Below are 56262 nucleotides of genomic sequence, written 5' to 3'. Positions count from 1 at the left end.
AGCTCGGCGGGGCTCTTGGCCTTGAGTTCGGACAGGTTGAGGCGTTCTTCGGTCATGGTGTCACCGCGAATCCCGCACGGGCTGGCCGCGCGGCTGGATGGGATAGGAATCGGGAATCCCCGTGCCGGACGGCCGGGCTTGCTGCCGACATAAGCGGCGGCGCGTGCCGAGTCAACGTTCGCCCGTCAGAACTTGACGATCACCGACAGCACGATGCCCGCCATCAGCAGCGTCGGCACCTCGTTCATCATGCGATAGCGCCGCCCGGGATGGCCCCCGCCGGCCAGCAGGACGCGCCGCTGGCCCGCGCACCACATGTGGAACCAGGTCATGCCCAGCACGCAGATGGCCTTGGTCCAGGGCCAGGTCATCGACCAGTCCACGATGCCGGGCGTCAGCACCAGGGTCAGCCCGCTGATCCAGGTCGCGATCATGGCCGGGTTCATGATCAGGCGCAGCAGTTTTTCCTCCATCATGGCGAAGCTGCCCGAGGGCTCGGGCGTCCCCCCGCGTTCGGCGTGATAGACGAACAGCCGGGGCAGATAGAACAGCCCCGCCATCCAGGAAATCACCGCCATGACGTGGAACGCCTTGGCATAAGGATAGATCAGGGCAAGCCAGTCCGTCATCGGCATCCTTCTTAAATAAAAAGAGAAGAATAAAGAATGATGTTGATGTAGGGCCTGTGGACAAAAGGATAAAGAAGAAATCCCCGGACCTGTCCACGAACAAAGCCCTTGTGGATAAGATCGGGATTAAGGGCCTGAATAGACATAAAATGCATTGAAATCAAATGACTGTCATGTGGATAGATTTGGGGATTGTCAGCCTGCTGGTGACTTCTCCACAGATCTGCCGTTTGCAGCCTTCGGGTTATCCACGTGTGGGCCGAACGTCCGCGTCCGGGGGAAGTTCCGGGCGGTTTTCCAAGCCGCCTTGCGGCACCCCCTGCTGCCCCCATGATTCGACCCGATTCCCCCCGGATCTTGTCCACAGGCCTGCGGAACCCGCTTAATTGTCGCAAAAGACTGCTTTTTTCCGCCGCCTTGCCGTCCTAGTCTGCGGATCAAAGCCAAGGACGCGACGATGACCGACGACCAGCCAAGCCGCCCTGCCCATGTTCCGCTTGCCGGGGTCATCGGGATGCCGATCGCGCATTCCCGATCCCCGCGCCTGCACGGCCACTGGCTGCAGCGCTGTGGCATCGCTGGGCATTACATCCCCATGCCCGTCATGCCCGAACACCTGACCGAGGCGCTGCGCGCCCTGCCCCGCCTGGGCTTCGTGGGCGTCAACGTCACCATCCCGCATAAAGAGGCCGTGCTGACGCTGGCCGATTCCGTGACCGACCGCGCGGCGCTGATCGGGGCGGCGAACACGCTGATTTTCCGCCCCGACGGCAAGATCCATGCCGACAACACCGACGGCTATGGCTTCATCGCCAACCTGCGCCAGAACGCTCCCGACTGGCAGACCGATGCCGGTCCGGCCGCCGTGATCGGCGCGGGGGGCGCGGCGCGCGCGGTGGTCGCCTCGCTTCTGGACAGCGGGGTCAAGGAAGTGCGCATCACAAACCGAACCCGCATCCGTTCCGAACAGATCAAGGCCGAATTCGGTGCCCGGCTGGTCGTCTATGACTGGGCGCAGGCGGGCAACATGCTGGACGGCGCGGCGACCGTGGTCAACGCGACCTCCTTGGGGATGGAGGGCAAGCAGCCCCTGCGCTTGCCCTTGGACGCGCTGTCGCCCGATGCGCTTGTCACCGACCTTGTCTATACGCCGCTGATGACGCCCTTCCTGGCTGACGCGCAGGCACGCGGCTGCCGTGTCGTCGATGGCCTGGGGATGCTGCTGCACCAGGCCGCACCCGGGTTCGAGCGCTGGTTCGGCCGCCGCCCCGAGGTGGACGACGACCTGCGCCGGGCCGTGCTGGAATGACCTTCCGCCTGGGCCTGACCGGCAGCATCGGCATGGGCAAGTCCACCACCGCCCAGATGTTCCGCGACAGGGGCCACCCGGTCTGGGACGCCGACCAGGCGGTCCATCGCCTTTACGCCCCCGGGGGCGCGGCGGTCGGGCCGGTGGCGGCGGCCTTCCCTGCGGCACTGTGGGACGGCGGCATCGACCGCGCCGCGCTGAAGGCCGCGATTGCAGGCGACCCCGCCGCGCTGGACCGCCTGTCGGCCATCGTGCATCCCATCGTCGCCGCCGACCGGGAAGCCTTCGTGGCCCGCCATGCCGATGCGCCGCTGGTCGTTCTGGATATTCCGCTGCTTTACGAAAACGGCTATCAGGGGCAGATGGACGGTGTGGCGGTTGTCTCGGCCGATGCGGACACGCAGCGGCGCCGGGTTCTGGCGCGGCCGGGCATGACGGAAGACCTGCTGGCCTTGATCCTGTCGCGGCAGATGCCGGATGCGGAAAAGCGGGCGCGGGCCGACTGGATCATCCCCACCGACAGCCTGGACGCCGCCCGCCAGGCCGTGGACCGGATCGTGAAGGAGATTGGCACCCGTGCGTGAAATCGTGATGGATACCGAGACCACCGGCTTCGATGCGGACAAGGACGACCGCATCGTGGAAATCGGCGGGATCGAGCTTGTGAACCACCTGCCCACCGGCCGGACCTTTCACGTCTATATCAACCCCGAACGCTCCATGCCCAAGGAGGCCTTCGAGGTGCATGGCCTGGGCGACGACTTCCTGCGCGACAAGCCGAAATTCGCGGACGTGGCCCAGGGCTTCATCGACTTCATCGGCGAGGATGCCCGGCTGGTGATCCACAATGCCAGTTTCGACATGAAGTTCCTGAACGCCGAACTGCGCCGTCTGGGCCGTCCCCTCCTGCCTTGGTCGCGCGCCCTGGATACCCTGGCCCTTGCGCGCGAAAAGTTTCCCGGCTCTCCGGCCACGCTGGACGCGCTCTGCCGCCGCTTCGGGGTGGACAACTCGAACCGGCAGCGGCACGGCGCGCTTCTGGACAGCGAGCTGCTGGCCGAGGTTTATCTGGAACTGATCGGCGGCCGCCAGCCGGACCTGGTGCTGGACCAGCCCGGACGCGGCGCCAATGCCGGCCCGCAAGGCGGGGGCAGCGGCCCCCGCGCCGCGCGCCCCGCCCCTCTGGCCCCGCGCCTGACCCCGGCCGAGGCCGAGGCCCATGCCGAATTCGTGGCACGCTTAGGCGAAACGGCGGTCTGGGCGCGCTATACAGGTTGACAGTTCCGCCCGCCGGTGACGCCATAAGGCCAGTCCGGCCACAAGGGCGAATGTGCGATGCTGACCCTCCTGCGCGAGATCTGGGCCTTTGTGGCGGCGGTTCTGGAACGCATGGACAAGATTCACATGGGCCTGATCGCGGCAGGCGTGGCCTTCTACGCCATGTTCGCGGTCTTTCCGGCCCTGGCCGCCATTGTCGCGCTGTGGAGCCTGTGGTTCGACCCCACTGTCATCAATACCTATCTGGACGTGGCGCATGAATTCCTGCCCGAGGGGGCGGCGGACCTGATCGACGCGCAGGTGCTGTCGCTGACCTCGGCGGGGCGGACCTCGGTCGGCTGGACCTCTTTCGTGTCCTTCATGGTGGCGACCATCGCCGCCCGCGCGGGGGTCGAGGCGGTGGTGGGGGGCCTGAACGCCGCCTATGGCGTGCGGTCCCATTCGACGGTCTTCAGCTTCGTGCTGGCCTATGCGCTGACGCTGGCCATCGTGGGCATCTCGCTGGCGGGGCTGGCGACCATCGTCCTTGTGCCGATCCTGCTGAATTTCCAGGTCTTCGAACAGGTGCGCGGCTGGCTGGTCGCGGGGCTGCCCTGGGGGGCGATGTTCCTGATCGTGATCCTGGGGATCGGCATCCTGTACCGTTATGGCCCCAACGTGAAGACGCCGCGCACGCCGGTCTTTACCTGGGGTGCCTTTTTCGCCGCCGTGCTGTGGGCCGTGGCCTCGGTCGCCTTTTCCGCCTATCTCAGCAGCTTCAACAGCTACAACCGGATCTACGGGTCCATCGGCACGGTGGTGGCGCTGCTGATGTGGTTCTACCTGGCGGGCTTTTCGGTCTTGCTGGGCGCGCTGATCAATGTCGAGATCGCCCGCCGCCGCCGCGTCCGCGCCGCGCGCGAGGCCCGCGCATCGCTGGTCGAAGGCATCAGAAAGGCGGCGGAATGACCCGCCGCCCTGTCCTGTCGCGCGGGCGCGGGCCTTACGCCGCGTCCAGCCCCTCGGTCGAGGAAAAGAACATCGCCTGGCTGACGGCCGAGCGCACCTGTTCCTCGTTGTAGGGTTTCGAGATCAGGAAGGCCGGCTCCGGCCGCTCGCCGGTCAGCAGGCGTTCGGGGAAGGCGGTGATGAAGATCACCGGGATGTCGCCCAGGTCGCGCAGAAGCTCGTTCACCGCGTCGATGCCCGAGGATCCGTCGGCCAGCTGGATGTCGGCCAGGATCAGGTCGGGGCGGCTTTGCGCGGCCAGTTCGATGGCGGCGGAATGGGTGCGGGCCACGCCCGTGACCTCGTGGCCCATGGCCTGGACGATGCCTTTCAGGTCCATGGCGATGATCATCTCGTCCTCGATCACCATGACCTTGCCGCGCATGGACGCGCTCATCTCGGCCAGGGCGATGCCCACCAGTTCCTCGGCCTCGGCGGCGTCGATCTGCATCACGCGGCCGATCTGGTCGAAGCGCAGCTCCTCGATGGTGCGCAGCAGCAGGGCTTCGCGGGAATTGGCGGTCAGGCCGCGCAGGTGGTCCTGGGCGCGCATCTCTCGGGCGGTGCGGTCGGTTTCATCGACCGGCTGGCCGGAACTTTGCCAGATCGCGTGGAAGGTGCGGAACAGCCCGATCCGGGTGTCGTCCTCCCCTTGCAGGATCGAGCGGTCCGACAGGATGGCTTCCAGGGTAGCGGCGGCATAATTGTCACCGGCGCGCTGGCTGCCGGTCAGCGCGCGCGCATAGCGCCGCAGATAGGGCAGCTCGCGCCCGATGGATTGGGCCAGATCGGCTGACGACATATCTCTCATCCTTCGCATTTCGCATATTGCGCGGAACCTATCCCAACCCCTACAGGTTGGTGGACGTGCGCACAAGATTTCCGGGACTAACAAAGTAATGACATCGAAGCGAGATGATCGTCGCAAGGCGGCAGTCGAGAAGCAGATAGACGAGAATCTGCGCCGCGTCTACGAACAGGACGTGACCGAGCAGATCCCCGACCGTTTCCTGGCGCTTCTCGAACAACTGCGCGAGCAGAAGTGACTTCCTTGCAAACGCGACGACGCGACGGTGGACGGTGAGACTATGAAGAAATCCGCGACGACGGATCCGCGCGACCAGCTGGTGGACCATCTGCCGGCCCTGCGCGCCTTTGCCTTGTCGCTGACGCGCGAAGGGGCGGCCGCCGACGACCTGGTGCAGGACACCATCGTCAAGGCCTGGACCAACATGGACAAGTTCCAGGCGGGCACCAACCTGCGCGCCTGGCTGTTCACGATCCTGCGCAACACCTTCTATTCGGCCCGCCGCAAGACCAAGCGCGAGGTCAGCGACAGCGACGGCATCCACGCCGCCCGCCAGGCGACGCGCCCCGAACATGACGGGCGCCTGGCGATGAAGGATTTCCGCGTGGCCTTCGCCCAGCTTCCCGACGAACAGCGCGAGGCGCTGATCCTGGTGGGCGCATCGGGCTTTTCCTACGAGGAAGCGGCCGACATGACGGGCGTGGCCATCGGCACCGTCAAGTCGCGGGCCAATCGCGGGCGCCGCAAGCTGGCCGAGTTGCTGCATCTGGAAAGCGGTGAGGAACTGGACATGACCGATCAGGCGACCCTGGCCGTGATGGCGTCCAGCCACACCATCGCCCGCTAGGGACCGCCGGTGTTCCGGCGGATCAGCGACCGTCTGGATTTTTCCCGCAAGCTGGGCTTCCGGCTGGGCGCCTTGCTGTCCGTGGCCATCCTGCCCCTGGGCCTGATCTCGCTGATCCAGAACTTCAACCTGGTGGCCGAGGCCGAGCGCGGGGTGGAAATCGCGCTTCTGGGCCGCACCGCCTCGACCGCGGCGGGGGAACGGGCGCTGTTGCAAAGCGCGCTCGGATCGGCGGACGCCCTGGGCCCCGCCGTGCTGGAGGCCCTGGAGCGCCCCGAGGTCTGTTCGGACCTGATGCGCAACTTCATCGAACGCAGCGCCACCTATGTCTTCGCGGGCTTCGTGCCCCTGGACGGGATCAGCACCTGCAATTCGGCAAGCGGGGGCGGCCTCCTGGATCTGAGCCGGTCCGAGGGTTACCGGACCTTCATGTCCCAGCCGGGCATCCGCATCACCGCCATCGACCGGGGCACGGTCAGCCGCCGCCCGGTGGTGCTGGTGATGCAGCCCTTGTATCGCGACAGCCAGCTGCTGGGATATATCGGCTTGTCGCTGACCAACGAATTGCTGCGGTCCACCCACAACATCAGCTTCGGCGGCGACGGCGCGCGGATCGTGACCTTCAACCAGCAGGGCGAGATCCTGACCTCGGACACCGACGCCCAGACCAGCGTCGCGGACATCCTGCCCCAGAACGTCGAGCTGGTCAGCCTGCTGTCGCGGAGCGAGACGACCTTCCGCGCCCGCGCCGGCAACGGCCAGATGCGCATGTTCACCGTCGTGCCCGCCATCCCGGGGCTAGTTTACGCGCTTGGCAGTTGGTCGCCCAAGACGGCGGGCGTCGGGCTGTTCCAGTTGTCGCGCTTTGGCGCGGTGACGATCCCCATGGCCCTGTGGCTGGTATCGCTGGCGGTGGCCTATTTCGCGGTGTTCCGCATGGTGTTGCGCCACATCACCGTGCTGCGCGGCCAGATGCGCCGCTTCGCCATCGGCAACCGCAGCGAACCGCCCCCGGTCCTGACCGACGCGCCGACCGAGATCTGCGATGTCAGCCAGACTTTCCACAACATGGCCCGCATCCTGATCCGCGACGAGGAAGCGATGGAGGAAGCCGTCGCCGAAAAGACCGTCCTGCTGAAAGAGGTCCATCACCGGGTCAAGAACAACCTGCAATTGATCGCGTCCATCATCAACATGCAAAGCCGGGTGATCGACGACCCCGACGCCAAGCGCGTGCTGCGGTCCGTCCAGGACCGGGTGGCGGCGCTGGCGACGATCTATCGCAACCTCTACCAGGCCGAACACCTGGACGCGGTCGAGGCCGGGCGGCTGATCTGCGACATCATCAACCAGATGGTCAGCGCCTCGGTCGAGCCGGGCAGCCCCCTGCGGATCGAGAAGAACATCGAGACCCTGATCCTGCTGCCCGACCAGGCGGTGCCCTTGTCGCTTCTGGCGACCGAGGCCTTTACCAATGCGCTGAAATACGCGGGCACCGCGCCGGGCGAGGATGCGCCATGGGTCAGGGTGGACCTGGCGACCGTCGCGCCCGGCCGGGGCCTTCTGGAGGTCGCCAATTCCATCGGCAAGGACTCTCCCCAGTCCGAGGGGACGGGCCTTGGCAGCCAGTTGATCGAGGCCTTCACCACCCAGCTGGAGGGAGAGGCCACGGCAGGGGTGGAAGGCAACAGCTTCGTCTTGCGCCTGCATTTCGCCATCGACGAATCCCGCACCCTGGCCGAGGCGCGCAATGTCGTGCTGACCTCGGCGGCGCGTCCCGGGGCGCGGCATTGAATGACCGCATCGGCCACGATGCCGCTTGCGCGGGCGGGCGCGGTCCTTATCTTGCAAGCCATGGATGCGCAGGGCAGCTTTGATCTGACGACTGGCCGGGGGCTGATGGCCTGCCCGCGCTGCGACGCCCTGCATGTCGAGGAGGAGCTGGAACCCGGCGAAACCGCGCGCTGCATCCGCTGCGGGGGCGTCTTGGCCAAGCCCCGGGGCGGGGCCTTTGGCCAGCTGATCGCGCTGGCCTTCACGTCGATGGTGCTGATGATGGGGGCGGTGTTCTTTCCGTTCCTGGAAATCTCTCGTATGGGCTTTGGCAACGCGACATCGCTGTTCGGCGTGGCCATGGCCTTTGCCGACGGGGTGCTGCTGCCGCTGGTGCTGGCGGTGATGGCGATGATCGTGGGCCTGCCGGTGCTGCGGTCCTTCCTTCTGGTCTATACGCTGGCCCCCCTGGCCCAGGGCCGCGCCCCCTATCGCCACGCAGCAATGGCCTTCCGCTGGTCCGAGGAACTGCGCCCCTGGTCCATGGCCGAGATTTTCGTGATCGGCACCGCGGTCGCCCTGGTCAAGGTGGCGGGGCTTGCCACGGTCCATCTGGGGCCCGCCTTCTGGGCCTTTTGCGCGCTGATCCTGGTCAACCTCGCCTCGCGCGGGTTCATGTGCCAGACGACCATCTGGGACGCCATCGAGGATGCGGGCCTGCCCACCGACGGGCGCGAAACCGCGCGGGGCCCTGCGCGATGACGCCTGACCAGCCCGTCCTGACCGCGCATCGCGCAGGCCTGGTCGGCTGCCGATCCTGCGGCCGCGTCTGGCCCGTGGACCGGGAAACCTGCGACCGCTGCGGCGCGGATCTGGTGCCCCCCGACCGGCGGGGCCTGCAAAAGGTCTGGGCCTGGTGGCTGGCGGGCCTGATCATGTATGTCCCCGCCAACCTGTTCCCGATGATGCGCACCCAGACCTTCGCCGGGCTGCAAGGCAGCACCGAGGCCACCATCCTGGAAGGCGTGGTCGAGCTGATCCATTACGGCAACTACGACATCGCCATCATTGTCTTTGTCGCGTCCGTGATCGTGCCGATCGCCAAGTTCCTGTCGATCGCCTGGCTGGCGCGGGTCGCGGGCAAGCCCGCCACGGTCGATCAGGCCCAAACGCGGCTGAAGATCTATGAGGTGGTGGAATTCATCGGCCGCTGGTCGATGATCGACGTGTTCGTGGTGGCGATCCTGTCGGCGCTGGTGCAACTGGGCTTTGTGGCATCCATCCATCCGGGGCCTGCCGCCGTGTCCTTCGCGCTGTCTGTTGCCTTCACCATGCTTTCCGCGCAAAGCTTTGATCCAAGACTGATCTGGCGCGGGTTGCCGCTGCGCAGCCGGACGGACGACACGGGGCAGGACTAAGCAGACCATGACCGATCAGCCGCCGCCGCCGAGACCGGCAAGTCCCGCGCGAAAGACCGCCGTGCGCGCGGCCCAGGCCGGGATCAACATCATCTGGCTGGTGCCGATCATCGCCCTGGTGGTGACGCTGGGCATCGCCTGGAACGCCTATGCGGGCCGGGGCGAGGTGATCGAGGTTGAATTCACGGATGCCACCGGCGTCACCCCGGGCGAAACCGCCCTGCGCTTCCGCGAGATCACCGTGGGCCAGGTCGAGGGGGTCAGCTTCACCGCCGATCTGTCCCGCGTCGTGGTCAGGATCCGCGTGGACAAGGACGTGGCCCCCTATATCGACAGCGACGCGGCCTTCTGGATCGTCCGCCCCCAGGTCACGGCCCAGGGGGTGACGCGGCTGGACACCGTGCTGACCGGATCCTTCATCGAGGGCTATTGGGACGCCACGGTATCCGCGCCGCAGGACCGCTTCGTGGGCCAGGAACGCCCGCCCCTGGTGCGCAGCGACACGCCCGGCACCTGGGTCACCCTGGCGATGGAGAATGCCGACGGCATCGGCGAAGGCGCGCCGGTGCTGTATCGCGGCGTGCAGGTGGGCCGCATGGAAAACCTGCGCCTGGCCGACACCGAGGACCAGGTCATCGCCGACGCCTTCATCGAGGCGCCCCATGACAAGCGGCTGACCACGGCCACGGTCTTCTGGGACACCTCGGGCTTTTCGCTGTCGCTGGGCGCCTCGGGCGTGTCGCTGAACGTGAACTCGCTGTCATCCGTGCTGCAAGGGGGCGTGGCCTTCGACACGCTGGTCAGCGGCGGCCAGCCGGTCGAGCCGGGCCATGTCTTTGCCCTGCAACCCGACGAGGACACGGCCCGCAACGACATCCTGGCCAGCGACAATGCCGAGCCCTTGCGCATCGCCATGCTGATCGACGATTCCCTGCGCGGGCTGGAAAAGGGCGCCGACGTGCAGTTCCAGGGCCTGCGCGTGGGCCAGGTCACGGACCTGGCGGTCACGGCCGATCAGGAAACGGACAAGATCCGCCAGGTCGTGACCATGGCGATCTCTCCCTTCCGGCTGGGGCTGCCTGCCGAGGCCACGCCCGAGGACGCCCTGGCCTTCCTGCAAGAGGCCGTGGCCGACGGCCTGCGCGCGCGCGTGGCCAGCGCAGGCTTCCTGGGCACCTCGCTGATGGTCGAGCTGGTCGATATCCCCGACGCCGCGCCCGCCCTGATCGACACCGGCGCCCAGCCGAACCCGATCATCCCCTCGGTCCCCGGCGATCTGGAGGATTTCACGGCCAGCGCCCAGGGCTTCCTGTCGCGCATCGGCAACCTGCCGCTGGAGGAGGTGCTGCGGTCGGCCACCGACATGATGAACAGCGTCACCGCCATTGCCAGTTCCGAGGATACGCGCGCCATCCCCGAAAGCCTGCGCCAGACGCTGGACCAGGCCCGGGGGGCCGCCACCGACATCGGCGGCATGGCGCGCGAGTTGCGCGAGGCCGACACCGCCGCCAACCTCGCCCGCCTGGTCGACGAGGCCGCCGCCGCCGCCGAGGCGGTCAAGCTGGCCGCCGCCGACGCCCCCGAGATGGTGGACAGCATCGACGCCGCCGCCGCCGCGGTCGAGGAGTTCAACTTCTCGGAAATCAGCGCCCAGGCCGAAGGCATCCTGGCCGACCTGCGCGCCATGCTGGGCAGCGAGGATGCCGAACAGCTGCCCCGCAACCTGTCCGACACGCTGGAGGCCGCATCGGGCCTGCTGAACGACCTGCGCGACGGCGGCGCGGTAGGCAGCCTGAACGACGCCCTGGACAGCGCCAGCACCGCCGCCGACCAGGTGGCCGCCTCTGTCCAGCGCCTGCCGCAGCTGATCGGGCGGCTGGAAGCCACCGCCGCGCGGGCCGATTCGGTCCTGGCCTCCTATGGCGACCGTTCGGCCTTCAACACCGAGGCCGTCAACATGCTGCGCGAACTGCGCCGCGCGACCGAGGCCTTCGGGTCGCTGGCCCGGCTGATCGAACGCAACCCCCGCGCCTTCATTCTGGGACGATGACATGACCCTGCCCCGCCACCTGCCCCTTGCCCTTGCCTGCCTTGGCCTTCTGGGACTGTCCGCCTGTTCCAGCCCGGAAAAGACCGCGCGCTACCTGATCGACCCGCCTGCGGGCGAACAGGTGCCCAACCGCCTGGGCAGCGCGGAACTGAAGGACGTGTCCCTGCCCGAATACGCATCGGGACAAGAGGTCGCCTTCCAGACGGAAGACGGCGCGGTGCGGTCCAGCCCGAAGAACCTGTGGGCCGACAGCCCGCAGCGCGCCTTTACCCTGGCCCTGGCACGCGCGATATCCGACGCATCCGGTGCCACCGTGATCGGCGAACCCTGGCCCTTGGCCGAGCCGCCGCAGCGCCGGCTTGAGGTGCGGGTGGAAAAGGCCCTGGCCCAGTCGAACGGCACCTATCGCCTGTCGGGCCGCTATTTCGTGTCGGACGAGGGCAGCGGCGGCGCGAACCACGCCCGCAGCTTCGACATCGCCGTGCCGATGGGGGGGACGGGGCCCGGGGCATCGGCCGCGGCGGCGTCCCAGGCCATCGCCATCCTGGCGCGCCAGATCGCCACGCTGTCGGGACCGGGCCGCACCATCGCCACCACCGCGCCCGCCGATCCCTTTGCGCTGGATCCGTTGTTCTGAACGGATTTGGCGGATGGCCTGAAGACCATCCGCCAAACACCCGCAGGCAGAAGCAGCACTGGTTACGCCTGGGAACCCGGCGGGTCGTCCCGGCCCCGGTAATCGCCGGGGCGGGACACGGGATCGTCGCAGAGGCCGGGGCGTCCCATCACGCGGACGATGACCGGCAGGACATAATGGTCGAAACAGCGGCGATCGGGGGCGAAGGCACCGGGACGCCCGATGCCTCCGCAGTCTTCGCAATCCTCGATGTTGCCCCAGCAATTGGGGCAGGCACCCAGGGCGCAGGCCAGCATCTCGACATGGTCGGTCAGAAGCTGGTTTTCCTGCTCGAGCCGGCGGAACGCGGCCCAGTTTGGGCGGTCGGGATCAGCGGGAGGAGCGCCGCCCCCTGACCGCCCGCTTGTTGCCGTCCCTGGATCCTGGTGCATGTCGTGGACCGGTACATTCTGCACACCCCCCGGTCCACCGCCCAGAAGCTGAAGCGCGGCAAGCACGTTGTTGAAATTCGGAATTGTGTCACCCGGCATGTCCGTCTTCCCCTTTGCTGCCTTGTAAGCCGTCATCCCGTGCGACCGATGATCGCTTGCAATGGAATCACCATGGACCCGGGCCGTGAAACGGGCGTGAATCCGGGCGTGCCGCTTTCGTGAAAAAGGCGGGCGGGCGCTAGAATTCCGGGAAGGGCGCGGCCAGCGGCAGGACCGGCGGCTGGTCCTGCGGTCCCGCCCCCTGCGGGGCCTGGTCGCGGATCGCCTGCCGCCCGTCCAGGACCGCCCCGCCCGACAGCCGCCCGGCCAGCCAGCGCGTCAGCTGCGGCGCCGCAAGCGAGGTGCCCGCCGCCCGCGCAAAGCTGCCGCTGTTGCGCCCGCAGACGATCATCGCACCGTTGTTGGCGCTGAGATCCACCGGCGCCAGGCAGTCGCCCGGCTGCCCGTCGTCCAGCAGCGCCCCATAGGCCGCCGTGTGTTCGGTGCGCCGATAGACCGCCCCCGCCCGCAGCGTCCGCGTGCCGGTCGCATAGCTGTTGACCGTGCCCCTGCGGATCACCAGGGGATCGCCGCCGTTCTGTTCGTCCGTCAGGATCGGAAAGCCCGACGCATCATGGCTGCGATAGGCGGGATCGTGGAACCAGCTTTGCCGGGCGCCCCGGCGAAAGCCGCGGATCACCTCGTCGCGCTGCGCCGTCACGTCGCAAGGGGCGTTCCCGTCGCCCGCGATCCCGACCCGCCATTCGCCGGGGGGCGCGAAGGGCTCGCCCAGGCGTTCGGGGCAAGTGGGGGTGGCGATCACCGCGATGCCGTCGCGCCAGCGCCCGTCGGGCAGCAGATGCGGCGTGTAATAGGCGCGCGCCAGGGGCATTCCCTGACCGTCGGACAGGACCGAGAACTGCCAGGGCCGCGTAAAGGCGGTGGTCGCGGGCGGCTGGCCCGGCGGCGTCAGGGTCACCTGCAGCTCGCCCCGGGGGGGATGGTCGTGGGGCGGGCCCCAGATTTCGATGGCGTTGATGGTGGTGTCGTCGGGGGGCAGGCGCCAGCCGATGGACTGGCCCGGCCGCAGCCTGGCGCGCAGCCGGCCCTGGCGGTGATTGCCCATGGGCAGCACGAAGTGAACCGGCCCCAGATCCGCCTCCTCCATGGCCGAGACCGCATCCATGAAGCGTTCCAGAAGCGTCGATCCGTCGCGCGGCCCCGCCGTCAGCCCCAGGCTGAGGTTGATGACCACCGGCAGGCGGACCCTGCCGCGCGGCAGGCCGCGCCGTGCCTCGATGAAGCGGCACAAGCGCCGGGCGCGGTGGATGATGAACAGCATCCCCGCCAGGATCGGCACCGGGGCCAAGACACCCATGGAATCGGCGATGATCCGGGGCGGCAGGCAGACGGCGATCACCGGATGGTTGCGGGCCTGCGGATCGGCGGGATCGAAGCCCGCGGCCAGCGGGGCCACCGCCGCGCCGTGCCCCGCCTCGAACGCGCCCGAGGGCGGGCCGGGGCGCGTCAGGTCCACGGCGCCTGTCAGGCGATAGATCGCATCCTCGCCTCCGGGCCCCGCCCCGGCCAGCAGCGCCGACAGTTCCGCCCCGCGCCATTCCGCGCCCGATGGCAGATCGGCGCCCATTCCCGGCCGGAACCGCGCATCCTGCATCCAGACCGAGGCCATGCGGCTGACGGGGCCCGCCAGGGTGAACCGCCGGTGGACAAAGGGCACCGCGTCGTCGATGACCCCGATGATGCAGCCCTGGCCCGGATCGGGCAGGGCGCTGTCGGACAGATAAGCCAGCGCCGGATCGGTCAGGTCGTTCTCGCCCGCCATGCTGCGGCGGCCGGGGGGGTTGATCGCGTCGTCCGACAGCACGCCTGCCGGATCCTCCACGAAATCCTCGAAGGCGGTGACGATCCTGTTGGCCAGCGCCATCATCGGAAGCTCTGCTCGATCAGGTCGCGCAGCGCCTGTTCAAGCTGCCAGGGCAGCTCGGCGCCCGCGTCGGGGCCATGGTCCGGAGGCGCGGGAACCTGGTTCCGGCTGACGCGCAGGTCGTGGATATAGTGCAGATAGGGCGACAATCCCGGGCGGAACTGCGCATAGGCCGCCTTGGGGGCGGACCAGCCGGAACGCGGCTTGTCGGCGTCGGGCTTTTCGGGATCGGATGTCAGCTCCATCGTGTCTGCCATTCCTGGGCCGCGCGCCCGACCAGCGACTGCCACAAGGGCGCCGGACGCACCGCCGCCGCGTCACCGGGAAACGCGGTCGAGGGATCCGCGCCCCGCGCCATCTGGTCCAGGACGCCATGGTGAAAGTCGCGCGGCTGGTTCGCGCTGCCGAAGGCCGTGCCGTCGAAGCTGGCCGAGCCGACCGTGCCGCCCTGCCCCCGCGCCATCAGATAGCGCCCCAGCTGGATGCCCAGCACCGCGCCCGCCGCGCTGTCGGCGGGGAAATGCACGCCCGCCACCGTCCGGTTGATCGCGATGCGGCAGGCCAGGCGGTAAAGCTGGCTGTCGCTGACCAGGGGATCGCCCGCCCCCGTCAGCTGCGACAGCATGGCCGCCATCGTGAACATCTGCGTGGCATGGCCGCTGGGCAGGGTGGGATGCCCCGGTTCGGGGATCATCGGCTGGATCAGCGGGCTGAACTGCGAGGGCCGGGGGCAGCCAAGCGCGATCTTGACCCGCATCACCACCGGCGTGACAAGGTCCAGCCCGGTTTCCAGCATCTCGATCACGGCGGGGGCGCGGGCCGGGGTGATCGGCAGGATGCTGGCGAAAAACGGGATCAGGTCTTCGCGCTGGGCCAGGATCTCGGCCAGGCGGTCGGCGCGCAGTTCGGCATAGGCCATGACCAGGGGCGCGGCACCGCCCAGATCCGCGGCCTCGGGGCGGGTGATCCGGGCCAGGGGCGCGTGGTCCGCCGCGCCCTCGCCCGCCTTGCGCCGCAGCACCGTGACCGCGCGTGCGGTGGCGCGCTTTTGGGGATAATCCTCGACCTGGAAGGCGATGTCCTCCAGCAGTTCGGACAGCAGGACGGCGCGGCGGAACGCAGGCTCCATCCGCCGCAGCCGCTCGGCCGCGTCCAGCGTGGCGTCCTGTCCCGCCTGGGGGGCGATGGTTTCGGTGCCGACAATGGCGTCGCGGGTCCGCATCAGGGCGGCAGCCATCAGGTCGGACGCCCCCGCCCCGCCAGATGCCTGGGCGTTCTGGGCATTCTGGGCATTTTGCGCATTCTGGGCGTTCAGCAGGGACATTGCTCAACCTCATGAACCAACATGAATCGAAAACCCTGTATCTTTGCCGTAAGGTAAAGCGTAACAACGACCTTGGATTTCTCCTACGCTTTTCTTCGATGCAGCCGCTGACGCTTCGCCTTATGGGGCCGGTCGAACTGATCGGGCCGGGAAACCTCCGGCTGACGCCGCGCGGGATGCGGGCGCGTGGGGCCTTGGCGGTGATGGGCAGCGCCGTGGCCATGCGGGTGCTGCGCGCGCGGTTGCAGGATCTGCTGTTCAGCACGCGCGAACCCGACCACGCCAATGCCAGCCTGCGCCAGGTCTTGCGCGAAATCCGCATCGGCCTGGGGGATGCCCGCGACGCCCTGGTCAGCGGGCCGGGATGGGTGGGCCTGGACGGCACGATGGTGCGGCTGGACATGACCGCGCGGCCCGGCCCGGACGGGCAGATGCCCGAATTCGCCGCCGACCTGGACATTCCCGACCCCGAGTTCGAGGATTGGCTGCGCGACGCCCGGATGCACGCCGAACAGACGGTCGCCCCGTCCGCGCCCGAGGCGTCGCCGCTGCCGGTCCTGCTGACGGCCGAGCCGGTGGCGGGCGACAGCGAAACCGCCGTGATCGCGGCCATGATCCTGGGCGAGGCCGCAGGGCGGGCCTGCGATCTGGTTCCCCTGGTCGCCATGCCGGACAGGGCCGATCCGGGGCAATCGGCGATCGTCCTGTCCGCGGTGGCCACCCGCATGGGCAAGGGCTTCCATCTGCTGGTCAAGCTGAGCCACCGGCCCAGCAGCCGGTTGTTCTGGTCGCACAGGTTCGTTCTGGACGCAGACGACCTGGCCGCCTCGATGAACGACTGCACCGCCCGGATCTGCGTGGGTGTCATGCGCGTGCTGGACGCGGTGCGCACGATCGACGCGGCGCTTGGCGTGTCCCTTGCCGATGTGTTCAGCTACAACGACGCGCGGTTGCACCGGGCCGAACAAGCGTTGAAGACCATGGACGACCGCGTCAGTCCGTCCCTGACCATGGCATTGCGGGCCTGGGTGCTGACAACACAGGTCTTCGAACGGCTGGTGCCCGATCCGCAAGGCTGCATCCAGGAAGCCCGGGAACTTGCCACAAGGGCGCGCGAGGCCGATCCCTGCAGCGCGACCGCCCTGGCGGTGGGATCGGTGGTCGAAGGCTATCTGGACCATGCCCAGGTCAGCTTCTGGCTGGCGCAACAGGCGGTCAGGATAGACCCGCGCAACTTCGTGGCGCGGAGCGCCTATTCCCAAGCCCTGACCGATCTGGGCCGCCACAATGAAGCGCATCGCGAAGCCCAGGCCGGCTTGGCCGAGGCGCTGTCGGTCCTGAACCCCGTTCCCTTGCAGATGCGCATGGGCATCGCCCTGATCCGCCTGGGCCGCTTCGACGAGGCCGAGCAGCGGTTCGACGCCGTCCAGCAGTTCGCCCCGGAAAACCGCCCCTCGCTGCGGTTCCTGGCAGCCCTGCGATACCAGCGCCACGACGAAGCCGGCGCCCTGGCCGCCCTGCAGGCGCTGAAGAAGGTCGAGCCGGGCTTTTCGCTCGATCTGATGCGCAGCGACGGCTATCCCGTGGCGACCCTGCGCCAGGGGGGGCTGCTGGGGATCACCCGGTCGGGGCTGATCTAGGGGCTGGACCTTCGGCGAGGATCTTCTCCATGAACCTGTGCCGGCGCATCACCGGATTGGCATCGTCGCGCAGCGCGGTCGGGAAAAGCGGCGGGTCGTGACGCTGACCTTTTCCCCGGCATCGCGCAGCGCTGTATTCCTCATCGGTCCAGCCTTCGTTGTCGTGGATCGGCTGGCCCGGCAGAAGGAATGTCCCGACCATACCCTGAACTGCCGTAGGGTGCGTGCTTGCACGCACCGTGACGCGTCACACCATCCCGGCCAGCATTTCCCCATGCAGCCTTGGCCCGGCGACGATCATCCCGTCCACCATCGCGCGCGGGCTGTTGAAGCGCATGGGCTGGCCGCGCCGGGTGGTGGCCCGCGCGCCCGCCCGTTCCGCGATCAGGCTGCCCGCGGCGATGTCCCATTCCCACACGCTGCGCACCGACAGCGTGGCGTCGAACCGCCCCTCGGCCACCAGGCACAGCCGCCAGGCCAGCGAAGGGCGGAATTCGCGCCGGAAGGGGGGCGTCCGGCCGTTCTTCCAATGCTCGGGCTCGGTCGCGGACTTGTAGGTCAGCACGCGCGCGCCCTGGATACCCGCGTCGCTGGGGCGGATGGGCTGGCCGTTGAGCCACGCCGGGCCGTCCGCATGGGCGGTGAAGGTCAGGTCCATCGCGGGCAGATGCACAACGGCGGCGATGATCCGGTCCCCTTCGGCAATCGCCAGGGAATGGGCAAAGCCCTGCTGGCCCGCGATAAAGGCGCGGGTGCCGTCGATGGGGTCGATGATGAAGCACCGCTGGGCGTCCAGGCGGGATGCGTCGGCCTCGCTTTCCTCGGACAGCCAGCCGTATTCGGGGCGCGCGCCCCGCAGCATGTCCTGCAGCGCGTCGTTGACGGCCAGGTCCGCCTCGGTCACGGGGCCCGCGTCGCCGGGCTTGTCCCAGGCCTTGGGCTGCGCGCGCCAGAAGGACAGCGCGATGGGTCCGGCGGTCTGCGCCGCGCGGACCAGCAGCGCCAGATCCTCGTCAGGCCCCGGCAACGGTCATCCCCCCGACCAGAAGGCTGGGCACTTCAAGGCTGCGCCAGGGCAGGGCGTCGTTCGCGGCCACCAGCGTCATCAGCATGTCGCGCAGGTTGCCCGCGATGGTGCATTCGTTGACCGGATAGGCGATCTTGCCGCCCTCTACCCAGAACCCCGCCGCGCCGCGCGAATAATCCCCCGTCGTCCCGTTGATCGAGGCCCCCAGCATGGACGTGACCACCAGCCCCGTTCCCATCCGCGCGATCAGATCGTCGGGGCTGGCGGACCCCGGCGTCAGCATCACGTTGCTGTTCGTGGGCGAGGGCGCGGACGACATGCCCCGCGCGGCGGATGCGGTGCTGTCCATCCCCAGCTTGCGCGCGGTCGCCAGATCCAGCGTCCATCCCTGCAAGACGCCGTTTTCGACGATCTTGCGGGACCGCGTGGGCAGCCCCTCGGCATCGAAGGGACGGCTTGAAGGATAGCGCGGGCGTAGCGGATCCTCGATCAGGTCGAAGCCTTCGGGCAGCACCGGCTGGCCCAGATCCTTGCGCAGCCAGCTTGCGCCGCGCGCCACCGCCGCACCGTTCACCGCCGACAGCAGGTGCCCGATCAGCGAGGATGCGACGCGCCGGTCATACAGGATCGGAAAGGCCCCGGTCGGCGGCTTGCGCGATCCGGCGCGCGCCAGGGTGCGTTCGGCGGCAAGCCGGCCGATCTCCTCGGGCGCGGGCAGATCCTCGGACCAGACCCGCGATTCCCCGGCATAGTCGCGTTCCATCCCCAGGCCTTCGCCCGTGATGGCGACAGTGGATATCGCATGCGTCGTGCGCCCATAGCCCCCCGAAAACCCGTTCGAGGCCGCCAGCCAAAGATACCGGCGGCTGAAGGCGGCGTTCGCCGATTCCACCTGCGAAATGCCCGGCACGTCGCGCGCCGCAGCCTCGGCCCGCAGCGCCAGATCCTGCAGGTGATCGGGCGAGGGGTCGGGGCGGTCATCCGCGATCTGCAAGCCGTCCCCGTCGCGCTGGCGGGCCAGCTGGCCGGGATCGGCCAGGCCCAGCATGTCGTCCACCGGCGCCTCGCGCGCCATGGCCACGGCGCGTTCGGCCATCTCGATGATCGTGGCGGGGCTGTGGTCGGAGGCCGAGACGCTGGCCTGCCGCCCGCCGATCAGCACGCGCAGCCCGATCTCGACCCCTTCGGCACGGTCGGCATGTTCCAGGACGCCGCCGCGCATGTCGATGCTGGTGGACTGGCCGCTCATCGCCAGGGCGTCGGCCTGGTCGGCCCCTGCGCGCCGCGCCGCGTCGACCAGCGATTCGGCCAATGGTTGCAAATCCACGGGTGCCATCGCGTCTCCTTCAACTCGTCCGTCTGTTGTGCGGCGCATCACGGCGGGCCGCAAACGAAAAAGGCCGGGACATGCGCCCCGGCCCAAGCCCGCGACCCGGGCCGTTACTTGACCTGCTGGCCGTTGGCGAAGACCTGTCCGCCCTCGCGGAACTCGATCTCCGAGGTCAGCCGGTCGGGATTGGCTTCATCCGGCTTGGCGAACATCGCCAGCATCATGCGCATCCCCATCATCTGATCCTCGGGGACCAGGCCCATGGCGACCAGCTTGTCCATCAGCCCGTTCACGCCCTGGAAGGTGCCGTTCAGCTTGCCCACGGGTTCGTTCGGGGTGTCGCCGAAGTCCAGCGCGCCGGTGATGTCGGCCTTGGCGCCCACCGCGTCCAGCGCGACCTTGTTGACGGTCAGCGTGCGGGGGGTGAAGGGCGCGTCAGGCGCGGTCGGGCCATCGGGCTGCGCCAAGCCTGGGTCGAACAGATCCTGCGCCACCACCGCGTCGCCCGACAGATCCACGGTCAGGCTGGCCGGGTCGCGCGGCAACTGCTTTTCGGGGTCGAACAGGTTCCAGATGCCGTCGGCGAAGGTCAGCCCTTCCAGCGCATAGGCGAACTTGAAGGGCTGCGCCGCCTCCGCCTTGCTGACCGGGACCAGCAGGTCGAAGCTGGTGCGCTCGGTCGCATAGCTGAGGGGGAAGGGCAGGCTGCTGACCGTCATCTCGACCCGGGTATCGGCGACCTCGCCCTTGTAGCCAAGGCCCTGCCCCGACATCCGCAGCGCGGCATTGCCTGCCCCCAGGCTGGCCTTGCCCTGGCCGGTCTGGTCCTGGCCTTCCTCATCCTTGCCCGCGAAGTCGAAATCGGCATCGAGCGTCTCGAAGGCGAAATCGCCCTGGAAATCCAGCCCCGCCGCCAGGGCCGCGGCCATCTGCGTGCCCAGGTCAAAGCGTTCCGCAGGCGTCCTGGCCGTGCCGGTGCTGGACAGGCCCGTCAGCCTGGCCTGCACATTGACCTTGCCGCCCGTGCCATCCGCATCCGCCGGGGCGTCGGCGGCGATCCGCATGGTCGCCTCGGATGCCTTGATGTCGAAGCTGGTCTCGGCCCCGTTGGCCCCGGCATGGCGCTGCGTGCCGGTGACATCGGCCAGCGTGCCGGTCACGGGCACCGTCGCGCCGGTTTCCAGGTCGGCGGGCACCGTCATGTCGAAGGCCACCGAGGGATAGCTGAATTCATACAGCATGTCCTCGGGCGTGCCGGATACGACCGTCTCGTTCCCGGGAACCTTGATGGTGCCGGTGGTGGTCATCTCGACCGTCTCGGGCTCGGTGGGGGGCGTCTCGGTTCCGTCGGCGGCGGCATCGTCCCGGGGCACGGGCACGGCGACGGTGCTGTCCAGCGCCATGTCCCCCTCGATCACCATGCGGACGCGGGCGTCGCCGGTTTCGCGGAAGGTCAGCTGCGGAATGGTGAAGGTGGTGGCGCCCCCTTCGTTCTTCATCGAGAAGACCGCGTCGCGCACGCTCAACGTGCCGCCCGCATCCTCGACCTGGCCGGTCACCTGGTAGCCATAGCCGGCATAGTTGTCCTGCAGGTTTTCCCAAACCTGGGCGGGGGTGACATCGGCCAAGGCCGGCGCGGCGATGCCAAGCGCCAGGACCGAGGTTGCAGCGAAGCGGAACATGCCAGAGACCTTTCGGAAAACACCGTTGCTTGCGGGATTTGTGGCACAGCGGCCCGCGAAGGCCAAGGCAGCAATCGCGTGATCGGCCCTGTCCGCGCGCGGAACATTATTCCGCCCTGGCCGTTTTCCCGCACCTGCCATCCCGGATCGGGAAGATTGGCCGCAAGCGCGTCCTTTTTCACCAGCGGGCGCTTGCGCATCCCGCAAGCCCGGCGCATCTGAAGGCCATGAAGATGAAGGAGTTTTTCGTCATGCGCAGTTCCATCCTGTCCGCCATCCTGGTCCTGACGACCGCCCTGCCCGCCATGGCCGACACCATCCGCGTGGGCATGTCGGGCGGATATTTTCCCTTCACCTTCACCCGCGCCGACGAATTGCAGGGCTTCGAGGTGGACCTGATGAACGCCGTGGGCGAAATCACCGGGGATGACATCGAGTTCGTCACCATGTCCTTTTCCGGGCTGATCGGCGCGCTGGAATCGGGCCGCATCGACACGGTCGCCAACCAGATCACCATCACGCCCGAGCGCGAGGCCAAGTTCGCCTTCACGCAGCCCTATGTCTATGACGGCGCGCAGGTGGTGGTGAAGAAGGGCAACGAGGGCACGATCACCGGCCCCGAAAGCCTGTCGGGCAAGTCGGTCGCCGTGAACCTGGGGTCCAACTTCGAGGAACTGCTGCGCGCCCTGCCCAATGCGTCCGACATCGACATCCGCACCTATGAATCCAACATCGAGCAGGACACCGCCCTGGGCCGGGTCGATGCCTTCGTGATGGACCGCGTGTCCTCGGCCCAGGTGATCAAGGAAAGCCCCCTGCCCCTGGCGCTGGCGGGCCAGCCCTTCAGCGAGATCCGGAACGCCCTGCCCTTCCGCAAGGACGAGGCCGGGCAGGCCATGCGCGACAGGGTCGATGCCGCGATCACGCAGTTGAAGGACAACGGCACGCTTTCCGAAATCTCGAAGAAATGGCTGGATGCGGACGTGACAAAGCCCCTGGCCGCCGCTGAATGAGGGGGCTCGACACCGCCTATATGGGGGATCTGGTCCCGGTCATCCTGGGCTATGTTCCCCTGACGCTGGGCATGGCGCTGGTCGCGATGGCGGCGGCGCTGGTGCTGGCGGCGGTGCTTGCCATCGTGCGCGTGCTGCGCGTGCCGGGGCTGGACCAGGGGGTGGCGGTGTTCATCAGCTTCTTTCGCGGCACGCCGCTGCTGGTGCAGCTGTTCCTGTTCTATTACGGGCTGCCGCAGCTGTTCCCGGCGCTGACCAGCATCGACGGGATCACGGCGGCGGTGATCGGCCTGACGCTGCACTTTTCCGCCTACATGGCCGAAAGCATCCGGGGCGCGATCCTTGGCGTTGACCGCAGCCAGTGGGAGGCCGCGCAAAGCATCGGCATGACCCAGGGCCAGCTTCTGCGCCGGATCGTGCTGCCGCAGGCGTCCCGCGTGGCGGCGCCCACCTTGATGAACTATTTCATCGACCTGATCAAAAGCACCTCGCTGGCCTTTACCCTGGGCGTGACCGAGATGATGGGCGCCGCGCAGAAGGAAGCCGCAGGCAGTTTCCTGTATCTGGAAGCCTTCCTGGTCGTCGCCGTGATCTACTGGATCCTGGTCGAGATCCTGTCCGTCGGCCAACGCTGGATGGAACGCCATCTGGGACGGGCGGTGGCGCGATGAAATGCGAGATCGACATCAAGGGCCTGGTCAAGCGCTTCGGCGCGAACACCGTCCTGGACGGCATCGACCTGTGCCTGCGCCCTGGCGAACGGGTGGCGATCATCGGCCCCTCGGGGACGGGCAAGTCGACGCTGCTGCGCTGCCTCAACTGGCTGGACCGGCCCGACGCGGGGCGGATCACGGTGGGCGACCTGTCGGTGGATGCCGCCCATGCCACGCGGGCGCAGATCCTGGCGCTGCGGCGGCGGACGGGGTTCGTGTTCCAGAACTATGCGCTGTTCGCCAACAAGACCGCGCGGCAGAACATCACCGAAGGGCTGACCACCGTGCGCGGCTGGCCCAGGGCCAGGGCCCATGCGCGCGCCGACGAGATCCTGGCCCAGATCGGGCTGGCGGACCGGGGCGACAGCTATCCGGCGGCCCTGTCGGGCGGCCAGCAGCAGCGCGTGGGCATCGGCCGGGCCATGGCGCTGGACGCGGACCTGCTGCTGTTCGACGAACCGACAAGCGCGCTGGATCCCGAATGGGTGGGCGAGGTTCTGGATCTGATCCGCGCCATCGCCGACGGCCGCCAGACCATGCTGATCGTCACCCACGAGATGCAGTTCGCGCGCGAGATCGCCGACCGCATCGTCTTCATGGAAGGCGGGCGGATCGTGGAACAGGGCCCGCCCGCGCAGATCTTCGGCGATCCGCAGGATGAACGGACGCGGGCGTTCCTGCGCCGCGTGGCCTAGCGCAACCCCGCCGTCCGGTAATACACATCCACGTCGCGCGCGGTGTCATAGCCGATGCCCGAGGCGATGATGCAGCTGGTGTCGTCCCGGCGCGGGGCGACCAGCGTCCAGGTGCCCATCTGCTGGGACGCCCACAGTTCCGTCGCGGCATGGCCGTCGCCGGGAACCGGGGCCTCGTTGAAATCCTGTTGCAGGGTCTGGTGGATCTCGGCATCCTTGGCGCAATAGGGCTGGTCGCCCACCGCCATGTCGGATGTGGGCAGGTTCTGGGCCTGTTCCAGCAGCGTGGCGGTCTCGACACCGGCCATGGCGGGCCAGGCCTGCACGGGCTGGTCGGGGCGGGTGGCTGACGCGGCGGGCATGGCCATCGCGGCCATGACGCTGCCGGCCATGCACAGGCAGGCGATGCGGTTGGCGATGCGGGTCATGGTCATGGCCTTTCATCCAGTGTTTGCTGGGGGAAAACACGGGATCCGCGCCCGGGGTTCCCCCCCTTGGCGCGACGTGGCGTTGCACCGCCCCCCGAAACCGGGCAATTCTGTCGCGAGATGAAGGACTAAGGCGACAGCAAGGACGGATCGAAAATGGCGATACTTCTGGGCGACGTGGGGGGCACGAATGCCCGCCTGGCCATTGCGCGGGACGGCCACATCGACCCGCAGACGGTGACGCGGTTCCGGGGCGACGATCACGCCAGCTTCGACGACGTGGTCCGCCAGTTCCTGCAGGAACAGGACCAGCCGCGCATCCATGCGGTCTGCGTCGCGGTGGCGGGCCCGGTCAGCGGCGGACGGGCGCGGCTGACCAACCGGGACTGGGATTTCGACGTGGATCGCCTGGCCCGCCTGACGGATGCCGACCATGTCCGGCTGATCAACGACCTGACCGCGCTTGGCTATGCCACCCCCGCCCTGGGCGGCGACGGGCTGGCGGTCCTGCGCCCGGCGCCTGCGGACCGGGCGCGCAACGGGCAGGGGCTGGTGGTGAACCTGGGCACCGGCTTCAACGTCTGCGCCGTGCGCCGCCTGCCCGGCGGGGCCATCACGGCGATGGAGGCCGAGGAAGGCCATACCCACCTGCCCGCCAACATCTACCTGCGCCTGCTGGACGCGGTGGGCGCGGACGCCGCCCGGGGCTTCACCTCGACCGAGGAGGCCTTTGCGGGACGCGGGCTGTCGCGCCTGCACGCCGCGCTGACCGGCACGGTCCCCGTGCCCGGCGAAGAGATCGACCGCGCGGCGGACGCGGGCGACCGGGACGCGAACGCCACCTATGACCTGTTCACCGAACTGGTGGGGCTTCTCTGCCGCGAACTGGCGCTGCGCTTCATGCCGCTGGAAGGGCTGTTCCTGGCGGGCAGCGTGGCCCGCAGCATCGCCGACCGCATGACCCGCTTCGAGGCGGGCTTCCTGGCCGAGCCCTTCATGCGCCACATCCCTGAAAACACGCCGGTCTTCATGATCCGCGACGACATGGCGGCGTTGCAAGGCTGCCTGGCCGCGCTGTCCTGACGGCAACAGATCACGGAAAGCTGATCCGCTGCCGTTTTCTTTCCCATGAATCGCTGGATTTGGCCCGGCGATCCTGTTCAAATGCCCCCAAAGCAAGAACACGCGAAGGGCAGGAACGATGCGGGCATATCTGCGGGCGGCGCTGATGGCATCGGCGGTCGCGGGCTTCGGGGGCGCGGTCTGGGCGCAGTCCTCGAACCCCTTCTCGGGGCTGTTCGGCGGCCAAAGCGAGGCCGATGGCCCCGTCTCGCTGCGCTTCCAGGTCCAGGGGGGCGAGGGGCTTGACCGGACGCTGCGCAATGCCTCGCTGATCTCGGGGGCGCTGTCCGAAGGCCGCACCACCGGCCAGGACGTGCTGGCCGCCGCGCGCGCCGATTACGCGCGGATCCTGGGCAACCTTTATGACCAGGGCTATTATTCCGCCATCATCAACATCACGCTGGACGGGGTCGAGGCGGCAGAAATCGCCCCCCTGGACGCCCCCGCCCAGATCGGCCAAGTCGTGGTCGCCGTCCAGACCGGCCCGCAGTTCCGCTTTTCGCGCGCGGCCATCGCGCCGCTTGCGCCGCGAACCGAGCTGCCCGACGAATACCGCCAGGGGGGCCTTGCAGGTACCGGCGCGATCCGCGGCGCCGCCACGGCGGGGGTCCGGGGCTGGCGCGAGGTGGGCCATGCCAAGGCCGAGGTTTCGGGGCAGGAAATCACCGCCGACCACATCAACAACGTGGTGGACAGCCAGATCGGCCTGGCCCCCGGCCCCGCCGTCACCTTTGGCCGGCTGAACATGCGCGGATACGACCGCATGAACCCGCGCCGGTTGCACAAGATCGCGGGCCTGCCCGAGGGCGAACGCTTCGACCCCGACAAGGTCGAGGACGTGAGAAAACGCCTGCGCCGGTCGGGCGTCTTTTCCGCCATCACCCTGGAAGAGGCGGAAACGCTGAACCCCGACGGCAGCATGGACATCAACCTGACCGTGGTGGAACAAAAGCCCCGCCGCATCGGCGCGGGGTTCGAGATCTCGACCACGGACGGGGCGCTGTTGTCGGCCTACTGGATGCACCGCAACCTTCTGGGCGGGGGCGAACGGCTGCGCGTGGATGCGCGGGTCAAGGACATGGGCTCGGACACCAGCGGCCGGGACGAGGAGGTGACGGTGCGCATCGACCGCCCCGCCACCGTCACGCCCGACACCACGGCCTATGTCCTGACCAGCCTCGCCCGGATGCGCGAGGAGGACTACGACGAGGATACCGGCGCCATCGGCCTGGGCTTCAACCACATCTTCAGCGACCGCTTCACCTTCGACACGGCGGTGCAATATCAGTTTTCGCGCGTCTATGACGCGGGGGGCGAGGAAACCGACTTCAAGGTGCTGGCCTTTCCGACCAGCGTGATGTGGGACGCCCGCGACAACGAAAACAACGCCCGGCGCGGCTATTACCTGCAGGGCGACGCCACGCCCTTCAAGGGCTTCGACGGCACCGATTCCGGCGTCCGCGTCCTGGGCGAGGGGCGCGCCTTCCATTCCCTTGGCCCCGAGGACCGCTTCACCCTGGCGGGCCGCGCCCGCATCGGCAGCGTCCTGGGCAGCGAGATCGAAAACACCCCGCGCAACTATCTGTTCTTCTCGGGCGGGGGCGGGACGGTGCGCGGCCAGCCCTATCAGTCGCTGGGGGTCGAGGAGATCACCGGCCCCGAAGGCCCCATCAAGACCGGCGGGATGAGCGTGGCGACGCTGTCGGCCGAGGTCCGCTTCCAGGTCCGTGACAAGATCGGCCTGGTGGCCTTCGCCGATTACGGCGAGGTCTGGGCGGAAGACGGCTGGAACGGCGGCAGCGACGGACATTCGGGCGCGGGGATCGGCGTCCGCTATGACACGCCCATCGGGCCGCTGCGCTTCGACGTGGCCGGACCCACCGGGGGGGACACCGGCGAGGGCGTGCAGCTTTATCTTGGACTGGGGCAGGCTTTTTGATGCGCAAACTGTGGCTGATCGTCTTCGCGATCCTGTTCCCGCTGTCGGTGATGGCGCAGTCTGCGGCCGAGATCTCGCAGCAGGAAAGCGACGACCGGGGCTTTCTGACCCGGCTTCTGGAACGCAACCTGTCGGGCGCGGGCCGCGCGGTGGTGATCGACGGGTTCCAGGGCGCGCTGTCGTCCCGCGCGACCTTCCGCCGGATCACCATCGCGGACGGGGACGGCACCTGGCTGACGCTGAACGACGGGGCGATCCAGTGGAACCGATCCGCCCTGCTGCGCGGCCGGATCGAGATCGCGGAAATGTCCGCGCGCGAGATCCTGCTGCCCCGCCTGCCCGCCAGCGAGGCCAAGGCCCCCTCGCCCGAGGCGCGGGAATTCACCGGCTTTTCGCTGCCCGAACTGCCCGTGGGCATCAACATCGCCCAGATCCGCGCCGACCGGGTGGAACTGGGCGAACCCGTGATCGGCCTTGCCGCCGCCATCTCGATGCAGGGCGGCATGAGCCTTGCGGGCGGCGAGGGGCAGGCCAAGCTGGCGATCCAGCGGCTGGACGGCCCGCGCGGCAGCTTCAACCTGGACACGGGCTTTTCCAACGCCTCGCAGATCCTGCGCGTGAACCTGACCCTGGACGAGGCCGCCGACGGGCTGCTGGTCAACCTGATCGACCTTTACGACAAGCCGTCGGTCGTGGCGGAAATCAGCGGCGAAGGCCAGATCAGGGATTTCGGCGTCGACATCAAGCTGGCGACCGACGGGTTGCCCCGCGTCACGGGCCGGGTTTCCGCATCGGGCGGTCCCGATCCCCAGGGCAATCCCGGCACCAACTTCCGCCTGCAACTGGGCGGCGACGTGGCCTCGCTTCTGGCCCCGGAAAACCGCACCTTCTTCGGCCCTGACGTGCAGCTGCTGGCCGAAGGCTGGCGCGGCGAGGATGGCCGCCTGGCGATCCCCACCCTGAACCTGGCGACCGAGGCGCTGACCCTGGACGGCAGCGCGGCCATCAATGCCCTGGGCGCGCCGCAGAACGCGAACCTGCTGATCACCCTGGGATCGGACGCGGGCGCGGCCCAGGTGCCGGTTCCCCTGCCCTTCGCGGGCGAGGATGCGACCGTCGAGTCTGGCCGGCTGGAACTGCGATACGACGCCGCCCAAGGCCAGGGCTGGACGCTGAGCGGCCGCGTGGGCGCGCTGGATCTGGGCGAGGTCGGCTTGGGCGCGCTGCAGCTGGACGGCTCGGGCGCGGTGGTGCTGGACGGCGGCAGCCTGCAATCCGTGAACGGCGGCATCCGCTTCGGATCGCGGCAGATGGTCTTCACCGATGCGGGGCTGGCCCAAGCCATCGGTCCGGACATCACCGGCAGCACCCGTTTCGACTTCACCCCCGGCAACGCGGTGAAATTTTCCGACCTGACGGTCAGCGGCCCCGATTACGGGTTGCAGGGCATGTTGCAACTGTCGGGCCTGAAAACCGGCTTCGTGCTGTCCGGCGACATGGGCGCGCGCTATGACGATCTGAAGCGGATATCGACCCTTGCGGGCCGCGACCTGTCCGGGCGGGCCGATGCCGATGTCACGGGCTATTTCAACTTTCTGGGGCGCAACTTCGCCATCACCTCGACCATTGCGGGGACCGACATCACGGTGGATCAACCCCAGCTTGACCGTCTTCTGGGGGGCCGATCCACCATCGACCTGCGGGCGCGGCGCGACCGGACCGGGATCAAGCTGACCGAGCTTTCCGTGAACGCGCAGCGTCTGACCGCCCGGGCGCAGGGCTATCTCAACAGCCTGTCCAGCGACATCACGGCCACGATTTCGATGCCCTCGCTGCAGGACGCCGACCCGAACTTCTCGGGCGCGCTGCAGGCGGATGCGAAGCTGTCGGGGCCGTCCGGGTCGCGCCAGTTGACCGTCAGCGGCGAGGCCGAAGACCTGCGCCTTGGCATCGAGGCGCTGGACAACGCGCTGGAAGGCCAGACCACGCTGGCCGTGCTGGCGGCCGAAAAGCCCGAGGGGTTCGAGGTCGAGGTGTTCCGCATCGCCAACCCGCAAGTCCGCGCCGAAGGCCGGGGCAGCTTCGCGACGGGGGCGCTGGATGCATCGGTCGATCTGGCGGTGCCGGACCTGTCGGCGATTCGGCAGGGCTGGACCGGCGGGTTCGACGCCATGGCGCGGCTGACCGAACAGGACGGCACCCGCTTCATCGACCTGACCGGATCGGGGCAGAACCTGTCCCTGGGCGTCCAGAACGCGGATGCCGCGCTGACCGGCACCACCCGGCTGCGCGTCCAGGCCGAGGAAAAGGACGGCACCGTCACCCTGCGCGACGTGGAACTGGTCAACGACCAGATGAACGCCACCGCGCGGGGGGTTTACGGCCCCGGCGTCACGGATGTCTCGGGCGATGTCCGCGTGGCCTCGCTGGCGCCCTTCGGCCCCGGCTGGCGCGGCTCGCTGAACCTGACCGGCAGTTTCCGCGAGGCGGGCGACGGCATCCGCCGGCTGGAGGTCGCGGGCACCGGGCGCGACCTGTCCTTCGGCCAGGCGCAGGTCGATGGCGCGCTGGCGGGGGAAACCCGGCTGGCGGTGACGGGCACCGAAAGGGGCGGCGTCTTTTCCATCGAAGCGGCCCGCATCGACAACCCCCGCCTGAACGCCACGGCGACGGGCACGGTGGGCGGCGACCGGACCGATGTGACCGCGCAGGTGAACGCGCAGGATCTGCGTTTCCTGGGCAACGGGATCAGCGGGGCGCTGAACGCCGATGCCCGGCTGGTCCAGCAAGGGGGCACCCGGCGCATCACCGCGACGGGCACGGCCAGCGGGCTGTCCCTGGGCCAGCCCCGCGTCGATCCGCTGCTGCGGGGCGAGACCCGCTTCGATGTCGCGGCCACGCAGGCGCCAGTGGGTATCTCGTTCCAGCGGCTGAACGTCCAGAACCCGCAACTGTCCGTCCAGGCCGAGGGCGACACCGCCAGCGGCATGACCGTCACCGCGCGCCTGGCCGACCTGGGCCTGCTGCAACCCGAATTCCCCGGCCCCGTCGAGGCCCGCGGCACCATCCGCGAGGAAGGCGCGAACTTCGCCGTGGACCTGAACGCCACCGCGCCGGGCAGCACGCAATTGCAGGTGTCAGGCCGGGCCGCGCGCAATTTTCAGACCCTGGATCTGCGGGTGAACGGCAGCAGCGACGCATCCATCGCCAACACCTTCATCCGCACCCGCAGCATCGAGGGCCCGCTGGCCTTTGACCTCGCCATCAACGGCGCGCCGTCCCTGCAGGCGGTCAGCGGACGGGTCCGGCTGACGGACGGGCGGATCTCGGATCCCGGGGTGGGGATCCGGCTGGAAGACGTGACCGCCACAGCCGATCTGGCGGGCGGGCGGATCACGCTGGATGCCGGGGCCAATGTGGCGAATGGCGGACGCGTGCAGGTCAGCGGGCCGGTGGATCTGACGGGCAGCACGCTGGATCTGGCAATTGTGCTGGACCGGGTGATCGCCCGCGACCCGAACCTGTATCAGACCGAGATCAACGGCCGGTTGCGCATGTCGGGCCGCAATGCCGCGGGCCCGCTGATTTCCGGCACCATCGATCTGGGCGAGACGGAAATCCGCATCCCCTCGACCGGGCTTGGCGGCGCGAAGGCCATCCCCGACATCAACCATGTGGGCGATACGCGCCCCGTGCGGTCCACCCGCGCCAAGGCGGGGCTGGAACCCTATCCCAGCCAGGCCTCGCGCGAGGCGGGTCTGGCCGGGCCCCCCTCGACCCCGCCCGCCGCGCCGCCGCGCCTGGATCTGGTGATCAACGCGCCGCGCCAGGTCTTCGTGCGCGGGCGCGGGGTGGATGCGGAACTGGGCGGATCCCTGCAGGTCCAGGGCACCACGCGCAACGCCATCCCCATCGGCCACCTGGAGCTGATCCGGGGCCGCGTGGACCTGCTGGGCAAGCGGTTCGACCTGACGGAAGGCCTGGTGGAACTGCAGGGCAGCCTGATCCCGGTGATCCGCCTTGTGGCCGAAACCGAACAGGGCGGCATCACCACCCGCATCATCATCGACGGAGAGGTGCGCGACCCTGACATCACCTTTGAATCCTCCCCCGAACTGCCCGAGGAGGAGGTTCTGTCCCAGCTGCTGTTCGGCCAGGGCCTTGCCAATATCAGCCCGCTCCAGGCCGCGCAGCTTGCCAATGCCCTTGCCGTCCTGGCCGGGCGCGGGGGCGAGGGGATCATCGGCAACCTGCGCAACCAGGTGGGCCTTGACGACCTGGATCTGGCGACCGACGACCAAGGCAACGTGCAGGTCCGCGCGGGCAAGTACCTGTCCGAAAACCTTTACACCGATGTCCAGGTCGGGGCGGACGGCAAAAGCTCGCTGAACCTGAATCTGGACGTGACGAATTCACTGACGGCGCGCGGATCGGTCGGCACGGAAGGGGACAGCACCCTGGGCATCTATTTCGAGCGGGATTACTGAAGGGGTCGGCGAAAAGGCGCGGTCACGCCATCGGGAAAGGAACTTTTCATCTCTTTCGCGGTAAGGTTGTGTGATCGCCCCTTTCTCTCCTTCCGTGGAGGCCGCCATGTCCTATGCCAGCACTGATGAGCGTTACTTCGCAACCCTGGTCAACCAGGCCCGCCGGGCCGAGGGGCTGGCGCCCCTGGCTTTGGAAAAGCGCCTGAACGATTCGGCCGAGGCGCATGGCCGCTGGATGCTGAACGCCGATGTCTTTTCCCACACGGGCCGGGGCGGATCCTCGGCCCGCGACAGGATCGAGGCGGCGGGCTTCGATCTGGCCGGGTCGTGGATGACGGCGGAAAACCTTGCCTATGTCAGCATCCAGGGCGAGGGCGACCTGCGCGACGAAATCCGCCAGCTGCACCAGAACCTGATGAACAGCCCCGGCCATCGCGCCAACATCATGGGCGATGCGGCCTTTATCGGCATCGGGCTGGAGGTCGGGTTCATGACCGTCGAGGGCCGCGACTACAAGGTGCTGATGGCGGTCCAGAACTTTGCCGATACCGACGGGCAGGTGCGGGTGGACAAGGGCGGCTTCCTGCGCGTGGCGGAACCGCAGCCGAACACGGCGATGCAGACGCGCGCCGCCTGGGAACAGGACTTCGACGGCCGGGTCTTCACCACGGACGCGGCGGGCACCGCGCGCGGCGACGACTATCGGCTGGGCGCGCAGGACGACAAGGTCCTTGCCTTGGGCGGCAACGACTGGGTCGCGGGAGGAGGGGGCAACGACAGCCTCGATGGCGCTGCGGGAAGCGACCGTCTGCTGGGCGCAACGGGCGACGACCGGCTGGTCGGCGGCGACGGACATGATACGCTGCAGGGGGGCGTCGGTTACGATTCCCTGACCGGCGAGAACGGCAACGACATGCTGCTGGGGGAGATCGGCAACGACAGGATCTGGGGCGGCGCCGGCAATGACCGCCTGTTCGGAGGCACGGGCCATGACGCGATGAACGGCGGCGCGGGCAACGACTGGCTTGTGGGCGACAGCGGCAACGACACGCTGGTGGGCGGCGAGGGCCGCGACATTCTGAACGGCGGCGCGGGCCGCGACCTGCTGAACGGCGGGGCAGGGGCGGACAGCTTTGTCTTCCAGACCGGCGGCGGGGCCGACACGGTCCAGGGCTATCAGCATGGCATCGACCGGCTGGTCATCGACGCCGACCGGCTGGACGCCAGCCCGGCGGCCTTCATGCGCGACCACATGACCAAGGTGGCCGCAGGCGTGATGATCGACCTGGGCGGCGGCGACCGGATCCTTGTGGCAGGCGAGAGGCTGACGATCGAGGGGGTGGCCGACGACATCTTCGGGTTCTGACAGGGGGTAAATATGCGAAACGCCCGCCAAAAGACTTGGCGGGCTCACTCGCTAAACCGTTGCGCAGACGCAATTTTACTACGCCGATTAACGTATGATGCTTGGGCGGGTTCCCTGCGGATCCCGCCAGTTGACGAAAACGTCAATGTTCTGGGCGATGATCGTTCCGTGATTTGACAAGGACGGCGCAAGGGCGCCTCTTGCGGCCGGAAGCCACCCGGGATCAGGACACAGGATGAGCACCGACCTCAGCAGCACCGGCCATTTCGCGACCGGCAACGCCCATGGCTACATGAAGCAGCTGTGCAAGCATTTCGGCCACAAGATCCCCGCCACGGTCGAGGGGGACGAGGGCGTCATCACCTTCGAGATCGGCCAGGCCCGGCTGACGGCCCGGGACGGGGATCTGCAATGCACCGTCGCGGGCGCGGATGCGGCGGCCGTGGAACGCCTGCAGGGCATCATCGACAGCCACCTGGCCCGCTTCGCCTTCCGCGAGGCGTTTTCCCGGATGGACTGGCAGCCCGCCGCCTGACCCGCCACGAAAAGCAAAGGGGCACCCGGCGGGTTCTGCCGGATGCCCCTTGTGTCCGCGAAAGCCGCGCCTCAGCCCTGGGACAGGATCGCCGCCACCACGCGGTCGGCGGCGTCCTCGGCCGACAGGGCCACGGTATTGACCACCAGTTCGGCCTGCTCGGGCGCCTCATAGGGGCTGTCGATGCCGGTGAAGTTCTTCAACTGGCCCGACCGCGCCTTTTTATAAAGGCCCTTCACGTCGCGCGCCTCGGCCACCTCCAGCGGCGTATCGACATAAACCTCCAGGAACTCGCCCGGGGCCATCATGTCGCGAACCATGCGCCGTTCCGACCGGAAGGGAGAGATGAAGGCCGTCAGCACGATCAGGCCCGCATCAGACATCAGCCGGGCGACCTCGCCCACGCGGCGGACGTTTTCCACGCGGTCGGCATCGGTGAAGCCCAGGTCGCGGTTCAGCCCGTGGCGCACGTTGTCGCCGTCCAGCAGGAAGGTGTGCTTGCCCATCGCGTGCAGCTTGCGTTCGACGATATTGGCGATGGTCGATTTGCCCGATCCCGACAGGCCGGTGAACCAGACGACCTTGGCCCGCTGGTTCTTTTGCGCGGCATGGGCATCGCGGTTGATGTCGGTCGATTGCCAGTGGATGTTCTGCGACCGGCGCAGCGCGAAATGCAGCATCCCGGCGGCGATGGTGGCGTTGGTCATCCGGTCGATCAGGATGAAGCCGCCCAGATCCGGGTTGTCCGCGTAGGCCTCGAACGGGACGGGCCGGTCGGTCGAGATGTTGACCACGCCGATGGCATTGAGGCCCAGCGTCTTGCTGGCCAGATGCTCCATCGTGTTGACGTTCACCTCGTATTTCGGCTCGGTGATGGTGGCGCTGACGGTCTGGGTGCCGATCTTCAGCAGATAGGGACGGCCCGGCAGCATTTCCGCGTCCGACATCCAGACCAGCGTCGCCTCGAACTGGTCGGCTGTCTCGCACGGGGCATCGGCCTGCACGATCACGTCGCCGCGCGAACAGTCGATCTCGTCGGCAAAGGTCAGGGTCACGGACTGGCCCGCGACGGCCTGGGCCAAGTCGCCGTCGAAGGTCGCGATGGACTTGACGGTCGTGACCTTGCCCGAGGGCAGGACGCGGATGGGATCGCCCGGCCGGACGGTCCCGGCGCTGACCTGGCCCGCGAAGCCCCGGAAATCCAGATGCGGGCGGTTCACCCATTGCACCGCCATGCGGAAGGGGCGGTCCTGCATCCGCGTGTCGTTGACCGGCGCGTCTTCCAGATGGCCCAGCAGGGTCGGGCCCTGATACCAGTGCATATGGGGGCTTTTGGTGACGATGTTGTCGCCCTTCAGCCCGGAAATCGGGATCGGCAGGAAGCTGTCCATGCCGATCTGCCTGGCGAAATGCGAATAATCGGCGACGATTTCATAGAACCGCTCGGCCGAGTAATCGACCAGGTCCATCTTGTTGACCGCCAGCACGATGTTCTTGATGCCCAGCAGGTTCACCAGATAGCTGTGCCGCCGCGTCTGCGTCAGCACGCCCTGGCGCGCGTCGATCAGGATCACCGCCAGGTCGGCGGTGGAGGCGCCGGTGACCATGTTGCGGGTGTATTGTTCATGCCCCGGCGTGTCGGCCACGATGAACTTGCGCTTGTCGGTGGCGAAAAAGCGATAGGCCACGTCGATGGTGATGCCCTGTTCGCGTTCCGCGGCCAGGCCATCGACCAGCAGGGCGAAGTCGATGTCCCCGCCTTGCGTGCCCGATACCTTGCTGTCGGCTTCCAGCGAGGCCAGCTGGTCCTCGAAGATCATCTTGCTGTCGTACAGCAGGCGGCCGATCAGCGTTGACTTGCCGTCATCGACCGACCCGCAGGTGATGAAGCGCAGCATCGTCTTGTGCTGGTGCTTCAGCAGATAGGCGTCGATGTCCTGGGCGATCAGGCTGTCTGCGACGTAAACGGGATCCTGGGCGGTCATCAGAAATACCCCTCTTGCTTCTTCTTCTCCATGGACGCGGCCTGGTCCTTGTCGATGGCGCGGCCCTGGCGTTCGGACGTGGTGGTCAGCAGCATTTCCTGGATCACCTCGGGCAGGGTCTTCGCATCCGATTCCACGGCGCCCGTCAGGGGATAGCAGCCCAGCGTGCGGAACCGGACCGACCGCATCTGCGGGGTTTCGCCGTCCTGCAACGGGAAGCGGTCGTCATCGACCATGATCAGAAGCCCGTCGCGTTCCACCACTGGGCGGGGTTCGCTGAAATAGAGCGGCACGATCTCGATGCCCTCCAGGTGGATGTATTGCCAGATGTCGAGTTCGGTCCAGTTCGACAGCGGGAAGACCCGGATCGATTCGTCCTTGGCCTTGCGGGTGTTGTAAAGCTTCCACAACTCGGGCCGCTGGTTCTTGGGATCCCAGCGGTGGTTCGCGGACCGGAAGGAAAAGATCCGTTCCTTGGCGCGGGATTTCTCCTCGTCGCGGCGCGCGCCGCCGAAGGCCACGTCGAAACTGTATTTGGTCAGCGCCTGCTTCAGCCCCTCGGTCTTCCACATGTCGGTGTGCAGGGGGCCGTGGTCGAAGGGGTTGATGCCCTGTTCCATCGCCTCTGGGTTGTGGTGGACGATCAGGTCCATGCCGGCCGCCTTTGCCGCGCGGTCGCGCAACTCGTACATCGCCCGGAACTTCCAGGTCGTGTCCACATGCAGCAGCGGAAAGGGCGGCGGCGCGGGGTAGAAGGCCTTGCGCGCCAGGTGCAGCATGCAGGCCGAATCCTTGCCCACGGAATACAGCATCACCGGATTTTCGGCATTCGCCACCACCTCGCGCATGATGTGGATGCTTTCGGCTTCCAGACGCTGCAAATGCGTCAGGGTGGCCGGGGCAAGGCCGGTGCTGGAATGGCTGTTCATGGCATCAACTCTCTTTGCATGGTGGCACGTGCTGCCCGAGTCAGGTGGGGCCACGCTATCGGCCAGCCCCGCCGCAGATGCAAGTTTAGAGTGTATTGCAAACCAGCATTTCCTGGATATAGCGCATCCTCAGGAACACTGTTCCGTCCTTGTGGCCAATGCCAGACCATCGACCACGGCGGTGAAGGCCTCGGACCGGCGGATCCGGGCGGCGGGCAGGTGCCGCGCGGCCAGATCGGAGACCAGAGCCATCAGGCTGGACCCCCCGACCAGCACCACGCTGCCGATGTCGCCCGCCGACAGGCCCGCGCGGGCCAGCGTTTCGGCCAGGGCCCGGTCCAGGGCGCGGCCGTGGTCCTGCAAGGCGTCCTGCAGCGAGGCGCCGCTGATCGGCGCGGCCAGGCCGGGCTCGATGAAGCCCATGGGAATCCGCGTGCCGGTGCCGTCATTGGCCGCGATCTTGGCGCGTTCCACGGCAAAGGCCAGGTCATGGCCCAGTTCATCGGTCAGGACCGTGACCAGCCGGTCCAGGGCCGCCGGATCCACCGCCAGCCGCGCCATCTGCCGGGCCTGCCTGCGGTTTTCCGGCGTATAGGCAAAGGGGATATGCGCCCAGGACGCCAGGTCGGCATAGATGGCGTTCGGGACCGGCAGCAGGCCCGGCCCCATCTCGCGCCGCAGGTGCCCGCCATGGCCCAGCAGCGGCATGGCATGGGTCAGGGACACCGCCCCGTCGAAATCGGTGCCGCCCAGCCGGATGCCGTGGCTGGCGAGGATGCGCATCCGCCCGCCTTCCGCGCGATAAACCGAAAAGTCCGAGGTGCCGCCGCCGATGTCCACGATCAGCCCGGTTTCGCCCGCGGCATTCCCGTCCTGGCAGGCCAGCGCGGCGGCCTCGGGTTCGGGCATGAAGGCGACCTGGGCAAAGCCCGCCGCGTGATAGCAGGCGCGCAGGTCGGATTCGGCCTGGGCGTCGCGGGCGGGGTCGGGGTGGAAATGGACCGGCCTGCCGGACAGGGCGCGGGTGAAGGTCCGACCCGTGGCGGCCTCGGCCCGCTGGCGCAGCTCGGCCAGGAAGGCCGCGATCACCTGCGCCAGGCTGCGCCGCCTGCCGCCGATCAGGCGGGGTTCGTGCAGAAGGGGCGTGCCCAGCACGCTTTTCAGCGCGCGCATGTAGCGGCCTTCCTCGGCTCCGGTCAGCGCCTGAGCGGCGGCCTCGCCGATGCGCATCGTTCCGCCGCGCGCGGGAAAGAAGACGGCGGTGGGCAGGGTGTCCGATCCCGCCTCGACGGCCAGGCGCCGCACCCTGCCGCCCTCCAGGATCGCGGCGGCCGAATTCGAGGTTCCGAAATCGATGGCAAGGATGGACATGCGGCGGCCCCCGGTCAAAGCCCCGGGGGCTAGCCCGCCCGGCCGCCGCCCGCAAGGGCCCGGCGGCGCGATGATGGGTTGACGCGGCGATCAACAATGCAACAGTCAGGGAAGCATCAGCAATCGCAGACACGGGCGCCCCGGCATGATCGAACCCTATCACGCAACGCCAAGGCGTGACGCGCCCGAGCCGGACGACCCGGCCACGCCCTTTCCGCTGATCAGCGACATTTCCGCCGCGCGCTGGCTTCTGGTCTTCATCATCGCGGCGGCGGCCTATTTCTTCCACGGCTTCCTGGTGCCGGTGCTGGCGGCGACGATCATCGCCTTCGCCAGCTGGCCCTTGTCGCGCAGCGTGCAGCGCGGCTTGGGGATCGACCGCACCACCACCGCCGTCCTGTTCATCCTGGTGATCGTGTGCTTCCTGCTGGTCCCGATCTCGATGGCGCTGCTTTATGCCTTCCGCGAGTTGCAGCAATGGATCTGGTGGGTGTTCGAGGTGAACGCCAACGGCGCCCCCACGCCCCTGTGGATGCGTGACCTGCCGCAGATCGGCGACTGGATCGACGAGCAATGGGCCCGCCATATCGGCCGCCCCGGCGCCATCGCCGAACTGGTGCAGCTGACCAGCGGCGGGACCATCGCATCCATCTATCGCAGCGTGCTGGCGGCGGGGAACGTGGCCTTCCACCTGGCGCTGAACCTGCTGTTCATGCTGATCGCGCTGTTCGTGTTCTATCGCGACGGCCACAAGATCGCGGGCCAGATCGACGTGGTGGGCGCGCGGATCCTGCCGCGCCGCTGGGAACGGCTGTCGCGCGTGGTGCCCTTGACGATCAGCGCCACCGTCACCGGCATGGCCCTGATCGCCATGGGGGAAGGCGTGATCCTGGGCATCGCCTACTGGATCGCGGGGGTGCCATCCCCGGTAACGCTGGGAGTCATCACCGGGATCATGGCGCTGATCCCGGGGGGCGCGCCCTTGTGCTTTACGCTGGTGTCGATCTACCTGGCGGCCAGCGGATCGCCCCTGGCCGGGGTGCTGCTGTTCCTGTGGGGCTCGGTCGAGCTGTTCGTGGTGGACAAGACCATCCGCCCCGTCTTGGTCGGTGGGCCGGTCAAGATGCCCTTCCTGCCCACGTTCTTCGGGCTGGTGGGGGGCGTCAAGACCATGGGCATCGTGGGCCTGTTCGTGGGGCCGGTGCTGATGGCGCTGCTGGTCGCCATCTGGCGCGAATGGCTGCGCGAGATACGGACCCATCCGCAAAACCCTTGATCGCCGCGTTCCGCTGAATATGATCCCGCGCATGGCGTGTGCTGCGTGCGCCCAGGGATGCCCCTGACTACGGAGACTGGTGCAACCGTTTCTGAACAAAGGGGGCTTTCATGGCAGGCCGAATCCAGAACACCATCCGCAAGTTCCTTGACAGCGAATCGGCAGGGGGCCTTCTTTTGATGGGCTCGGCCGTTCTGGCGCTGATCGTCGCCAATTCGCCGCTGGCCGGGGGTTATTTCCACGCGCTGCACGTCTATCTGGGTCCGCTGTCGGTCGCCCACTGGATCAACGACGCGCTGATGGCGCTGTTCTTCCTGATGGTGGGGCTGGAAATCAAGCGCGAGATGGTGGACGGCCACCTGTCGTCCTGGCCGCGCCGCATCCTGCCGGGGGTGGCAGCGGCGGCGGGCATGGCGGTGCCGGCGCTGGTTTATCTGTTCTTCACGGCGGGCACGGGGGCCGCGCATGGTTGGGCGATCCCGTCGGCCACCGACATCGCCTTCGCGCTTGGCGTGATCTCATTGCTGGGGTCGCGGGTGCCCACCTCGCTCAAGGTGTTCTTGGCGGCGCTGGCGATCATCGACGACCTGGGCGCGGTGGTGGTGATCGGGCTGTTCTACACGACGGGGCTGTCGCCGGTCGATCTGGCCGTGGCGGGGGGGATCTTCGCGGTTCTGGTGATCCTGAACCGCGCGGGCGTCTGCCGCCTGTGGCCTTACCTGATCCTTGGCGCGGTCCTGTGGTTCTTCGTCTGGCGGTCGGGCATCCACGCCACCATCGCGGGGGTGTTGCTGGCCCTGACCGTGCCCCTGAAGCGCACCCCCGCCACGCCCGAGGCGCGCGGGTCCGAAAGCCCGCTGCACCGGCTGGAACATGCGCTGATGGTGCCGGTGTCGTTCTTCATCATCCCGGTCTTCGGCTTTGCCAATGCGGGCGTCAGCTTTGCGGGCGTGGGGGCGGACGCGCTGCTGGCCCCGGTGACGATGGGGGTGGCCGCGGGCCTGGCCCTGGGCAAGGTCGTGGGCATCTTCGGCGCGGTGGCGATCCTGGTGCGGCTGGATTGGGCGGATCTGCCCGCAGGCGCAAGCTGGATGCAGATGTTTGGGACCGCGCTGTTGTGCGGGATCGGCTTCACCATGAGCCTGTTCATCTCGCTTCTGGCCTTTGCCGACCCGCTGCTGCAGGACGAGGCCAAGATCGGCATCCTGCTGGGATCGCTGATCTCGGGGCTTGCGGGCTATGCCGTATTGCGCTTCGCCAGGCGCGAGGCGCCGCGCCGGATGCAGACCGCGCGCTAGGCCGGAAGGGCGGTCACTCAGGACGCGGACATCATCGGCATGGGCGGGACAAGGAAACGCGACCAGCGTTTCCCCCGCCCGCTGCGCGAGGGTGCCACCAGAGACGGTTCAAAAACAGACCACATCAGGCCAGCGCCCGACCCGAGGGGGGCGTGAAGCGCCCGCCTGGGGGCGGGTCGGGCGCTGGCCGGGCCTTTGGGGCCCGGCGGTTCAGGTTGCGATGTCGCGGGGTGGCGAAGGCAATGGCCTTCGCCAATCGGGATCGGGTGCCGACAGGGATGTCGATCTGCCTTACACCGGCCAGACCGCCAGGATCAGCGGCACCCCGGTCAGCACCACCAGGACCGACAAGGGCAGGCCCAGCCGGGGATAGTCGCTGAAGCGGTATCCCCCCGGCCCCATCACCAGCGTGTTGCACTGGTGCCCGATGGGCGTCAGGAAATCGCAGCCCGCGCCCACGGCCACCGCCATCAGGAAGGCCTCGGGCGCGTATCCCAGCGTGCCCGCGAAGGTCACGGCGATGGGGGCCATGACCAGCACGGTCGCCGCGTTGTTCAGGAAGGGCGTCACCGCCATGGCCGCCACCATGATCAGCGCCACCGCCCCCCAGACCGGCAGCCCGGTCGCCACATCCGACAGCCAGGCGCCGATCAGGTCGGTGCCGCCGGTCGTCTGCAAGGCCCCGCTGACCGGGATCAGCGCGCCCAGCATGATCAGAAGCGGCCATTCCACGGCCTCGTAGGCGCGCTCGGGGCTGATCGCGCCGGTCACGATCATCAGCACCGCCGCGCCGAAAAAGGCGATGGCCACGGGCAGGATCCCGGCGGCGGTCAGGCCCATGGCCGCCCCCAGGATCAGGATCGGCAGCAGTTCCTTGCGCACGCTGCCGATCTGCAGGCTGCGTTCGGCCAGGGGCAGCAAGCCCAGCGTGCGGATGCGGTCTGGCAACAGTTCGACCGGGCCTTGCAGCAGCAGCACGTCGCCCGCCTGCAGCCGCGTCCTGGACAACCGTTCGGTCATGCGGTGGCCCGACCGCGACACCGCCAGAAGGCTGATGCCCTGTTCGTCGAACAGCCGGATGCTGCCCACGCTCTGGCCGACCAGAGAGGATTGGACGGTGGTCACTGCCTCGATCACGCCGATCTTGCTGGCGGGCAGTTCCAGCCTGGACGCCGTGTCGTGCCCGGTCAGGTCCAGCCCGCCCTTGGTGACGGCGCGTTCCAGCCCGTCGGGCTCTCCGCGCAGCAGCAGGATGTCGCCCGCCTCGATCACGGTGTCGAACAGCACGACCTTGCGCCGCTCTCCGCCCCGGATCAGGCCGGTCACGGTGATCTCGGCATCGGCCATGCCGATCAGCGCGCCGACCGTCACCCCCACCGTGGCCGATCCCTCGGGGACGGCGGCCTCGGTGTTGTAGTCGCTGATCCTGACCGCCTCGCCCAGGGACGCGGTGGCGCGGCGGTCCGAGGGCAGCAGCCGCCAGGCGAACATCAGGAAGGCCACGCCCACCGCCGACAGGCCAAGGCCCACGGGGGCGAAGTCGAACATGCGGAAGGGCTGGCCGGTCATTTCCTGCCGCACGCCCGAGACGATGATGTTGGGCGAGGTGCCCACCAGCGTGATCAGCCCCCCCAGAAGCGAGCCGAAGGACATGGGCATCAGATATTGCGAGGGCGACTGGCCGGATTTGCGCGCCATCTTCAGCGCGGCGGGCATCATCATCGCCAGGGCGCCGATGTTTTTCACCAGCGAGGACAGCAGCGTGACCGTGCCCACCAGCACCAGAAGCTGCACCCCCATGGTGGTCAGGCGGCGGACCAGCCAGCGCAGCACGGCCTCGATGATGCCCGACCGCGACACGGCGGCGCTGACCACCAGGGCGCTGCCCACGATGATGACGATGTCGTCGGAAAATCCCGTGAAGGCGTCGTCGGGCGCGACCGTGCCCGCCAGCAGGGATGCCAGCAGCGCCAGCATCGCCACCACGTCGTATCGAAGCCTGCCCCAGATGAACAGAACCATCATCACCGCGACGATGGCGAAGGCAAGCATCTGCTGTGTTGTCATGAAAAGCCCTTCCTTGCGCCCTGGTGGAAAAGGGCCACCGCAAAACCGATCCCGGGAAGGATTGGTTGCCAGGCGGACGGGTGGGGACAGGAAGATTTTTCCCGGCGCCAGGGGCCGGAAAGACGCCGCCCCGTTTCCAAGGGCGGCGTCCCGGGTTCATGCGACCAGGGGCTTATGGTTCTGGTGGTGCCGGATGGCCAGCTTGCGCCCCATCCGTCCCGATGTCATCGGGCGGGCGGCAGGCCGTTCCGCGCCGTCGCGCAGCGCGGGGAAGATCGCGAAGATCTCCTCTCGCGCCGCAGGCCCGACCGAATCCAGCGCCTGCGCGCCGGTGTGCAGCGATTCGGTCTCGGCCCCGTTCGACAGGACGATCTGGTGGTCGTCGAACAGGCAGGACACGGGCGACGGGCACCTTGTGCCGCTGCCTGAATGATTTGGGCTGGATGCGTGGGCGTCGAACGATCCTTGCGATGGGTCGAGGTGACAGATGCGGGGATGCGACAGGCTGCTGGCTGCATTCCCTTTCGTGAAATCTCGCTGGCCTGCCATTTTCCCGCCGGGCCTGCGCGGCTTCTTTGCCTTGAAGACTGCATTGATTCCCGCCCTCGCGGAATCTAAGCCGGGGCGGTGAAGCCCTGCCGCGCGCGGCCGCGCAAGCGGCCCGGTTCGGGCACCCAAGGCTCGGCCCTTCGCCGCGGACCCAAGGAGGATGACATGGACGACAAGACCCCCAGTGCCGGCGCGCTCTGCCCCATCCAGCACGGCGGCAACCGCAACACGCGGGCCAAGGGACGGACCAACCGCGAATGGTGGCCGGAACAGCTGAACCTGAAGATCCTGCACCAGAACAACGAACAGGCGAACCCGCTGGGCGCGGATTTCAATTATGCCGAGGCGTTCCGCAAGCTGGACCTGGAGGCCGTCAAGGCCGACCTGCGCGCGCTGATGACCGACAGCCAGGACTGGTGGCCCGCCGACTGGGGCCATTACGGGCCACTGTTCATCCGCATGGCCTGGCACAGCGCGGGCACCTATCGCACCGCCGACGGGCGGGGCGGCGCGCGGGCAGGCGCCCAGCGGTTCGCGCCCTTGAACAGCTGGCCCGACAACGTGAACCTGGACAAGGCCCGCCGCCTGATCTGGCCGATCAAGAAGAAATACGGCAACAGCCTGTCCTGGGCCGACCTGCTGATCCTGACGGGCAACGTCGCGCTGGAATCGATGGGCTTCAAGACCTTCGGCTTCGGCGGCGGGCGCCCGGACGTGTGGGAACCGGCCGAGGACATCTATTGGGGGTCCGAAACCGAGTGGCTGGCCACCAGCGACAAGGAAAACAGCCGCTACAAGGGCGACCGGGAACTGGACAGCCCCCTGGCCGCCGTGCAGATGGGCCTGATCTACGTCAATCCCGAAGGCCCCGACGGCAAGCCCGATCCCCTGGCCGCCGCCCGCGACATCCGCGAAACCTTCAAGCGCATGGCCATGGATGACGAAGAAACCGTGGCGCTGATCGCGGGCGGGCACACCTTCGGCAAGACCCATGGCGCGGGCGATGCCAGCCATGTGGGCGCCGATCCCGAGGGATCCGCCATCGAGTTGCAGGGCCTCGGCTGGACCAGCACCCATGGCAAGGGCCATGGCGCCGACACCATCGGCAGCGGGCTTGAGGTCGTCTGGACCTCGACGCCCACGAAATGGTCCAACAACTTCTTCTGGAACCTGTTCGGATATGAGTGGGAACTGACCAAGTCGCCCGCCGGTGCCTGGCAATGGCAGCCCAAGCACGGCATGGGCGCGAACTCGGTCCCCGATGCGCATGATCCGTCCAAGCGCATTGCGCCGGGGATGCTGACCACGGACATCGCGCTGCGCGAGGATCCGATCTATGGCCCGATCTCGCGCCGGTTCTATGAGAACCCCGACCAGTTCGCCGATGCCTTCGCCCGCGCCTGGTTCAAGCTGACCCACCGCGACATGGGGCCGAAGGTGCTGTATCTCGGCCCCGAGGTGCCCGCCGAAGACCTGATCTGGCAGGATCCGATCCCCGCGCCGGACCACCCGCTGATCGACGCGGCCGACGTGGCGGCGCTCAAGGCGCAGGTGCTGGCCTCTGGCCTGACCGGGGCGGAACTGGTGGCGACGGCCTGGGCCTCGGCCTCGACCTTCCGGGGTTCGGATTATCGCGGCGGCGCCAACGGCGCGCGGATCCGGCTGGCCCCGCAGAAGGATTGGGAGGCGAACCAGCCCCGGCAGCTTGCAAAGGTTCTGTCGGTGCTGGAAGGCATCAAGGCCGGGTTCGACGCCAAGGGCGCGAAGAAGGTCTCGATGGCCGACCTGATCGTGCTGGCGGGCGACGCGGCGGTAGAGGCCGCGGCCAGGGCCGCCGGTCACGACCTGACGCTGGACTTTATCCCCGGCCGGGGCGACGCCACCCAAGGTCAGACCGACGTGGAAAGCTTCAACTGGATGGAGCCCATGGCCGACGGGTTCCGCAACTATCAGCGCCAGAAGTTCAACGTCCCGGCGGAAGAACTGCTGATCGACCGGGCGCAACTGCTGACCCTGACCGCGCCCGAGATGACAGTGCTGGTGGGGGGCCTTCGCGCGCTGGACGCCAACTGGGATCACACCGGCCATGGCGTGCTGACGGACCGTCCGGGGCAGCTGACGAACGACTTCTTCGTCAACCTGCTGTCGATGGACACCGTCTGGAAGGCGCAGGACGACGACCAGATGGTCTTCGACGGCACCGACCGCCGCACGGGCGCGCCGCGCTGGACCGCCACGCGGGTGGATCTGATCTTCGGATCCAATTCGCAACTGCGCGCCATCGCCGAGGTTTATGCCCAGGACGATTGCCAGCAGAAGTTTGTCCGCGACTTCGGCAAGGCCTGGTCCAAGGTGATGAACGCCGACCGCTTCGACGCGCGGCGCCAGTTGGATCCGGCTTGATCGGACTGGCGAAGGCCATCGCCTTCGCCACGTCGCGGCCTGTCCTTCCCGAACCGCCGGGCCTTCAAGGCCCGGCCAGCGCCCGCCCCGCCCCCGGCGGGCGCTTCACGCCCACCTGGGTCGGGCGCCGGCCTTCCGTGGTCATGGGTTGCACCGTCTTTGGTGGCACCGTTGCGTGGCGGGCGGGGAAACGCATGCGTTTCCTGATCCCGCCCGAAGGCACCGTCTTTCCTATTCCACAGCCATCCGGTGCCGCCCGATGGGCAGCATCATCGGCCGCCCCGAGGTCGGATCCGGGATGATCCGGCTGTCTAGGCCAAAGACCGCGCGGACGGTTTCGGCGGTCAGCACGTCCTCGGGGGCGCCCTGGGCGTGCAGGGTGCCGCCCGCCATCGCGACCAAGTGGTCGGCGTATCGCGCGGCCAGGTTCAGGTCGTGCAGCACCATCACCACCGTGGTGCCGCGCCGGTGGTTGAGGTCGGTCAGCAGGTCCAGAACCTCGACCTGGTGGCTGATGTCGAGGAACGTGGTCGGCTCGTCCAGCAGCAGAAGGTCGGTTTCCTGGGCCAGCGCCATGGCGATCCAGACACGCTGGCGCTGCCCGCCCGACAGCTCGTCCACCGCGCGGTCGGCCAGGTCTAGGGTCTTCGTGGCCTCTAGCGCGGCGGCCACGGCCTCGTCATCCTGGCGCGACCAGCGCGACAGGATGCCGTGATGGGGGTGGCGTCCCCGGCTGACCAGGTCGGCCACGGTGATGCCCTCGGGGGCGATGGGCGATTGCGGCAGCAGGCCCATGACCTGGGCCACGCGCCGGGGGGCCATGCGGTGGATGGCCTTGCCGTCCAGCAGCACCTGGCCCGCGCGCGGAGACAAGAGCCGCGACATGGTGCGCAGCAGCGTCGATTTCCCGCAGGCATTGGCGCCCACGATGGCGGTGATCCGGCCCGGCAGAACCTCCAGATCCAGGCCGTGCAGGATCGTGCGGTCGGCGTAGCCCGCGACAAGGCCGCGGACGGACAGGGAATGGGTGCTCACAAGGATCCTCCGGCGCGGTTCACGCGCACGATCAGCCAGATCAGGTAGGGCGCGCCAAGGGCCCCGGTGACGACGCCCACCGGAAAGCGCGCGGGCAGCAGGAACTGGCCGATGTAGTCGCCCCCCAGGACCAGCGCCGCGCCCACAAGGCCCGCCGGGACCAGCACCGACCCGTTCGGCCCCAGGATGCGCGCGGCGATGGGTCCGGACAGGAAGGCCACGAAGGCCACCGGGCCGGTGATGGCGGTGGCGACCGCGATCAGGCCCACGGCGGCCAGGATCACCAGCACGCGCGTCAGGGCGACATTCGTGCCAAGCGCCGCGGCGGTGTCGTCGCCAAGCCGCAGCGATTCCAGGTCGCGGGCGCGGCTGACCAGCAGCCCGCCGAAGACCGCCAGCGACACCAGCAGGGGCAGGGCCTGCGCCGGTTGCGCGCCGTTCACGCTGCCCGTCAGCCAGCGCATCGCCTGGTCCAGATCCCAGGACGGCGCGCGCGACAGGGTATAGGCGATGACGCTGTCCAGCATGGCCGAGACGCCGATGCCCACCAGGATCAGCCGCGTGCCCGCGACGCCGCCCCGGTGCGACAGGCCATGGATCAGCAGCGCCACCCCAAGCCCCGCGGCAACGGCAAGGACCGACACCATCGGCCCGTCCAGCCCCATCACGACAATGGCAAAGACCGCCGCCGCGCTGGCCCCTCGGCTGATGCCGATGATGTCGGGGCTGGCCAGCGGGTTGCGCAGCATGATCTGGAAGGCCGCCCCGCCAAGCCCGAAGGACAGCCCCGCCAGCACCGACAGCACCGCGCGGGGCAGGCGCAACTGTCCCACGGTGAAGGACGCGCCGGGCACGTCCCCGCCCGCCAGCACCCGCAGCACGGTGCCGGGCGGCACGAAGGATTGCCCCAGCATCAGCGTCAGCGCAAAGGCCGCCGCCAGCAGCGCCAGCGCGCCCCCGATGACCGCGCCGCGGCGGCGGGCCCGGCGCAGGCGTCCGGTGGCGATGGCGTCAACCGCGCTCATAGCTCGCGCACCCGGGCGCGGCGCACGATCCAGATGAAGAAGGGCGCGCCGATGAAGGCTGTGACGATGCCCACGTCAAGCTCGGACGGGCGGGCGATGAGGCGGCCCGCGATGTCCGACACGATCAGCAGGCAGGCCCCCGCCAGGGCCGAGAAGGGCAACAGCCAGCGGTGATCGACGCCCGCCAGCAAGCGGCACAGATGCGGCACCATCAGGCCCACGAAGGCGATCGGCCCGCAGATCGCCGTTGTCGCCCCGCAGAGAAGGATCGCCCCCAGGGATGCCAGCCCCCGCGCCAGCGCCACCCGTTCCCCCAGACCCGCCGCCATGTCGTCGCCAAGCGCCAGCGAGTTCAGCTTCCTCGCGCAGCCCAGGCCGATGGCGAAACCGGCCGCCAGGAAGGGCAGCACATGGGCCATGCGCGCGAAGGTCGCCCCGCCGACGCCGCCGACCTGCCAGGATTGCAGCCCGCCCGCCACGTTGCCATGCGACAGCATCACCGCCAGCACCAGCGACACAAAGGCGACCGAGATGGCGACGCCCGCCAGCGCCAGCTTCAAGGGCGTCGGCCCCCCCCGCCCCAGCGAGCCGATGGCATAGACAAGGACCGCCGTGGCCCCGGCCCCCGCGATGGCAACCCAGATATAGGCCTGGGCGGAACCGATGCCGAAAAAGGCCACCGCCACCGCGACCGCCAGGGACGCGCCCATGTTCACCCCCAGGATGCCCGGATCGGCCAGCGGATTGCGCGTCACGCCCTGCATGATCGCGCCCGAAACGCCAAGCGCCGCCCCCGCCAGGGCCGCCAGCAGCGTGCGCGGGATCCGCGCGGCGACGGCCGCCTGCCCGATGCTGTCCGCCCGGCCCCGCAGGGCACCCGCGATGTCGTCCAGGCCCACGTCCCGCGTCCCGATGGCGACCGAGAGCGCGCAGCACAGGACCAGCAGGGCCAGCATCGCCCCCAGCCACAGCAGGCGGGTGCGGTTCGACCGGGGCGCAAGGCCGGCGCGGGGCAGGGGGGTGGCGGTTGCCGTCATGGGGATTTCTGCGCGGCCTCGGCCAGAAGGGCGGCGTAATCCTCCAGCACCCAGGGTAGCCCCAGGGGCGTGGGATTGGCGGCATTGCCCGCCGGGTCGTTGCCCAGCATCACGATGGCCCCCTGCGCCACGGCGGGCATGTGCGCCATCAGCGGATCGGCCTTCATCGCCTCCAGCAGGGCGGGCCCGCCATAGGTCACGACGATGTCCACGTCCTCGAAGGCGTCGATCCGCTCGGCGCTGATCGAGCCGAAGAACTGCCCGGGCTGCGTGGCCTCGGTCACGCTTCGGGGCATCGCCAGGCCCAGATCCCGGAAGAACTTCACCCGCGTGTCATGGGCGCTGTAGAAGTTGATGACGGACAGGTTCGTGCTGTCCAGATGCGTCACGAACATCGCCGTCTTGCCCGCCAGCTGCGGATGGCGGGCGACGGTCTCGGCGATCCGGGCCTCCATCCGGGCGACCAGGGCCTCGCCTTCCGCCGCCATGCCCATGCCCGCGCTGTTCAGGCGGATCATCTGCCGCCATTCGGTCGTCCAGGCGGATTCGGGAAAGGCCACCACCGGCGCGATCTGCGACAGCGTGTCGTAATCGGCCCGGCTGAGGCCCGAATAGGCGGCCAGGATCACGTCGGGTTCCGTCTCGGCCACCGCCTCGAAGTCGATGCCGTCGCCTTCGTCGAACAGGACCGGGGTCGGGGCGCCCAGTTCCTCCAGCCGCTCGGCCACCCAGGGCAGCAGGCCGTCGCCATTGTCGTCGCCGTAATTGGCGGCGGCCATGCCCACCGGCACCACGCCAAGGGCCAGGGGAACCTCGTGGTTGCCGGAATTGACGGTCGCCACGCGCTGCGGCTTTTCGGTCAGCGTGGTGGTGCCGAAGGCGTGGGTGATGGCAAGGGGATAGCCTTCCTGCGCCAGGGCCAGGACGGGCGCAAGCGCAAGGGCAAGGCACGGAACGAGACGGATCATCGGCGCGATCTCCTTTGGCAAGGCCAGGCTTTTTCGCGTCGCGAGGGCCGCGTCAACCCCGGCAAGGGGGCTGCCCGCGCGGGCCCCGGCACTTTTACATGGATTCCGACAAAAAAAGTGGGATTATGCAAGACAGCCGCGCCACCGTGTCCCTATAAGCCCGCCCAGCATGACCGCCGGCCGTCCCGTCCTTCCCTCGGGCGCGGAGGGCCCAAGGTCATTCCAGGCCAGCCAGCCGCGGACCCTCTCTGATCCCCGGGCAGCCAGCACCAACAAGAAAAACGCGGGACCTTGAACCATGGCACATGACCTTTCATGCGGCGCGCGCCGCACCCTGACGGCCCTTCTGCTGGGCTGCACGGCGTTGATCGCCGCCCCGACCCTGGCCCAGGACAGCGGCGCCGGGACCGAGGAATCGCCTTATCGCCTGTCCCCGATCCTGATCAACGCGGACGCGCAGGCCGACGACGACGCCAATTCGGTCGTGGCCCGGGAACTGTGGGTCGGCGGCAAGGTGGCGACCAGCATCCTGGACACCCCGGCCTCGGTGTCGGTCGTCACGGAAAAGGAAGTCCGCGACCGCGACGCCGACACGCTGGAGGAGGTGCTGAGCTATTCGGCGGGCATCCACACCGATTACTACGGCACCGACGACCGCAACGAATATTTCCTGGTGCGCGGCTTCCAGGCCACGACCTATCGCGACGGGCTGACGCTGGGATCCATGCGCGGCGCCCGCGAGGAACCCTATGCCTATGAGCGGACCGAGGTGATCCGGGGCGGCAACTCGACCCTGTTCGGCACCTCGGATCCGGGCGGCACGATCAACTTCGTGACCAAGCAGCCGCGGTTCGAGCGGTTCGGCGAGGTTTACGGATCCGTGGGATCGCCGCGCAATGCGGAATACGGGTTCGACGCGGGCGACGTGCTGAACGCGGAGGGGACGCTCGCCTATCGCCTGACGGGCAAGGTGCAGGACGGCGAACGCGACTATGACCATTCCCGCAACGATTCGCGCTTCCTGATGGGCGGGTTGTCCTGGCAACCCACGACGGCCACGAAGCTGAGCGTGGTGGCCGATTACCTCAAGCGCGAGAACACCCCCAACAGCGGCGGCTATCCGCTGGACCGCGAATACGACCGGGACGATTTCTTCGGCGAGCCGGACTTCAACTTCCAGAACGTCGAGCGTTCCAGCATCACCGGCCTTCTGGAACACGACTTCGGAAACGGCCTGAACCTGCGCGCGAACCTGCGCTACAGCGATCTGAAAAGCGACTTCGGCTATGTCTATCTGTTCGATTATGCCGGACGCCCCGGCACCTCGGTCAGCCGCTATTACTTCGGCGGCGACAACACCGCCGAGGAACTGATCGGCAACGTCATCCTGCAATACGACCGCAGCTTCGACCGTTTCGACAGCAGCACCCTGGCGGGGCTGGAATTCCGCGATGCGTCCACCACCGAAGCGCCGTTCTATGGACTTTACACGCCCATTGACGTGGCAAACCCGGTTTATTCCGGCGCCCCGGGCGAACTGGCATCGCCCTATCAGTTCCGCGACAACGATTACAAAACCCAATCGCTGTTCGTGCAGCAGAACGTCTCGTTCAACGACCAGTTCATCGCGACCGTGGGGTTGCGGCACGACTGGCTGGACATCACCAGCACCGGCTGGGACGATTTCGACGGCGACGGAAACCGCGACGCTTACAAGGCCAGCGGCGATCATTCGGAAACCTCGGTCCGTGGCGCGCTGACCTGGAAGATCAACACCGAGTTCTCGACCTATGTCAGCTATGTGGAATCGGTCGCGCCTCCGGGTGTCGGCGCCGAGCCGGAACGGGGCGAGCAGTATGAACTGGGGGTGAAATACCAGCCGCTTGGAACCACTGCGCTGATCTCGGCCTCGGTCTATGACCTGCGCAAGAACAATGTCAGCGTCTCGGTGACGGATCCGGATACCGGCAACATCACCCGCGAACTGGTGGGCGAGCAGCGGGTGCGCGGGATCGACCTGGAAGCCAAGGCCGAGCTTGCGAACAATGTCGATGTGATCGCGTCCTATTCCTGGATGGAATCCGAGGTTCTGCGGTCCGATCCCATCCGGGGCCAGGATGTCGAAGGAAACGAGTTCAGCGAGGTTCCCAACCACCTGGCGTCCTTGTGGGTGAACTATACCCTGGCGGGCAACGAGACGCGCGGCGACATGACCTTCGGCCTGGGCGCGCGCTATGTCGGGTCGTATTACTTCGCGATCTCGAACGCGACGGGCAAGGCCGATGCCTCGGTCACGCTGGACGCGGCGTTCACCTATCAGGTGCAGGACAACACCAGCCTGGCCGTGAATGTCAGCAACCTGCTGGACGACCAGCATGTCGTGGGGCGCGGCACGGCGGATTACTACAACCCCGGGCGCGAAGTCGCCGTGACCCTGCGTCACACCTTCTGAAGGCGCGCGTCACCCCGCCAACTGCATCCGCCGCCACGCGGCGGGTGTCTGCCCCGCGACCTGCCGGAAGGCGCGCGTCAGGTGCGCCTGGTCGGAAAAGCCCAGGCGGGCCGCGACATCGGCCACGGTCAGGTCGCTTTCGGTCAGCAGGCGCTGCGCCTGCGCGATCCGCTGGCCCCGTTGCCATTGCAGCGGCGTCTGGCCGGTCGTCTGCTTGAAGACCGCCGCGAACCAGCTTTCCGACAGCCCCACCGCCGCCGCCATCTCGGCCACCGTCAGGCGGCGGTCCTGGCGGGACTGAAGCCGCGCGGCCAGCCTGCGCATCTGCAAGGGCGTCAGCCCGCCCGCCGCGCACCCGTCCCCGCCCGCCGGGATGTCCAGAAGGCCTGTGGCGATGCTGCCCGCCAGGCTTTCGGCAAAGACCGGGTGGCGCGCGGGACCGGACAGCTCGTCCACCAGCAGCGCGGCCAGGCTGGCGATGGCCGGGGCGTCCGGCACCTCGACCGGGCGTTGCAGGATGGCCAGGGCCTCGGACGCCCCGAAGGACGGGGACAGGATCCGCAGCAGCCGGTCGCGGTGGATATGCAGGTCCAGATGCGCGAAGCGATGGGCGCCGGTGAAGCCCGACCACAGCGGAACGCCCGCAGGCACGTAAAGCGCCCGCAGCATTGGCCGCCCCCCGGCCTGCACCCCCTCGTCCCGGTTGGCGATGCGGATATGGCCCGACACGTCGTTGAGGAAGAACACGATCCGCGGGTCGGGCGACAGGTAATAGCCGCGCGCGCCCTTTTGCCCCTCGGCCCGCCAGAAGACGCCGACCATGCCGTCCAGGCCGCGCCAGCGCACCCCTTCGGTCGCGCGGATGCCTTGGGTATGGCAGGTCATCTGGTGACGATAGCTCATCGCGGCCCCGCTGTTGCCTTTCCGTCCGTTTCGGGAAATCGGGTGGTCCCGACCCTTTCCGGATTGTTGAGTGATTTTCTTTGATATAGGGAAAGCGCAGTCATGGAAAGGGCCGTGCCATGTCGCTTTTGCGCAGCCACCGGAATTTCGGGACCATTCCCCGCGCCTCGGGCGCGGCCGCCGCGGCGCTGAAGGCCCGCGCCGCCGCCTGGGAGGTGCCGCTGGTCGAAACCCCCGGGGCGCTGAGCCTGTTCGTCTGGGGCTGCGAACTGCGCCTGGTGCCCGACAGCGATGCCGTCAGGATCGAGCTTTCGGCCCCCGAGGCGCGGCTGATCGGCACCCTGCAGGACAGCGCGACCGAACTGTTCGCCGAGGCCGGGCTGGAGGTCGCCTGGGACCGCGTGGATGCGGGGGCCCTGGCCCCGGGATTGTCGCTGATGCGGGTGCGATCGGTCACGCAGCGTTCGCCCGGGTTCATCCGGGTGCGGCTGTCGGGGCCGGATGCGGCGCGGTTCGGAACCGGCAGCCTGCATTTCCGCCTGCTTCTGCCGCCCCCGGGCCGCGCGCCGGTCTGGCCGCGGATCGGCGCCACGGGCCGGACCGAATGGCCCGTGGGGGCGGATGCCTTGCACCGGCCGGTCTATACGGTGGCCGATCACGGGGACGGCTGGCTGGATTTCGACATCTTCCGCCACGCGGGCAGCCCCACCTGCACCTGGGCCCTGTCCCGCCCCGAGGGGGCCGAGGTCGGCGTCATCGGCCCCGGCGGCGGCTGGTGCCCCGAGGCCGCCCGCCTGCACCTGTTCGGCGACGAGACCGCGCTGCCCGCCATCGCCCGGATGCTGGACCTGGCAAGGGGCGAGGTCACGGCCCATGTGCGCGCCGCCTGTCCCGACCTGGGACCGCTGGCCGCCGACCCGCGCGTCACGCGTTGCGACGACCTGCTGGCGGCCCTGGCCCAGGCCGATCTGGGGCAGGGCAGCTTTGTCTGGTTCGCGGCCGAGGCGGGACAGGCCCGGCAGGCCCGCCAGCACCTGCTGGCGCGCGGAATGAACCGCAAGGCCTTCACCGCCGCCGCCTATTGGGGGTGAAGGGGGCCTTGCGCCCCTGTCAGGCCTGCTTGCGGCGGCGCAGGACCACGCCCGCCGCCCCCAGGCTTGCCGCCAGCAGCGGCAGAGAGGCGGGCAGGGGAACCGGCACGGGCTGGTCGATACGCACCAGGATCATCGTGGTGTTTCCCGCCGACAGGACGCCCGCCGCAAAATCGGCCCCGGCCTCCAGATAGCCCAGATCGACCGAGCTTCCGTCGAAGACGCTGAAGTTGACGCCGCCCCCCAGGACTTGAAGCAGTTCGTCCAGATCCGCCACGGGGGCGAAGGTATAGCCGGCGAAGCCCAGGTAATCGGGATTGCCCAGAAGCCCCTCGCCCGAGAAGTCGAGCGTGTAATGCCCCGCCTGCGCGACATCGTGGATGATGCCCCCGAAGTCGAGCAGGGGAACGGTGACGCTGTCAACCGTCGCCGCAAGGGCGGCGGGTCCGGCGGCAAGAAGGGCGGCAAGGCCAAGGGCTGCGGCGTGCAGGGTCGTCTTCATGAAAACCTCCAGATCAAAAACCGGGACGGAAAAGCCTTGGCGGGCGACATGGGAAACCATGCCGGATGGCCCAGGATACCACATTCCGCCGGAAGTCCTGCGATTCCCTGACGGTTTCGCAGCCGATCCGGTCCAAAGGCCCTTGGAATGAAGGCAGCGCCCGGGTCAGGCCGCCAGCCGGGCGTAGATCCCGCCCCGGGCGATCAGGTCGGCATGGCTGCCGGTTTCCGCGATCCGGCCCGCCTGCATGACCACGATGCGGTCGGCGTTGCGGATGGTGCCCAGCCGGTGGGCGATCACCAGCGTGGTGCGCCCCACGGCCAGCGCGTCCAGCGCCCCCTGGATCTCGCGTTCGGTCTGGCTGTCCAGCGCGCTTGTCGCCTCGTCCAGGATCAGGATCGGGGGGTTCTTCAGGAAGGCCCGCGCGATGGCCACGCGCTGCTTCTGGCCGCCCGACAGCATCACGCCGCGTTCGCCCACGACCGTGTCCAGCCCCTCGGGCAGCGATTCAATCATCTGGGTCAGCTGCGCCTGCGCGGCGGCCTGGCGGATCTCCTCATCCGTCGCGCCCAGGCGGCCATAGCCGATGTTTTCGCGCAAGCTGCCGCCGAACAGGAACACGTCCTGGCTGACCAGCCCGATCTGGCGGCGCAGGCTGTTCAGCCGCATGGCGGGCAGCGCCAGCCCGTCCACGGTGATCCGGCCCCGCGTCGGTTCGTAAAAGCGCGGCAGCAGCGCCAGCAGCGTGGTCTTGCCCGCCCCCGACGGGCCGACAAAGGCCACCGTTTCGCCCGCGCGCACGGTCAGGTCGATGCCGTCCAGAATGGTGCGGCCTTCCTCATAGGCGAAGCCCACGTCTTCAAAGCGGATGTCGCCGCGCAGGGCCGGGGCCTCGATGGCGCCGGGGGCGTCGGCGATCTCGGGCTCGGTCGCCAGCAGTTCCTGGTAACGGCGGAAACCGGCGATGCCGCGCGGATAGGTCTCGATCACGGCGGCGATCTTTTCCAGGGGGCGATAGAAGACGGCGACCAGCAGCAAGAAGCCCACGAAGCCGCCGGTGGTCAGATCCCCCGACAGAACGAAGCCCGCGCCCACCACCATCACGATCACCTGCACCAGCCGCAGGCCCATGTATTGCAGGGCGTTGGACGCGGCCATCACGCGATAGGCGTCCAGCTTGGCCTGGCGGTAGCGGGCGTTGTCGGCGGCGAACAGGTGGTTCTCGTGCGCCTCGTTCCCGAAGGCCTGGACCACGCGGACGCCGCCCAGCGTTTCCTCCAGCCGGACGTTGAAATCGCCCACGCGGGAATAGATGGCGCGCCAGGTCTGGGTCATGCGTCCGCCATAGACGATCACGATGGCCAGCATCGCCGGCACGATCAGCGCCACGATCACCGCAAGCTGCGGGTTCACCCAGAACATCAGCGCGAAGGCGCCGACAAAGGTCATGATCGCGATAAAGGCATCCTCGGGGCCGTGATGGGCGACCTCTCCGATCTCCTCCAGGTCGCGGGTCACGCGCGCCACCAGCTTGCCGGTGCGGGCGCGGTCATACCAGCGCCAGGACAGCCGGGTCAGGTGGTCGAAGGCGCGGGCGCGCATTTCGGTCTCGATGTTGATGCCCAGCTTGTGGCCCCAATAGATCACCACCGTCAGCAGGCCCGCGTTGATCGCGTAAAGCACCAGAAGCCCCACGGCGGCGGCTACCGTCAGCGTCCAGTCGCCCTGCGGCAGCAGGTGGTCGATGAAGGCGGTGATCGCCAGCGGAAAGGCCAGTTCCAGCAGGCCCGACAGCACCGCGCAGCCGAAATCCAGCCAGAACAGGCCCATGAAGGGGCGGTAATAGGCAAAGAACTGGCGCAGCATCGGGTTTATCCTTCAGGCGGGATGGCCACCGGGCTGCCGTCGGCGCGGGTCAG

Annotated in this window: 50 protein-coding genes (2 of these 50 cut by a window edge); 25 read left to right on the top strand and 25 right to left on the bottom strand. The window is 68.3% G+C overall.

The features are described 5' to 3' along the window. Together rho and JX613_RS07370 are read right to left on the bottom strand one after the other, a co-directional pair. Positions 1 to 56: the start of a transcription termination factor Rho gene (gene rho, locus JX613_RS07375; RefSeq protein WP_154764834.1), read on the bottom strand. The gene continues 1216 nt to the left of window position 1, outside the view; only the first 56 of its 1272 coding nucleotides appear in the window; its start codon is at positions 54 to 56; its stop codon lies beyond the left edge, outside the window. A 129-nt stretch (positions 57 to 185) separates the two neighbouring features. Further along, complete coding sequence (locus JX613_RS07370) at positions 186 to 629, bottom strand: CopD family protein (RefSeq protein WP_207100812.1); 444 nt, start codon at positions 627 to 629, stop codon at positions 186 to 188. Positions 630 to 1086: 457 nt separating this feature from the next. Between JX613_RS07370 and JX613_RS07365 the strand changes: the two genes are divergently transcribed. Genes JX613_RS07365 through JX613_RS07350 form a run of 4 tightly spaced genes read left to right on the top strand, consistent with a single transcriptional unit; the run spans position 1087 to position 4164 of the window. Further along, positions 1087 to 1938, top strand: a complete 852-nt coding sequence (locus JX613_RS07365; RefSeq protein ID WP_207100811.1) for a shikimate dehydrogenase — start codon at positions 1087 to 1089, stop codon at positions 1936 to 1938. Continuing rightward, complete coding sequence (gene coaE / locus JX613_RS07360; RefSeq protein WP_207100810.1) at positions 1935 to 2522, top strand: dephospho-CoA kinase; 588 nt, start codon at positions 1935 to 1937, stop codon at positions 2520 to 2522. Before JX613_RS07365 ends, coaE begins: the two co-directional genes overlap by 4 nt. Further along, positions 2515 to 3216, top strand: a complete 702-nt coding sequence (dnaQ, locus tag JX613_RS07355; protein ID WP_207100809.1) for a DNA polymerase III subunit epsilon — start codon at positions 2515 to 2517, stop codon at positions 3214 to 3216. Before coaE ends, dnaQ begins: the two co-directional genes overlap by 8 nt. 57 nt (positions 3217 to 3273) lie before the next feature. Continuing rightward, on the top strand, positions 3274 to 4164 hold the full coding sequence (locus JX613_RS07350; protein WP_207100808.1) for a YihY/virulence factor BrkB family protein: 891 nt from the start codon (positions 3274 to 3276) through the stop codon (positions 4162 to 4164). A gap of 34 nt (positions 4165 to 4198) precedes the next feature. On the opposite strand, the gene JX613_RS07345 is transcribed toward JX613_RS07350, so the two are convergent. Continuing rightward, positions 4199 to 5005 carry a response regulator gene (locus tag JX613_RS07345; protein WP_207100807.1) on the bottom strand — a complete coding sequence of 269 codons (807 nt, stop codon included), beginning with the start codon at positions 5003 to 5005 and terminating at the stop codon, positions 4199 to 4201. 97 nt (positions 5006 to 5102) lie between these two features. On the opposite strand from JX613_RS07345, the gene JX613_RS07340 reads away from it, so the two are divergent. From JX613_RS07340 to JX613_RS07310, 7 genes are read left to right on the top strand one after another with little or no spacing between them, the layout of a single operon-like run. Next, positions 5103 to 5249, top strand: a complete 147-nt coding sequence (locus JX613_RS07340) for a NepR family anti-sigma factor (RefSeq protein WP_207100806.1) — start codon at positions 5103 to 5105, stop codon at positions 5247 to 5249. Between the two features lie 42 nt (positions 5250 to 5291). Beyond that, positions 5292 to 5858: an RNA polymerase sigma factor gene (locus JX613_RS07335; RefSeq protein ID WP_207100843.1), complete on the top strand. Its 567-nt coding sequence runs from the start codon at positions 5292 to 5294 to the stop codon at positions 5856 to 5858. Between the two features lie 9 nt (positions 5859 to 5867). Further along, positions 5868 to 7652, top strand: a complete 1785-nt coding sequence (locus JX613_RS07330) for a histidine kinase dimerization/phosphoacceptor domain -containing protein (RefSeq protein WP_207100805.1) — start codon at positions 5868 to 5870, stop codon at positions 7650 to 7652. 60 nt (positions 7653 to 7712) lie between these two features. After that, positions 7713 to 8393, top strand: a complete 681-nt coding sequence (locus tag JX613_RS07325; protein ID WP_207100804.1) for a paraquat-inducible protein A — start codon at positions 7713 to 7715, stop codon at positions 8391 to 8393. After that, the gene (locus tag JX613_RS07320) at positions 8390 to 9049 is read left to right on the top strand and encodes a paraquat-inducible protein A (protein ID WP_207100803.1); all 660 of its coding nucleotides are present in this window, start codon (positions 8390 to 8392) and stop codon (positions 9047 to 9049) included. The genes JX613_RS07325 and JX613_RS07320 overlap by 4 nt, the downstream gene beginning before the upstream one ends. 7 nt (positions 9050 to 9056) lie before the next feature. After that, positions 9057 to 11099, top strand: a complete 2043-nt coding sequence (locus tag JX613_RS07315) for a PqiB family protein (RefSeq protein ID WP_207100802.1) — start codon at positions 9057 to 9059, stop codon at positions 11097 to 11099. 1 nt (position 11100) lies between these two features. After that, entirely contained in the window at positions 11101 to 11736 is a 636-nt protein-coding gene (locus tag JX613_RS07310) for a PqiC family protein (RefSeq protein ID WP_207100801.1), read from the top strand. A 62-nt stretch (positions 11737 to 11798) separates the two neighbouring features. Here JX613_RS07310 and JX613_RS07305 read toward each other — a convergent pair whose 3' ends face one another. The 4 genes from JX613_RS07305 to JX613_RS07290 form a co-directional block, all read right to left on the bottom strand. Beyond that, positions 11799 to 12266 carry a hypothetical protein gene (locus tag JX613_RS07305; RefSeq protein ID WP_207100800.1) on the bottom strand — a complete coding sequence of 156 codons (468 nt, stop codon included), beginning with the start codon at positions 12264 to 12266 and terminating at the stop codon, positions 11799 to 11801. A gap of 139 nt (positions 12267 to 12405) precedes the next feature. Then, positions 12406 to 14154, bottom strand: coding sequence for a S8/S53 family peptidase (locus JX613_RS07300; protein ID WP_207100799.1), 1749 nt, complete (start codon positions 14152 to 14154; stop codon positions 12406 to 12408). After that, positions 14151 to 14408 (bottom strand): hypothetical protein, encoded by a 258-nt coding sequence (locus JX613_RS07295; RefSeq protein WP_207100798.1) that lies wholly within the window; start codon positions 14406 to 14408, stop codon positions 14151 to 14153. The genes JX613_RS07300 and JX613_RS07295 overlap by 4 nt, the downstream gene beginning before the upstream one ends. Further along, positions 14387 to 15475, bottom strand: a complete 1089-nt coding sequence (locus JX613_RS07290) for a phosphatase PAP2 family protein (RefSeq protein WP_207100797.1) — start codon at positions 15473 to 15475, stop codon at positions 14387 to 14389. Before JX613_RS07290 ends, JX613_RS07295 begins: the two co-directional genes overlap by 22 nt. A gap of 98 nt (positions 15476 to 15573) precedes the next feature. Here JX613_RS07290 and JX613_RS07285 point away from each other — a divergent pair, with 98 nt between their 5' ends. Beyond that, positions 15574 to 17115, top strand: coding sequence for an SARP family transcriptional regulator (locus tag JX613_RS07285; RefSeq protein WP_207100796.1), 1542 nt, complete (start codon positions 15574 to 15576; stop codon positions 17113 to 17115). Here the strand turns inward: JX613_RS07285 and JX613_RS07280 are convergent. The 4 genes from JX613_RS07280 to JX613_RS07265 form a co-directional block, all read right to left on the bottom strand. Further along, complete coding sequence (locus JX613_RS07280) at positions 17093 to 17317, bottom strand: hypothetical protein (protein ID WP_207100795.1); 225 nt, start codon at positions 17315 to 17317, stop codon at positions 17093 to 17095. The genes JX613_RS07285 and JX613_RS07280 overlap by 23 nt on opposite strands. 45 nt (positions 17318 to 17362) lie before the next feature. Then, positions 17363 to 18142, bottom strand: coding sequence for an inositol monophosphatase family protein (locus JX613_RS07275; RefSeq protein ID WP_207100794.1), 780 nt, complete (start codon positions 18140 to 18142; stop codon positions 17363 to 17365). After that, positions 18129 to 19478: a TldD/PmbA family protein gene (locus JX613_RS07270; protein WP_207100793.1), complete on the bottom strand. Its 1350-nt coding sequence runs from the start codon at positions 19476 to 19478 to the stop codon at positions 18129 to 18131. Before JX613_RS07270 ends, JX613_RS07275 begins: the two co-directional genes overlap by 14 nt. 104 nt (positions 19479 to 19582) lie before the next feature. Next, on the bottom strand, positions 19583 to 21154 hold the full coding sequence (locus JX613_RS07265) for a DUF2125 domain-containing protein (RefSeq protein ID WP_207100792.1): 1572 nt from the start codon (positions 21152 to 21154) through the stop codon (positions 19583 to 19585). A 251-nt stretch (positions 21155 to 21405) separates the two neighbouring features. On the opposite strand from JX613_RS07265, the gene JX613_RS07260 reads away from it, so the two are divergent. The 3 genes from JX613_RS07260 to JX613_RS07250 are packed head-to-tail and all read left to right on the top strand — an operon-like array spanning position 21406 to position 23575. Continuing rightward, positions 21406 to 22167: an amino acid ABC transporter substrate-binding protein gene (locus tag JX613_RS07260; protein ID WP_207100842.1), complete on the top strand. Its 762-nt coding sequence runs from the start codon at positions 21406 to 21408 to the stop codon at positions 22165 to 22167. Continuing rightward, the gene (locus tag JX613_RS07255; protein ID WP_207100791.1) at positions 22164 to 22838 is read left to right on the top strand and encodes an amino acid ABC transporter permease; all 675 of its coding nucleotides are present in this window, start codon (positions 22164 to 22166) and stop codon (positions 22836 to 22838) included. Before JX613_RS07260 ends, JX613_RS07255 begins: the two co-directional genes overlap by 4 nt. Further along, the gene (locus tag JX613_RS07250) at positions 22835 to 23575 is read left to right on the top strand and encodes an amino acid ABC transporter ATP-binding protein (protein ID WP_207100790.1); all 741 of its coding nucleotides are present in this window, start codon (positions 22835 to 22837) and stop codon (positions 23573 to 23575) included. Before JX613_RS07255 ends, JX613_RS07250 begins: the two co-directional genes overlap by 4 nt. Here the strand turns inward: JX613_RS07250 and JX613_RS07245 are convergent. Continuing rightward, positions 23572 to 24003: a hypothetical protein gene (locus tag JX613_RS07245; RefSeq protein ID WP_207100789.1), complete on the bottom strand. Its 432-nt coding sequence runs from the start codon at positions 24001 to 24003 to the stop codon at positions 23572 to 23574. The genes JX613_RS07250 and JX613_RS07245 overlap by 4 nt on opposite strands. A gap of 156 nt (positions 24004 to 24159) precedes the next feature. Between JX613_RS07245 and JX613_RS07240 the strand changes: the two genes are divergently transcribed. From JX613_RS07240 to JX613_RS07220, 5 genes are all read left to right on the top strand, one after another. Next, positions 24160 to 25086 (top strand): glucokinase, encoded by a 927-nt coding sequence (locus JX613_RS07240; RefSeq protein ID WP_207100788.1) that lies wholly within the window; start codon positions 24160 to 24162, stop codon positions 25084 to 25086. Between the two features lie 118 nt (positions 25087 to 25204). Then, on the top strand, positions 25205 to 27064 hold the full coding sequence (locus tag JX613_RS07235; protein WP_207100787.1) for an autotransporter assembly complex protein TamA: 1860 nt from the start codon (positions 25205 to 25207) through the stop codon (positions 27062 to 27064). Continuing rightward, the gene (locus JX613_RS07230; RefSeq protein ID WP_207100786.1) at positions 27064 to 31551 is read left to right on the top strand and encodes a translocation/assembly module TamB domain-containing protein; all 4488 of its coding nucleotides are present in this window, start codon (positions 27064 to 27066) and stop codon (positions 31549 to 31551) included. Before JX613_RS07235 ends, JX613_RS07230 begins: the two co-directional genes overlap by 1 nt. Positions 31552 to 31657: 106 nt before the next feature. Next, the gene (locus JX613_RS07225; RefSeq protein WP_207100785.1) at positions 31658 to 32917 is read left to right on the top strand and encodes a CAP domain-containing protein; all 1260 of its coding nucleotides are present in this window, start codon (positions 31658 to 31660) and stop codon (positions 32915 to 32917) included. Between the two features lie 235 nt (positions 32918 to 33152). Next, positions 33153 to 33452, top strand: coding sequence for a DUF2218 domain-containing protein (locus tag JX613_RS07220; protein WP_207100784.1), 300 nt, complete (start codon positions 33153 to 33155; stop codon positions 33450 to 33452). Positions 33453 to 33523: 71 nt separating this feature from the next. Here JX613_RS07220 and cysN read toward each other — a convergent pair whose 3' ends face one another. From cysN to JX613_RS07205, 3 genes are all read right to left on the bottom strand, one after another. Continuing rightward, the gene (cysN, locus tag JX613_RS07215) at positions 33524 to 35437 is read right to left on the bottom strand and encodes a sulfate adenylyltransferase subunit CysN (RefSeq protein WP_207100783.1); all 1914 of its coding nucleotides are present in this window, start codon (positions 35435 to 35437) and stop codon (positions 33524 to 33526) included. Beyond that, complete coding sequence (gene cysD / locus JX613_RS07210) at positions 35437 to 36366, bottom strand: sulfate adenylyltransferase subunit CysD (RefSeq protein ID WP_207100782.1); 930 nt, start codon at positions 36364 to 36366, stop codon at positions 35437 to 35439. The genes cysN and cysD overlap by 1 nt, the downstream gene beginning before the upstream one ends. Positions 36367 to 36495: 129 nt before the next feature. Continuing rightward, entirely contained in the window at positions 36496 to 37737 is a 1242-nt protein-coding gene (locus tag JX613_RS07205; RefSeq protein WP_207100781.1) for an Hsp70 family protein, read from the bottom strand. A gap of 145 nt (positions 37738 to 37882) precedes the next feature. On the opposite strand from JX613_RS07205, the gene JX613_RS07200 reads away from it, so the two are divergent. Both JX613_RS07200 and nhaA read left to right on the top strand, forming a co-directional pair. Further along, the gene (locus JX613_RS07200) at positions 37883 to 39013 is read left to right on the top strand and encodes an AI-2E family transporter (protein ID WP_207100780.1); all 1131 of its coding nucleotides are present in this window, start codon (positions 37883 to 37885) and stop codon (positions 39011 to 39013) included. Between the two features lie 110 nt (positions 39014 to 39123). Beyond that, the gene (gene nhaA / locus JX613_RS07195; protein ID WP_207100779.1) at positions 39124 to 40311 is read left to right on the top strand and encodes a Na+/H+ antiporter NhaA; all 1188 of its coding nucleotides are present in this window, start codon (positions 39124 to 39126) and stop codon (positions 40309 to 40311) included. A gap of 291 nt (positions 40312 to 40602) precedes the next feature. On the opposite strand, the gene JX613_RS07190 is transcribed toward nhaA, so the two are convergent. Both JX613_RS07190 and JX613_RS07185 read right to left on the bottom strand, forming a co-directional pair. Further along, positions 40603 to 42378: an SLC13 family permease gene (locus JX613_RS07190; RefSeq protein WP_207100778.1), complete on the bottom strand. Its 1776-nt coding sequence runs from the start codon at positions 42376 to 42378 to the stop codon at positions 40603 to 40605. A 156-nt stretch (positions 42379 to 42534) separates the two neighbouring features. Further along, the gene (locus tag JX613_RS07185; RefSeq protein WP_207100777.1) at positions 42535 to 42777 is read right to left on the bottom strand and encodes a hypothetical protein; all 243 of its coding nucleotides are present in this window, start codon (positions 42775 to 42777) and stop codon (positions 42535 to 42537) included. Positions 42778 to 43092: 315 nt separating this feature from the next. On the opposite strand from JX613_RS07185, the gene katG reads away from it, so the two are divergent. Continuing rightward, entirely contained in the window at positions 43093 to 45330 is a 2238-nt protein-coding gene (gene katG / locus JX613_RS07180; RefSeq protein WP_207100776.1) for a catalase/peroxidase HPI, read from the top strand. Between the two features lie 231 nt (positions 45331 to 45561). Here katG and JX613_RS07175 read toward each other — a convergent pair whose 3' ends face one another. From JX613_RS07175 to JX613_RS07160, 4 genes are read right to left on the bottom strand one after another with little or no spacing between them, the layout of a single operon-like run. Then, on the bottom strand, positions 45562 to 46365 hold the full coding sequence (locus JX613_RS07175) for an ATP-binding cassette domain-containing protein (RefSeq protein WP_207100775.1): 804 nt from the start codon (positions 46363 to 46365) through the stop codon (positions 45562 to 45564). Further along, positions 46362 to 47390 (bottom strand): FecCD family ABC transporter permease, encoded by a 1029-nt coding sequence (locus JX613_RS07170; protein ID WP_207100774.1) that lies wholly within the window; start codon positions 47388 to 47390, stop codon positions 46362 to 46364. The genes JX613_RS07175 and JX613_RS07170 overlap by 4 nt, the downstream gene beginning before the upstream one ends. Continuing rightward, the gene (locus tag JX613_RS07165) at positions 47387 to 48427 is read right to left on the bottom strand and encodes an iron chelate uptake ABC transporter family permease subunit (protein ID WP_207100773.1); all 1041 of its coding nucleotides are present in this window, start codon (positions 48425 to 48427) and stop codon (positions 47387 to 47389) included. The genes JX613_RS07170 and JX613_RS07165 overlap by 4 nt, the downstream gene beginning before the upstream one ends. Continuing rightward, complete coding sequence (locus JX613_RS07160) at positions 48424 to 49395, bottom strand: iron-siderophore ABC transporter substrate-binding protein (protein WP_207100772.1); 972 nt, start codon at positions 49393 to 49395, stop codon at positions 48424 to 48426. Before JX613_RS07160 ends, JX613_RS07165 begins: the two co-directional genes overlap by 4 nt. A 298-nt stretch (positions 49396 to 49693) precedes the next feature. On the opposite strand from JX613_RS07160, the gene JX613_RS07155 reads away from it, so the two are divergent. Next, complete coding sequence (locus JX613_RS07155) at positions 49694 to 51847, top strand: TonB-dependent siderophore receptor (protein ID WP_207100771.1); 2154 nt, start codon at positions 49694 to 49696, stop codon at positions 51845 to 51847. A gap of 9 nt (positions 51848 to 51856) precedes the next feature. Here JX613_RS07155 and JX613_RS07150 read toward each other — a convergent pair whose 3' ends face one another. After that, positions 51857 to 52750, bottom strand: a complete 894-nt coding sequence (locus tag JX613_RS07150; protein ID WP_207100770.1) for a helix-turn-helix domain-containing protein — start codon at positions 52748 to 52750, stop codon at positions 51857 to 51859. 119 nt (positions 52751 to 52869) lie between these two features. Between JX613_RS07150 and JX613_RS07145 the strand changes: the two genes are divergently transcribed. Further along, a complete protein-coding gene (locus JX613_RS07145; protein ID WP_207100769.1) occupies positions 52870 to 53841 on the top strand; it encodes a siderophore-interacting protein in 972 nt (323 codons plus the stop codon). A 19-nt stretch (positions 53842 to 53860) separates the two neighbouring features. Here JX613_RS07145 and JX613_RS07140 read toward each other — a convergent pair whose 3' ends face one another. The 3 genes from JX613_RS07140 to JX613_RS20375 all read right to left on the bottom strand — a co-directional run. Further along, positions 53861 to 54343 carry a VPLPA-CTERM sorting domain-containing protein gene (locus tag JX613_RS07140; RefSeq protein ID WP_207100768.1) on the bottom strand — a complete coding sequence of 161 codons (483 nt, stop codon included), beginning with the start codon at positions 54341 to 54343 and terminating at the stop codon, positions 53861 to 53863. Positions 54344 to 54508: 165 nt separating this feature from the next. Beyond that, entirely contained in the window at positions 54509 to 56209 is a 1701-nt protein-coding gene (locus JX613_RS07135; RefSeq protein WP_207100767.1) for an ABC transporter ATP-binding protein, read from the bottom strand. A 5-nt stretch (positions 56210 to 56214) separates the two neighbouring features. Next, positions 56215 to 56262 carry the 3' portion of an ATP-binding cassette domain-containing protein gene (locus JX613_RS20375; RefSeq protein WP_419538823.1) on the bottom strand. 360 nt of this gene lie beyond the right edge of the window, so 48 of the gene's 408 nt are visible here — the last part of the coding sequence; its start codon lies beyond the right edge, outside the window — the gene reads right to left on this strand; the stop codon is at positions 56215 to 56217.

Origin of the sequence: Paracoccus shandongensis (assembly GCF_017315735.1) — a bacterium.
In the GTDB taxonomy this organism is placed as follows: Bacteria; Pseudomonadota; Alphaproteobacteria; order Rhodobacterales; family Rhodobacteraceae; genus Paracoccus; species Paracoccus shandongensis.
This window is presented reverse-complemented; position numbering and strand designations above follow the sequence as displayed.

Excerpts from the sequence above, each read along its gene's own strand:
- JX613_RS07370 (WP_207100812.1), bottom strand. The coding sequence starts at position 629 with ATGACGGACTGGCTTGCCCTGATCTATCCTTATGCCAAGGCGTTCCAC.
- JX613_RS07365 (WP_207100811.1), top strand. The coding sequence starts at position 1,087 with ATGACCGACGACCAGCCAAGCCGCCCTGCCCATGTTCCGCTTGCCGGG.
- coaE (WP_207100810.1), top strand. The coding sequence starts at position 1,935 with ATGACCTTCCGCCTGGGCCTGACCGGCAGCATCGGCATGGGCAAGTCC.
- JX613_RS07350 (WP_207100808.1), top strand. The coding sequence starts at position 3,274 with ATGCTGACCCTCCTGCGCGAGATCTGGGCCTTTGTGGCGGCGGTTCTG.
- JX613_RS07345 (WP_207100807.1), bottom strand. The coding sequence starts at position 5,005 with ATGTCGTCAGCCGATCTGGCCCAATCCATCGGGCGCGAGCTGCCCTAT.
- JX613_RS07340 (WP_207100806.1), top strand. The coding sequence starts at position 5,103 with ATGACATCGAAGCGAGATGATCGTCGCAAGGCGGCAGTCGAGAAGCAG.
- JX613_RS07335 (WP_207100843.1), top strand. The coding sequence starts at position 5,292 with ATGAAGAAATCCGCGACGACGGATCCGCGCGACCAGCTGGTGGACCAT.
- JX613_RS07325 (WP_207100804.1), top strand. The coding sequence starts at position 7,713 with ATGGATGCGCAGGGCAGCTTTGATCTGACGACTGGCCGGGGGCTGATG.
- JX613_RS07320 (WP_207100803.1), top strand. The coding sequence starts at position 8,390 with ATGACGCCTGACCAGCCCGTCCTGACCGCGCATCGCGCAGGCCTGGTC.
- JX613_RS07315 (WP_207100802.1), top strand. The coding sequence starts at position 9,057 with ATGACCGATCAGCCGCCGCCGCCGAGACCGGCAAGTCCCGCGCGAAAG.
- JX613_RS07310 (WP_207100801.1), top strand. The coding sequence starts at position 11,101 with ATGACCCTGCCCCGCCACCTGCCCCTTGCCCTTGCCTGCCTTGGCCTT.
- JX613_RS07305 (WP_207100800.1), bottom strand. The coding sequence starts at position 12,266 with ATGCCGGGTGACACAATTCCGAATTTCAACAACGTGCTTGCCGCGCTT.
- JX613_RS07300 (WP_207100799.1), bottom strand. The coding sequence starts at position 14,154 with ATGATGGCGCTGGCCAACAGGATCGTCACCGCCTTCGAGGATTTCGTG.
- JX613_RS07295 (WP_207100798.1), bottom strand. The coding sequence starts at position 14,408 with ATGGCAGACACGATGGAGCTGACATCCGATCCCGAAAAGCCCGACGCC.
- JX613_RS07290 (WP_207100797.1), bottom strand. The coding sequence starts at position 15,475 with ATGTCCCTGCTGAACGCCCAGAATGCGCAAAATGCCCAGAATGCCCAG.
- JX613_RS07285 (WP_207100796.1), top strand. The coding sequence starts at position 15,574 with ATGCAGCCGCTGACGCTTCGCCTTATGGGGCCGGTCGAACTGATCGGG.
- JX613_RS07280 (WP_207100795.1), bottom strand. The coding sequence starts at position 17,317 with ATGGTCGGGACATTCCTTCTGCCGGGCCAGCCGATCCACGACAACGAA.
- JX613_RS07270 (WP_207100793.1), bottom strand. The coding sequence starts at position 19,478 with ATGGCACCCGTGGATTTGCAACCATTGGCCGAATCGCTGGTCGACGCG.
- JX613_RS07265 (WP_207100792.1), bottom strand. The coding sequence starts at position 21,154 with ATGTTCCGCTTCGCTGCAACCTCGGTCCTGGCGCTTGGCATCGCCGCG.
- JX613_RS07260 (WP_207100842.1), top strand. The coding sequence starts at position 21,406 with ATGCGCAGTTCCATCCTGTCCGCCATCCTGGTCCTGACGACCGCCCTG.
- JX613_RS07255 (WP_207100791.1), top strand. The coding sequence starts at position 22,164 with ATGAGGGGGCTCGACACCGCCTATATGGGGGATCTGGTCCCGGTCATC.
- JX613_RS07250 (WP_207100790.1), top strand. The coding sequence starts at position 22,835 with ATGAAATGCGAGATCGACATCAAGGGCCTGGTCAAGCGCTTCGGCGCG.
- JX613_RS07245 (WP_207100789.1), bottom strand. The coding sequence starts at position 24,003 with ATGACCCGCATCGCCAACCGCATCGCCTGCCTGTGCATGGCCGGCAGC.
- JX613_RS07240 (WP_207100788.1), top strand. The coding sequence starts at position 24,160 with ATGGCGATACTTCTGGGCGACGTGGGGGGCACGAATGCCCGCCTGGCC.
- JX613_RS07235 (WP_207100787.1), top strand. The coding sequence starts at position 25,205 with ATGCGGGCATATCTGCGGGCGGCGCTGATGGCATCGGCGGTCGCGGGC.
- JX613_RS07230 (WP_207100786.1), top strand. The coding sequence starts at position 27,064 with ATGCGCAAACTGTGGCTGATCGTCTTCGCGATCCTGTTCCCGCTGTCG.
- JX613_RS07225 (WP_207100785.1), top strand. The coding sequence starts at position 31,658 with ATGTCCTATGCCAGCACTGATGAGCGTTACTTCGCAACCCTGGTCAAC.
- JX613_RS07220 (WP_207100784.1), top strand. The coding sequence starts at position 33,153 with ATGAGCACCGACCTCAGCAGCACCGGCCATTTCGCGACCGGCAACGCC.
- cysN (WP_207100783.1), bottom strand. The coding sequence starts at position 35,437 with ATGACCGCCCAGGATCCCGTTTACGTCGCAGACAGCCTGATCGCCCAG.
- cysD (WP_207100782.1), bottom strand. The coding sequence starts at position 36,366 with ATGAACAGCCATTCCAGCACCGGCCTTGCCCCGGCCACCCTGACGCAT.
- JX613_RS07205 (WP_207100781.1), bottom strand. The coding sequence starts at position 37,737 with ATGTCCATCCTTGCCATCGATTTCGGAACCTCGAATTCGGCCGCCGCG.
- JX613_RS07200 (WP_207100780.1), top strand. The coding sequence starts at position 37,883 with ATGATCGAACCCTATCACGCAACGCCAAGGCGTGACGCGCCCGAGCCG.
- nhaA (WP_207100779.1), top strand. The coding sequence starts at position 39,124 with ATGGCAGGCCGAATCCAGAACACCATCCGCAAGTTCCTTGACAGCGAA.
- JX613_RS07190 (WP_207100778.1), bottom strand. The coding sequence starts at position 42,378 with ATGACAACACAGCAGATGCTTGCCTTCGCCATCGTCGCGGTGATGATG.
- katG (WP_207100776.1), top strand. The coding sequence starts at position 43,093 with ATGGACGACAAGACCCCCAGTGCCGGCGCGCTCTGCCCCATCCAGCAC.
- JX613_RS07170 (WP_207100774.1), bottom strand. The coding sequence starts at position 47,390 with ATGAGCGCGGTTGACGCCATCGCCACCGGACGCCTGCGCCGGGCCCGC.
- JX613_RS07165 (WP_207100773.1), bottom strand. The coding sequence starts at position 48,427 with ATGACGGCAACCGCCACCCCCCTGCCCCGCGCCGGCCTTGCGCCCCGG.
- JX613_RS07160 (WP_207100772.1), bottom strand. The coding sequence starts at position 49,395 with ATGATCCGTCTCGTTCCGTGCCTTGCCCTTGCGCTTGCGCCCGTCCTG.
- JX613_RS07155 (WP_207100771.1), top strand. The coding sequence starts at position 49,694 with ATGGCACATGACCTTTCATGCGGCGCGCGCCGCACCCTGACGGCCCTT.
- JX613_RS07150 (WP_207100770.1), bottom strand. The coding sequence starts at position 52,750 with ATGAGCTATCGTCACCAGATGACCTGCCATACCCAAGGCATCCGCGCG.
- JX613_RS07145 (WP_207100769.1), top strand. The coding sequence starts at position 52,870 with ATGTCGCTTTTGCGCAGCCACCGGAATTTCGGGACCATTCCCCGCGCC.
- JX613_RS07140 (WP_207100768.1), bottom strand. The coding sequence starts at position 54,343 with ATGAAGACGACCCTGCACGCCGCAGCCCTTGGCCTTGCCGCCCTTCTT.
- JX613_RS07135 (WP_207100767.1), bottom strand. The coding sequence starts at position 56,209 with ATGCTGCGCCAGTTCTTTGCCTATTACCGCCCCTTCATGGGCCTGTTC.